General features: G+C 74.1%; 58 protein-coding genes, 1 tRNA gene and 1 riboswitch (1 of these 60 cut by a window edge). Of the genes, 39 read left to right on the top strand and 20 right to left on the bottom strand.

Translation table 11 applies throughout. The annotated features are described in order from the left end of the window. A protein-coding gene (locus F8274_RS07300) for a hypothetical protein (RefSeq protein WP_151461519.1) crosses the window boundary here: on the top strand, positions 1-380 show its 3' portion. 163 nt of this gene lie to the left of the window's left edge; only the last 380 of its 543 coding nucleotides appear in the window; its start codon lies off the left edge, out of view; the stop codon is at positions 378-380. A gap of 63 nt (positions 381-443) precedes the next feature. Here the strand turns inward: F8274_RS07300 and F8274_RS07295 are convergent, their stop codons facing one another. Further along, positions 444-1,808, bottom strand: a complete 1,365-nt coding sequence (locus tag F8274_RS07295) for a S9 family peptidase (RefSeq protein WP_151461518.1) — start codon at positions 1,806-1,808, stop codon at positions 444-446. Positions 1,809-1,973: 165 nt separating this feature from the next. Next, complete coding sequence (gene gdhA, locus F8274_RS07290; RefSeq protein WP_151461517.1) at positions 1,974-3,311, bottom strand: NADP-specific glutamate dehydrogenase; 1,338 nt, start codon at positions 3,309-3,311, stop codon at positions 1,974-1,976. A gap of 623 nt (positions 3,312-3,934) precedes the next feature. On the opposite strand from gdhA, the gene F8274_RS07285 reads away from it, so the two are divergent. Further along, on the top strand, positions 3,935-4,477 hold the full coding sequence (locus F8274_RS07285; RefSeq protein WP_151460882.1) for a hypothetical protein: 543 nt from the start codon (positions 3,935-3,937) through the stop codon (positions 4,475-4,477). 57 nt (positions 4,478-4,534) lie between these two features. On the opposite strand, the gene F8274_RS07280 is transcribed toward F8274_RS07285, so the two are convergent. From F8274_RS07280 to F8274_RS07270, 3 genes are all read right to left on the bottom strand, one after another. Next, on the bottom strand, positions 4,535-6,157 hold the full coding sequence (locus F8274_RS07280) for an alkaline phosphatase (RefSeq protein ID WP_151461516.1): 1,623 nt from the start codon (positions 6,155-6,157) through the stop codon (positions 4,535-4,537). 106 nt (positions 6,158-6,263) lie between these two features. Beyond that, positions 6,264-7,718 carry an MFS transporter gene (locus F8274_RS07275; protein WP_151461515.1) on the bottom strand — a complete coding sequence of 485 codons (1,455 nt, stop codon included), beginning with the start codon at positions 7,716-7,718 and terminating at the stop codon, positions 6,264-6,266. 71 nt (positions 7,719-7,789) lie between these two features. Beyond that, positions 7,790-8,026: a hypothetical protein gene (locus F8274_RS07270; protein ID WP_151461514.1), complete on the bottom strand. Its 237-nt coding sequence runs from the start codon at positions 8,024-8,026 to the stop codon at positions 7,790-7,792. Between the two features lie 149 nt (positions 8,027-8,175). Between F8274_RS07270 and F8274_RS07265 the strand changes: the two genes are divergently transcribed. After that, complete coding sequence (locus F8274_RS07265) at positions 8,176-9,318, top strand: geranylgeranyl reductase family protein (protein WP_151461513.1); 1,143 nt, start codon at positions 8,176-8,178, stop codon at positions 9,316-9,318. Here F8274_RS07265 and F8274_RS07260 read toward each other — a convergent pair whose 3' ends face one another. After that, positions 9,319-10,353 (bottom strand): NAD(P)-dependent alcohol dehydrogenase, encoded by a 1,035-nt coding sequence (locus F8274_RS07260; RefSeq protein WP_151461512.1) that lies wholly within the window; start codon positions 10,351-10,353, stop codon positions 9,319-9,321. Between the two features lie 99 nt (positions 10,354-10,452). Between F8274_RS07260 and F8274_RS07255 the strand changes: the two genes are divergently transcribed. Then, positions 10,453-10,647 (top strand): hypothetical protein, encoded by a 195-nt coding sequence (locus F8274_RS07255; RefSeq protein WP_225853643.1) that lies wholly within the window; start codon positions 10,453-10,455, stop codon positions 10,645-10,647. A gap of 63 nt (positions 10,648-10,710) precedes the next feature. On the opposite strand, the gene F8274_RS07250 is transcribed toward F8274_RS07255, so the two are convergent. The 3 genes from F8274_RS07250 to F8274_RS07240 all read right to left on the bottom strand — a co-directional run bounded on the left by F8274_RS07250 (position 10,711) and on the right by F8274_RS07240 (position 13,593). Then, a complete protein-coding gene (locus F8274_RS07250) occupies positions 10,711-12,501 on the bottom strand; it encodes a bifunctional UDP-sugar hydrolase/5'-nucleotidase (RefSeq protein WP_151461510.1) in 1,791 nt (596 codons plus the stop codon). Positions 12,502-12,616: 115 nt separating this feature from the next. Then, positions 12,617-13,270, bottom strand: a complete 654-nt coding sequence (locus F8274_RS07245) for a nucleotidyl transferase AbiEii/AbiGii toxin family protein (protein WP_151461509.1) — start codon at positions 13,268-13,270, stop codon at positions 12,617-12,619. Continuing rightward, positions 13,267-13,593, bottom strand: a complete 327-nt coding sequence (locus F8274_RS07240) for a hypothetical protein (protein ID WP_151461508.1) — start codon at positions 13,591-13,593, stop codon at positions 13,267-13,269. The genes F8274_RS07245 and F8274_RS07240 overlap by 4 nt, the downstream gene beginning before the upstream one ends. Positions 13,594-13,989: 396 nt before the next feature. Here F8274_RS07240 and fdh point away from each other — a divergent pair, with 396 nt between their 5' ends. The 10 genes from fdh (at position 13,990) to F8274_RS07190 (ending at position 25,931) form a co-directional block, all read left to right on the top strand. Next, positions 13,990-17,313, top strand: coding sequence for a formate dehydrogenase (fdh, locus tag F8274_RS07235; RefSeq protein WP_151461507.1), 3,324 nt, complete (start codon positions 13,990-13,992; stop codon positions 17,311-17,313). Next, on the top strand, positions 17,306-18,349 hold the full coding sequence (locus tag F8274_RS07230) for a 4Fe-4S dicluster domain-containing protein (protein WP_151461506.1): 1,044 nt from the start codon (positions 17,306-17,308) through the stop codon (positions 18,347-18,349). Before fdh ends, F8274_RS07230 begins: the two co-directional genes overlap by 8 nt. Continuing rightward, the gene (gene nrfD, locus F8274_RS07225) at positions 18,346-19,590 is read left to right on the top strand and encodes an NrfD/PsrC family molybdoenzyme membrane anchor subunit (protein ID WP_151461505.1); all 1,245 of its coding nucleotides are present in this window, start codon (positions 18,346-18,348) and stop codon (positions 19,588-19,590) included. The genes F8274_RS07230 and nrfD overlap by 4 nt, the downstream gene beginning before the upstream one ends. 119 nt (positions 19,591-19,709) lie before the next feature. Next, positions 19,710-20,924, top strand: coding sequence for an OFA family MFS transporter (locus F8274_RS07220; protein WP_225853642.1), 1,215 nt, complete (start codon positions 19,710-19,712; stop codon positions 20,922-20,924). Between the two features lie 60 nt (positions 20,925-20,984). Further along, positions 20,985-21,080 (top strand) — tRNA-Sec (locus tag F8274_RS07215). Between the two features lie 21 nt (positions 21,081-21,101). Beyond that, complete coding sequence (selA, locus tag F8274_RS07210; protein ID WP_151461503.1) at positions 21,102-22,394, top strand: L-seryl-tRNA(Sec) selenium transferase; 1,293 nt, start codon at positions 21,102-21,104, stop codon at positions 22,392-22,394. A 2-nt stretch (positions 22,395-22,396) separates the two neighbouring features. Then, positions 22,397-24,160 carry a selenocysteine-specific translation elongation factor gene (gene selB, locus F8274_RS07205; RefSeq protein WP_151461502.1) on the top strand — a complete coding sequence of 588 codons (1,764 nt, stop codon included), beginning with the start codon at positions 22,397-22,399 and terminating at the stop codon, positions 24,158-24,160. Positions 24,161-24,204: 44 nt separating this feature from the next. Then, complete coding sequence (locus F8274_RS07200) at positions 24,205-24,402, top strand: hypothetical protein (RefSeq protein ID WP_091258094.1); 198 nt, start codon at positions 24,205-24,207, stop codon at positions 24,400-24,402. Next, entirely contained in the window at positions 24,402-25,679 is a 1,278-nt protein-coding gene (locus F8274_RS07195; protein ID WP_151461501.1) for a hemolysin family protein, read from the top strand. Before F8274_RS07200 ends, F8274_RS07195 begins: the two co-directional genes overlap by 1 nt. A 66-nt stretch (positions 25,680-25,745) precedes the next feature. Continuing rightward, positions 25,746-25,931, top strand: a complete 186-nt coding sequence (locus F8274_RS07190; RefSeq protein WP_151461500.1) for a hypothetical protein — start codon at positions 25,746-25,748, stop codon at positions 25,929-25,931. A gap of 12 nt (positions 25,932-25,943) precedes the next feature. Here the strand turns inward: F8274_RS07190 and F8274_RS07185 are convergent, their stop codons facing one another. Next, a complete protein-coding gene (locus F8274_RS07185; protein WP_151461499.1) occupies positions 25,944-26,597 on the bottom strand; it encodes a hypothetical protein in 654 nt (217 codons plus the stop codon). A gap of 127 nt (positions 26,598-26,724) precedes the next feature. On the opposite strand from F8274_RS07185, the gene F8274_RS07180 reads away from it, so the two are divergent. Then, entirely contained in the window at positions 26,725-26,943 is a 219-nt protein-coding gene (locus F8274_RS07180; protein WP_151461498.1) for a hypothetical protein, read from the top strand. A gap of 1 nt (position 26,944) precedes the next feature. Here the strand turns inward: F8274_RS07180 and F8274_RS07175 are convergent, their stop codons facing one another. The 3 genes from F8274_RS07175 to F8274_RS07165 form a co-directional block, all read right to left on the bottom strand. Further along, on the bottom strand, positions 26,945-27,418 hold the full coding sequence (locus F8274_RS07175; protein WP_151461497.1) for a hypothetical protein: 474 nt from the start codon (positions 27,416-27,418) through the stop codon (positions 26,945-26,947). Next, positions 27,415-27,624, bottom strand: coding sequence for a phosphatidylethanolamine-binding protein (locus F8274_RS07170; RefSeq protein ID WP_091306867.1), 210 nt, complete (start codon positions 27,622-27,624; stop codon positions 27,415-27,417). The genes F8274_RS07175 and F8274_RS07170 overlap by 4 nt, the downstream gene beginning before the upstream one ends. 64 nt (positions 27,625-27,688) lie before the next feature. Next, positions 27,689-28,570, bottom strand: a complete 882-nt coding sequence (locus F8274_RS07165) for a universal stress protein (protein ID WP_151461496.1) — start codon at positions 28,568-28,570, stop codon at positions 27,689-27,691. A gap of 127 nt (positions 28,571-28,697) precedes the next feature. On the opposite strand from F8274_RS07165, the gene F8274_RS07160 reads away from it, so the two are divergent. The 17 genes from F8274_RS07160 to F8274_RS07080 all read left to right on the top strand — a co-directional run bounded on the left by F8274_RS07160 (position 28,698) and on the right by F8274_RS07080 (position 42,282). Continuing rightward, on the top strand, positions 28,698-29,444 hold the full coding sequence (locus F8274_RS07160) for an SAM-dependent methyltransferase (RefSeq protein WP_151461495.1): 747 nt from the start codon (positions 28,698-28,700) through the stop codon (positions 29,442-29,444). A gap of 118 nt (positions 29,445-29,562) precedes the next feature. Next, complete coding sequence (locus tag F8274_RS07155; protein WP_151461494.1) at positions 29,563-30,753, top strand: PP2C family protein-serine/threonine phosphatase; 1,191 nt, start codon at positions 29,563-29,565, stop codon at positions 30,751-30,753. Positions 30,754-30,800: 47 nt separating this feature from the next. Further along, positions 30,801-31,271 (top strand): MarR family transcriptional regulator, encoded by a 471-nt coding sequence (locus F8274_RS07150; RefSeq protein ID WP_151461493.1) that lies wholly within the window; start codon positions 30,801-30,803, stop codon positions 31,269-31,271. Between the two features lie 306 nt (positions 31,272-31,577). After that, entirely contained in the window at positions 31,578-32,219 is a 642-nt protein-coding gene (locus F8274_RS07145) for a CDP-alcohol phosphatidyltransferase family protein (protein WP_151461492.1), read from the top strand. After that, positions 32,216-33,160: a DUF881 domain-containing protein gene (locus F8274_RS07140; RefSeq protein WP_151461491.1), complete on the top strand. Its 945-nt coding sequence runs from the start codon at positions 32,216-32,218 to the stop codon at positions 33,158-33,160. Before F8274_RS07145 ends, F8274_RS07140 begins: the two co-directional genes overlap by 4 nt. Beyond that, positions 33,157-33,489 carry a small basic family protein gene (locus F8274_RS07135; RefSeq protein WP_007071104.1) on the top strand — a complete coding sequence of 111 codons (333 nt, stop codon included), beginning with the start codon at positions 33,157-33,159 and terminating at the stop codon, positions 33,487-33,489. The genes F8274_RS07140 and F8274_RS07135 overlap by 4 nt, the downstream gene beginning before the upstream one ends. Positions 33,490-33,499: 10 nt before the next feature. Beyond that, the gene (locus F8274_RS07130; RefSeq protein ID WP_151461490.1) at positions 33,500-34,462 is read left to right on the top strand and encodes a DUF881 domain-containing protein; all 963 of its coding nucleotides are present in this window, start codon (positions 33,500-33,502) and stop codon (positions 34,460-34,462) included. Positions 34,463-34,517: 55 nt separating this feature from the next. Further along, the gene (gene gcvH, locus F8274_RS07125) at positions 34,518-34,898 is read left to right on the top strand and encodes a glycine cleavage system protein GcvH (RefSeq protein WP_151461489.1); all 381 of its coding nucleotides are present in this window, start codon (positions 34,518-34,520) and stop codon (positions 34,896-34,898) included. A gap of 218 nt (positions 34,899-35,116) precedes the next feature. Next, complete coding sequence (locus tag F8274_RS07120) at positions 35,117-35,569, top strand: FHA domain-containing protein (RefSeq protein WP_007071101.1); 453 nt, start codon at positions 35,117-35,119, stop codon at positions 35,567-35,569. Beyond that, positions 35,566-36,333: a MerR family transcriptional regulator gene (locus F8274_RS07115; protein ID WP_192579739.1), complete on the top strand. Its 768-nt coding sequence runs from the start codon at positions 35,566-35,568 to the stop codon at positions 36,331-36,333. The genes F8274_RS07120 and F8274_RS07115 overlap by 4 nt, the downstream gene beginning before the upstream one ends. 212 nt (positions 36,334-36,545) lie before the next feature. Continuing rightward, positions 36,546-37,010: a bifunctional nuclease family protein gene (locus F8274_RS07110; protein WP_091258060.1), complete on the top strand. Its 465-nt coding sequence runs from the start codon at positions 36,546-36,548 to the stop codon at positions 37,008-37,010. A gap of 209 nt (positions 37,011-37,219) precedes the next feature. After that, complete coding sequence (locus F8274_RS07105) at positions 37,220-37,798, top strand: MerR family transcriptional regulator (protein ID WP_151461487.1); 579 nt, start codon at positions 37,220-37,222, stop codon at positions 37,796-37,798. 467 nt (positions 37,799-38,265) lie between these two features. Next, entirely contained in the window at positions 38,266-38,655 is a 390-nt protein-coding gene (locus F8274_RS07100; protein WP_151461486.1) for a group 1 truncated hemoglobin, read from the top strand. 2 nt (positions 38,656-38,657) lie between these two features. Then, on the top strand, positions 38,658-39,824 hold the full coding sequence (locus tag F8274_RS32440; protein WP_151461485.1) for a globin domain-containing protein: 1,167 nt from the start codon (positions 38,658-38,660) through the stop codon (positions 39,822-39,824). Between the two features lie 55 nt (positions 39,825-39,879). After that, on the top strand, positions 39,880-40,560 hold the full coding sequence (locus F8274_RS07090) for a cell division protein DivIVA (protein WP_151461484.1): 681 nt from the start codon (positions 39,880-39,882) through the stop codon (positions 40,558-40,560). A 162-nt stretch (positions 40,561-40,722) separates the two neighbouring features. Then, positions 40,723-41,130, top strand: a complete 408-nt coding sequence (locus F8274_RS07085; protein WP_151461483.1) for a YciI family protein — start codon at positions 40,723-40,725, stop codon at positions 41,128-41,130. 6 nt (positions 41,131-41,136) lie between these two features. Continuing rightward, complete coding sequence (locus tag F8274_RS07080; RefSeq protein ID WP_151461482.1) at positions 41,137-42,282, top strand: RNA polymerase sigma factor; 1,146 nt, start codon at positions 41,137-41,139, stop codon at positions 42,280-42,282. Between the two features lie 8 nt (positions 42,283-42,290). Here the strand turns inward: F8274_RS07080 and F8274_RS07075 are convergent, their stop codons facing one another. Continuing rightward, entirely contained in the window at positions 42,291-42,944 is a 654-nt protein-coding gene (locus F8274_RS07075; protein WP_151461481.1) for an NAD(P)H-binding protein, read from the bottom strand. A gap of 83 nt (positions 42,945-43,027) precedes the next feature. On the opposite strand from F8274_RS07075, the gene F8274_RS07070 reads away from it, so the two are divergent. After that, the gene (locus tag F8274_RS07070) at positions 43,028-43,885 is read left to right on the top strand and encodes an NAD-dependent protein deacetylase (RefSeq protein WP_151461480.1); all 858 of its coding nucleotides are present in this window, start codon (positions 43,028-43,030) and stop codon (positions 43,883-43,885) included. Between the two features lie 66 nt (positions 43,886-43,951). Next, positions 43,952-44,050, top strand: a riboswitch (glycine riboswitch). Positions 44,051-44,123: 73 nt separating this feature from the next. Further along, positions 44,124-46,943, top strand: a complete 2,820-nt coding sequence (gcvP, locus tag F8274_RS07065; protein ID WP_151461479.1) for an aminomethyl-transferring glycine dehydrogenase — start codon at positions 44,124-44,126, stop codon at positions 46,941-46,943. A gap of 93 nt (positions 46,944-47,036) precedes the next feature. Here the strand turns inward: gcvP and F8274_RS07060 are convergent, their stop codons facing one another. Then, positions 47,037-47,237: a DUF5999 family protein gene (locus tag F8274_RS07060; protein WP_109947276.1), complete on the bottom strand. Its 201-nt coding sequence runs from the start codon at positions 47,235-47,237 to the stop codon at positions 47,037-47,039. Positions 47,238-47,360: 123 nt separating this feature from the next. Here F8274_RS07060 and F8274_RS07055 point away from each other — a divergent pair, with 123 nt between their 5' ends. Next, the gene (locus tag F8274_RS07055) at positions 47,361-48,554 is read left to right on the top strand and encodes a chorismate-binding protein (protein ID WP_151461478.1); all 1,194 of its coding nucleotides are present in this window, start codon (positions 47,361-47,363) and stop codon (positions 48,552-48,554) included. Between the two features lie 60 nt (positions 48,555-48,614). Here F8274_RS07055 and pip read toward each other — a convergent pair whose 3' ends face one another. After that, on the bottom strand, positions 48,615-49,562 hold the full coding sequence (gene pip / locus F8274_RS07050; protein WP_151461477.1) for a prolyl aminopeptidase: 948 nt from the start codon (positions 49,560-49,562) through the stop codon (positions 48,615-48,617). 52 nt (positions 49,563-49,614) lie between these two features. On the opposite strand from pip, the gene F8274_RS07045 reads away from it, so the two are divergent. After that, on the top strand, positions 49,615-50,106 hold the full coding sequence (locus tag F8274_RS07045; RefSeq protein ID WP_151461476.1) for a MarR family winged helix-turn-helix transcriptional regulator: 492 nt from the start codon (positions 49,615-49,617) through the stop codon (positions 50,104-50,106). 22 nt (positions 50,107-50,128) lie between these two features. On the opposite strand, the gene F8274_RS07040 is transcribed toward F8274_RS07045, so the two are convergent. Further along, positions 50,129-50,935 carry an ABC transporter permease gene (locus tag F8274_RS07040; protein WP_225853640.1) on the bottom strand — a complete coding sequence of 269 codons (807 nt, stop codon included), beginning with the start codon at positions 50,933-50,935 and terminating at the stop codon, positions 50,129-50,131. After that, the gene (locus tag F8274_RS07035) at positions 50,932-51,891 is read right to left on the bottom strand and encodes an ATP-binding cassette domain-containing protein (RefSeq protein ID WP_151461475.1); all 960 of its coding nucleotides are present in this window, start codon (positions 51,889-51,891) and stop codon (positions 50,932-50,934) included. Before F8274_RS07035 ends, F8274_RS07040 begins: the two co-directional genes overlap by 4 nt. 72 nt (positions 51,892-51,963) lie before the next feature. Here F8274_RS07035 and F8274_RS07030 point away from each other — a divergent pair, with 72 nt between their 5' ends. Continuing rightward, positions 51,964-52,752 carry a TetR/AcrR family transcriptional regulator gene (locus F8274_RS07030; protein ID WP_151461474.1) on the top strand — a complete coding sequence of 263 codons (789 nt, stop codon included), beginning with the start codon at positions 51,964-51,966 and terminating at the stop codon, positions 52,750-52,752. Positions 52,753-52,762: 10 nt separating this feature from the next. Beyond that, complete coding sequence (gene def, locus F8274_RS07025; protein ID WP_151461473.1) at positions 52,763-53,272, top strand: peptide deformylase; 510 nt, start codon at positions 52,763-52,765, stop codon at positions 53,270-53,272. Positions 53,273-53,299: 27 nt separating this feature from the next. On the opposite strand, the gene F8274_RS07020 is transcribed toward def, so the two are convergent. Together F8274_RS07020 and F8274_RS07015 are read right to left on the bottom strand one after the other, a co-directional pair. Further along, positions 53,300-54,073, bottom strand: a complete 774-nt coding sequence (locus F8274_RS07020; protein WP_151461472.1) for a GNAT family N-acetyltransferase — start codon at positions 54,071-54,073, stop codon at positions 53,300-53,302. A 32-nt stretch (positions 54,074-54,105) separates the two neighbouring features. Beyond that, positions 54,106-54,879 (bottom strand): TSUP family transporter, encoded by a 774-nt coding sequence (locus tag F8274_RS07015; RefSeq protein WP_151461471.1) that lies wholly within the window; start codon positions 54,877-54,879, stop codon positions 54,106-54,108. Between the two features lie 186 nt (positions 54,880-55,065). On the opposite strand from F8274_RS07015, the gene F8274_RS07010 reads away from it, so the two are divergent. Further along, positions 55,066-55,381 (top strand): endonuclease/exonuclease/phosphatase family protein (locus tag F8274_RS07010; RefSeq protein ID WP_192579737.1); only part of this gene is annotated, 316 nt, incomplete at its 3' end.

The raw sequence follows: 55,381 nt of genomic DNA, 5'->3' as shown, positions 1-55,381 counted from the left end.
AGCAGCTGGCCAACGCGAAGGCGATCATCGCGGCGACGAAGAAGGCCGGCCTGCCCGAGCGGGCGGCGGTCATCTCCATCGCGACGAGCCTGCAGGAGTCGAAGCTGGAGAACCTGGGCCACCTCGGCGATAAGAATGATCACGACTCGCTGGGCCTGTTCCAGCAGCGCCCGACCAGTGGTTGGGGCACGCCGGAGCAGATCACCAACCCCGAGTACTCCACCCTCGCCTTCCTCAAGGGCCTGAAGCAGGTCGACGGCTGGGAGAGCATGCCGCTGACCGAGGCCGCGCAGACCGTGCAGGTCTCGGCCTACCCGGACGCCTACGCCCAGTGGGAGCAGCAGGCCACCGGCATCGTCGCCCAGCACTGGAACAGCTGACACAAGCGAGCTGGCCGGCACCCCGAACACGGGGTGCCGGCCAGCGGCGTATCGGGGAACGGGTCAGCAGGGCGCGTACAGGCGGCGCGTGCCCGAGCCGGCAGTCCAGGCGGCCGGGTCGCTGAACCGGCAGCCGAAGTCCGGCGCCGCCACCGCCTTCCGATCGGTGACCGCGTCGCCGGCCGGGCGCTTGCCGGTGCGTACCCAGGAAACCAGGTCGTCCCAGGCGGCGCCGGCCTCGGCCGGGCTGAACTCGCAGTGCTGCGCGGCCCGGATGGCCCGCTGCACGACCAGCCGGCTGCGGCCGTGCCACGCGACGTCGCGAGCGTAGGCCTGCTCCATGCTGAACGGCACGAACAGGTCGCCCAGGTCGTGCAGGCTGAGCACCGGCACGGTGGGCCGGCCGCTGATCCGCGGCACCTCGGTCAGCGTCGGGGACAGCCGCTGCCACAGGTTCTCCGGTGCGACCCGCTGCACGGTGGCGTTGACGTTCACGGGACTGTTCGGGGAGTACCGGGTGAGCAGGTTCGTGGCGAGCTGACCGGGCCGCTGGGCGGGGGAGTCGCCGCCGTCGGTGACGGTGATGCTGAACAGGAAGTCCTTCCAGACCGCGAAGGCGGCGTCGGCGCCGGGCCGCTGGCCGCCGGACCGCTCGACGGTGATCGCCCGCAGTTGCTTGCCCAGGTCGTTGGTGGTGTCCGGGCCGCCCGGCTTCAGTTCGGCCAGCCCGAGCGCCGCCTGGATGCGCGGCACCGCGCCGGTCAGGTAGTCGTCCGGCGTCGGGTACGCGCGCACCCCGGCGAGGGCCTGCGCGACCAGGTTGTAGTCGAGGAAGAAGTCGAACAGCTCCTGGTCGCCGAGCACCCCGCACATGGGCAGCGCGCCGTCGTAGTAGTTCGGGTACTGCTCCAGGGAGCGGCCGATGATGTGCCCGCCCATCGAGACCCCGGCGATGAGCACCCGCCCGGGCCGCTTCACCGTGTCGGCGAAGAGGTCGGCCAGCTTCCGGGTGCCCAGCACGCCGGAGCGGATGTCGTAGCCGTTGCGGTCGTAGGAGGACGACGCCCAGGCGTACCCCTGCGCCAGCATCCGCTGCCGCAGGTCGTAGCCGGGCGGCTCGGGGGAGAGCACGGTGCCCTGGCCGCGGTAGCCGTGCGCCCACATCACCAGGTCGCCGTTCCACCTGGCGGGGGTCTCGATGATGAAGCCGGCGTGCGCGTGCACGCCCTGCCGGACGGTGGTGGTGGCGCCGTCGATCACCAGCGGCGCGAGCGGCGGATTGCTGATGGTGTAGCCGGGCAGCGGCTGGCTGCCGTCGTCCCGGTCGGCGGCGACGGCGGGCGCGGCGCCGGCGAGGCCGACCGCGACGGTGAGGGCCGCGCCGGCGGCGAGCAGCCGGCGCAGGAGGCGGGTGGATGAGGTCTGCATCGGTGCTCCCCCGGAGACGGGTGCCGCCCCGGGACGGGGGCGGCCAGGCGGGACGGATGCCTACCGGCCGGTAGCGCCCTGAACCTAGGACGGGCCTCGAAGGCTGTCAATCGTTGACTGACCGAACGGTCAGCGAAGTACGGCCGGTCCGCCCACAGTGGCCGCTCACACCAGACCGTGCGCCAGCATCGCCTCCGCCACCCGCCGGAACCCGTTGATGTTCGCCCCGGCCACGTAGTCGCCCGGCAGGCCGTACTCCTCGGCGGTGGCCCAGCAGCGGGCGTGGATGTCCCGCATCGTCTCCCGCAGCCGCTGCTCCGACTGGGCGAACGTCCACGAGTCGCGGCTGGCGTTCTGCTGCATCTCCAGCGCGCTCACCGCCACCCCGCCGGCGTTCGCGGCCTTGCCCGGGGCGAACCGCACCCCGGCCCGGCCCAGGATCCGCACCGCCTCCGGCGTGGTGGGCATGTTCGCCCCCTCGACCACCGCGACACAGCCGCCGGCCACCAGCGCCGCGGCCTCCGCGCCGCCGATCTCATTCTGCGTCGCGCAGGGCAGCGCCAGGTCGCAGGGCACCTCCCAGACGGTACGGCCGGAGACCGCCACCGCGTGCGGCACGTGCCGCACGTAGTCGTCGAGCCGGGCCCGGCGCTCCTCCTTCAGCTCCCGCAGCAGGGCAAGGTCGATGCCCTTCTCGTCCAGCACGTAACCGTCCGAATCGGAGCAGGCCACCACCGTGCCCCCGAGCTGGTGCACCTTCTCGATGGCGTAGATGGCCACGTTGCCGGAACCGGAGACCACCACCCGCTTGCCGTCCAGGCTGTCCCCGGTCTGCTTCAGCATCTCCTCGGCGAAGAAGACCGCCCCGTAACCGGTCGCCTCCCGCCGCACCTGCGCACCCCCGTACGCCAGCCCCTTGCCGGTGAGCACGCCCGCCTCGTACCGGTTGGTGATCCGCTTGTACTGGCCGAACAGGTAGCCGATCTCCCGGCCGCCCACCCCGATGTCCCCGGCCGGCACGTCGGTCTGCGCGCCGATGTGCCGGTACAGCTCGGTCATGAAACTCTGGCAGAACCGCATCACCTCCCGGTCCGAGCGGCCCTTCGGGTCGAAGTCCGCCCCGCCCTTGCCGCCGCCGATGGGCAGGCCGGTCAACGCGTTCTTGAAGATCTGCTCGAAACCGAGGAACTTGACGATCCCCAGGTACACCGACGGGTGGAAGCGCAGCCCGCCCTTGAACGGACCGAGCGCGCTGTTGAACTCCACCCGGAAGCCACGGTTCACCCGGACCCGGCCGTGGTCGTCCTCCCACGGCACCCGGAAGATGACCTGCCGCTCCGGCTCGCAGATCCGCTCGATGACGCACGCGTGCGCGTACTCCGGGTGGCGGGCCAGGGCCGGCCCGATGCTCTCCAGCACCTCCCGGACGGCCTGGTGGAACTCGGGCTCACCCGGGTTCCGCTTGACCACGTTCGCGAACACCGTCTCGACGGTCTCCGGCATCACGGACACGCCCCTTCCGGTTCCGGTGCCGGCCTCGTCGCCGCACCGCCCCGGGGTACGGATCGTCACGGTCGTCCGGTTCACTGAGCGGGTGGACGAGTTGATCTGGAAGACGGCGAGGGACGCCCGCGCCGTGGCTGCCGAACTGGCGGACGTGCCGCGCGGGCATCTCGGCCTCGACGTGGCCCGGATGTCCGGTTTCCACCGAGGCTGGAACGCTGAGTGGAACACTAGGTGTGTCTCCCGGGTCCGGATACATCCATAGCGTTCCACCGACGGTCCCGGTGTGGGCGGGCTGTCCGGTTCCGGGGTGACCGGCGGCATCCTGGCGGTGGAATGGCCGGCGGGTGGGGGTCGTTGTATCCGGGTGAACGACGGAGGACCACGCCCCGCCCCCGAGGTAGCCCGGCCGAGAGCGACCGCCCCCCGAGGCGGGACCGCCTAGCCGGGAATGACAGTGGGCCGCCGGTCGTTGTACATGGTCCCGGCGCTGCGAAGAGGCCAAGCCCCGCGCGCTGGATGATCCCCCTAAGACTTTCTTGAGCGCCTGACGGTGCTTGCGCACACCACCCCCAGCCGACCCCCGTCGGCGTGTGTGCGCCAACCCCCAAGGAGCTTTCGTCATGAACACGATGCTGCGTAAGAGCGTGCTGGGTATTGCTGGTCTGGCTTTCACCGGTGGTGTCTTCGCCGGTCCGATCGCCGCCCACGCTGCTGAGCCGGTGGACACCAGGCCGGTGGCGGTGAGTGTGCAGGGCGCCCAGTCGCACATCGACCTGAACGACGAGCAGACCGCGAACGCGAAGGCGATCATCGCGGCGACGAAGAAGGCCGGCCTGCCGGAGCGGGCCGCGGTCATCTCGATCGCGACGAGCCTGCAGGAGTCGAAGCTGGAGAACCTGGGCCACCTCGGCGACGCCAATGACCACGACTCGCTGGGCCTGTTCCAGCAGCGCCCGACCAGTGGTTGGGGCACGCCGGAGCAGATCACCAACCCCGAGTACTCGACCCTCGCGTTCCTGAAGGGTCTGAAGCAGGTTGACGGCTGGGAGAGCATGCCGCTGACCGAGGCCGCGCAGACCGTGCAGGTCTCGGCCTACCCGGACGCCTACGCCCAGTGGGAGCAGCAGGCCACCGACATCGTCGCCCAGCACTGGAACAGCTGACCCAAACAACGACCGCTGGCCGGCACCCCGAACACGGGGTGCCGGCCAGCGGCGTCTTCACACCGGGGCGCTCTCCGCCCGCAGGCGGGAGGAGCCCGTCCCCACCGACCAGCCCGCCACCCACCGGCTGCCGCTGGTGCCGCTGGTCCGGTCGGTGAGGTGGTACCAGTCCATCCGGCAGCGTTGCGGGGTCACGTCGAGCACCCCGTACCCGTGCCCGTCCAGCTCGGCCCAGCGCACGTGCGGGTTCGTGGAGCGGAGCAGCCCCGCGCCGAGCTGGCTCAGCGGGTTGCCGGCCGGCAGCCGGAGGAAGTCGTTGACGTTGTCGCTGGTCACCGACGGTACGACGAACTCCGCGGCGGCCGGCTCGAACAGCGTCGTCCGGGTGGTCACCTCGTTGGCCCACGAGGTGTGGATGTCCCCGGTCAGGAAGACCACGTCCCGGGTGCCGGTGGACCGGAGGTGGTTGACCAGTTCGTTGCGGTCGGCGTTGTAGCCGTCCCACTGGTCGGCGTTGAGCACCGCACCGTTCTCCGGGATGCCGAGCAGCTTCCCGAGCGGGCCGAGCAGCCAGGACGGCAGCGCCCCCACGTCCAGCCGGGCCATCATCACCGGGTTGCCGACCAGCTTCCACCGGGCGGCGGAGCCGGACAGCCCCGCCTTCAGCCAGGCCATCTGCGCGTCACCGGTGATCGTCCGATCGGGGTCGTCGACGTCGGCGCCGGAGGCCTGCGCCGACCGGTACGAGCGGAGGTCCAGCATGGACAGCTCCGCCAGCCGGCCGAACCGGAACCGCCGGTAGATCGCCCCGTCCGCGCCGGTCCGCACGGGCATCCACTCCCAGTACGCCTGCCGGGCGGCGGCCAGTCGGTCGGCGAACGGGCCCTCGGTGCCCGGGGTGTGGTTCTCGGCGCCGCCGGACCACTCGTCGTTGGCCACCTCGTGGTCGTCCCAGGTGATCACCCAGGGCACGGCGGCGTGCAGCGCCTGCAGGTCGGGGTCGGTCTTGTAGAGGGCGTGCCGGATCCGGTAGTCGGCCAGGGTGAGCACCTCGTGCGCCGGCTGGGTCGGCCGGACCACCCGGCCGGCGGCGGCGAACTCGCCGGTCCCGTACTCGTAGATGTAGTCGCCGAGGTGGACGACGAGGTTGAGGTCGCCCCGGTCGGCCAGCCGCCGGTAGGCGGCGAAGTAGCCGGCCTCCCAGTTCGCGCAGGACACCACGCCCACCCGCAGCCGGTCGACGGCGGCGTCCACGGGCGGGGCGGTCATGGTGCGACCGGCCGGCGACCAGGCGCCGGCGTGGCCGAAGCGGTACCAGTAGGTGGTGGCGGCGGCGAGGCCGGAGACGGCGACCTTCACCGTGTGGTCCCGGGCCGGACCGGTGGTGAGCGTGCCGGCGGCGACCGGAGACCGGAAGTCGGGGTCGGTGGCGACCTGCCAGCTCACCTCCACGTCCGGGCCGGCGCCGGAGCCGGGGAGGGCGTCGGGGGTCGGGGTGACCCGGGTCCAGAGCAGGATCCCGTCCGGCAGCGGGTCGCCGGAGGCGACGCCGTGCCGGAACGCGGCGGTGGCCGCGCCTGCGGGGGAGGGGCCGGCGAGGGTGGTTCCGGCCAGCACGGCGGTGCCGGCGGAGGCACCGGCGAGACGCAGGAGGGTACGACGGTCGAGGGTGTTCGTCATGACCCATGTATCTACCGCCGTCTACGTCTCCGACGCACCCCTTTGGACGGTGAATTCGCAAGCTGTTCTGCGCCGGTTCTCAATTCGAGCTTCGGCGTCGACCGGGTCAGGAGGAGTCGCCGGAGCGGCGGTGCCCGGCGACGACGTCGACCAGCGCGGCCACCAGTGCCAGCGCGATGATCGCGACGGCCAGCAGCAGGGAGTGCCGGTAGGCGACCGTGAAGTCGCCCCGGCTGTCGGCCAGCGTGGAGAAGAACAGCGCGCCGACCCCGGCGATGCCGGCCGCCGACCCGATGCGCTGCCCGGTCTGGAGCATGCCGGCGCCGCTGCCGGCCTGGGGCACCGGCACCTCGGAGAGGGTCAGGGTCTGGTTCGGCGCGATGACCAGCCCGCTGCCGAGCCCGGCGAGCAGGAACGGCACGACGAGGAGCAGCGGCACCGAGTGCCGGGGCTCGTCCCGGAGCACCCACACGGTGGCGAGCAGGCCGAGGACCACCACGAGCAGGCCGGCGGCGACCAGCGGGCGGCCGTACCGGGTGACGATCCGGCCGCCCACCGCGGAGGCGGCCGCCGCGCCGAGCGCGAACGGGGTGATGGCCAGGCCGGCGGCGAGCGCGCTGTAGCCGAGCCCGACCTGGAGGTAGAGCGTGAAGATGAAGAAGATCGCGGTGAACCCGGCGAAGTAGACCAGGCCGATCAGCGAGCCCAGGGTGTACGAGCGCAGCCGGAACAGCCGCAGGTCGAACAGGGGCGGCCGGCGGCGGCCGTACCACCGTTCCCACAGGGCGAAGCCGGCCAGGAAGAGCAGGCCGACGGGGATGAGCGTCCACTTGCCGGCGCCGCGCCACTGCTCCCGCTGCACGAGCGGCAGCAGCACCAGGGTCACCCCGACGCCGAGCAGCAGCACGCCGATCGGGTCCAGGCGGTGCCGGTCCGGCTGGCCGGCCGGGCGGGCCGGGATGAGCCGCCAGCCGAGCACCACGGCGAGGATGCCGACCGGGATGTTCACGAAGAAGACCCAGCGCCAGCCGTGCTCCTCCCCGCCGAGCTGGATGAGCAGGCCGCCGAGCAGCGGGCCGATGGCGGTGGAGATGCCGATGGTGGCGCCGAGCAGGCCGAACGCCCGGCCCCGCTCGGCGCCCCGGAACAACTGCTGGATCATGCCGCTCACCTGGGGGTTGACCACCCCGGCGGCGGCGCCCTGGACCAGCCGGGCGATGACCAGCCACTCCGGCGAGCTGGCGAGGCCGGCCAGCGCGCTGGTCACGGTGAACAGCGCCACCCCGACCACGAACGCGGCACGCCGGCCGCGGGCGTCGCCGAAACGTCCGGCCGGCACCAGCACCAGACCGAACGTCAGGGCGTAGCCGGACAGCACCCACTGGAGGTCGCTGGGCGTGGCGTGGAGCGCGCGGTCGATCGACGGCACGGCGACGTTCACGATGCTGACGTCCAGCAGGGTCATGAACGCCGCGACCAGGCCGACGCTGAGGGCCTTCCAGCGGCGCCGGTCGTCGGATCCGCCGGTGTCCACCGGCGCCGACGACCGGTCCGTGCTCATCGCGCCTCCCGTGGACCGTCGATCACGCATCCCCGATCGCTACCCGGCCCCCGATGGGGCAAACGACGGTGTCACGTCGGCTGACGCGCGCACCACCGCGGTCCGAAGTCCAGGCCGGCCATCGGGGAGTCCTCCCGGTGCAGCAGCCCCCGCTCGGTGAGCAGGTGCAGCGGCTCGCGGAGCTCCTCCTCGGTCATTCCGGCCTCCTGGGCGATCGTGTCCGGGTACGGGACGTGCCCCCGCACCTCGAGCGCGGACACCGCCTGGTACACCCGTTCCTCGATCGCAGACAGCTGTACCTGCTGCATCGCTTCCCTCCTCGGCGTGGACCGCCCGGTCGGCGGGCGGTCTGCGCCCGGCGGTTACCCGGCCGGCGTCCGATGATGCCCACCCGATCGGGGGGTCGCGGCCGGCGCGTGCCGGGCGGGCCGTCCGCGCCGTGGCCTAGGCTGCTCTCGTGATCATCTGGGACCTCGTCGTCGTCGGTGGCGGCCCCGCCGGCCTCTCCGCCGCGCACGCGGCGGCCCGGGCCGGTGCCCGCACCCTGGTGGTCGAGCGGGCCACCCATCCCCGGTACAAGACCTGCGGCGGCGGCCTGATCGGCACGTCCCTGACCGAGATCGCCGACCGCATCGAGGTGCCCGCGCACGACCGGGTCGACCGGATCACATTCACCCGGGACGGGCGACGCGTCTTCACCCGCCGGCACTCCACGCCACTGGTGGCCATGGTCCGTCGTGAGGAGTTCGACGACCGGCTGCGCGCCGCCGCGGTCGCCGCCGGGGCCGAGGTCCGCGAGGGCGTCGCGGTCCGCGCCGTCGACCAGGACCCCGACGAGGTACGCCTGCGGCTGGCCGACGGCGACACGGTCCGCGCCCGGGCGGTGATCGGGGCCGACGGTTCGTCGGGCGTGACCGCCCGGCACGTGGGGGTGACGTGGCGGCAGGTCGACCTGGGGCTGGAGCTGGAGCTGCCGGTCCCACCCGCCGAGCAGGACCGCTGGCGCGGGCGGGTGCTCATCGACTGGGGGCCGGTGCCCGGCTCGTACGCCTGGGTCTTCCCGAAGGGCGACCGGCTCACCGTCGGCGTCATCGCCGCCCGGGGCGAGGGCGACCGGACCCGCGCCTACCTGCGCGACTTCGTGGCCCGCCTGGGCCTGGCCGGGATCACCCCGGAGCACGACTCGGGGCACCTGACCCGGTGCCGGGCGGAGGACTCGCCGCTGCGCCGCGGCCGGGTCCTGGTCGCCGGCGACGCGGCGGGCCTGCTGGAGCCGTGGAGCCGGGAGGGCATCAGCTTCGCGCTGCGGTCGGGCCGGCTGGCCGGCGAGGCGGCCGCCGGCGGCGACCTCGACGCCTACGAGCGCGAGGTCCGCCTCCGGCTGGTGCCGGAGATGCGGGCGGGGCACCGGCTGCTGGAGGTCTTCACGCGGCGGCCCGACGTGTTCCACGCCCTGCTCGCGACCCCGCCGGGCTGGCGGATGTTCGTCCGGTTCTGCCAGGGGCAGGCCAGCTTCGCCCGGGTCCTGGCCCGCCGCCCCGTGCGGGCCGGCCTGGCCATGCTGGACCGGCTGCCGCCGCGGCAGCCGGGCGCGCGGTAGTCAGGGCACGACGACCGCGCGGCCGTGGACCTCCCCGCGGCGCAGCAGCTCGTACGCCTCCGGCGCGTCCGCCAGCGCGAACGTCTGCACGTCGGCCCGCAGCTGCCCCGTCCGGGCCAGGGCGATCACCTCCTGCAGCTCCGCCCGCGTGCCCCAGAACGGCACCTCGACCATCGTCTCCAGCGGGACGGTCGGCGGCTCGTCGGCGACCGGCCGCACCGGCAGGGTGCCGCCGGCCAGGCCGACCAGCAGCACCTGACCGCCGGTGGCGACCACCTGCCGGGCGGTGGTGACCGTGGGCTCCGCGCCGACGAAGTCGAGCACCACGTCCGCGCCGTCCGGCGGCGGGCCCACCAGCGCCCGGATGCGGTCCACGCTGTCCGGGCCGGCCTGCACCATGTCGTGCGCGCCCATCCGGCCGGCTAGGTCCAGGGCCGCGACGCTGGTGTCCACCGCCACGATCCGCACCGCGGTGGTGGCGGCCAGGATCTGCACGGCCATGTGCCCCAGCCCGCCGATGCCGATCACCACGCAGGAGGTGCCCGGACGCAGCCGGTCCCGGGCCAGCTCGACGGCGTGGTACGGGGTCAGCCCGGCGTCGGTGAGCGGTGCCGCCTGGGTGAGGTCCAGGTCCCCGACGGGCAGCAGCCGGGAGGCGGGCACCACCACGTGGTCGGCGAGCCCCCCGTCGCGGCTGAGCCCGACGCCGCCCACCGGCACCACCCGGCACTGGTTCTCGGCGCCCCGCAGGCACGCCCGGCAGCGGCCGCACCCGATGATCCCGTAGACCGCCGCCCGGTCCCCGGCGGACCACCCGGTGACGCCCGGACCGAGCTGGTCGACGGTGCCGGCGATCTCGTGGCCGAGGGTCATCGGGATCGGGAAGGGCCCGGCCGGCGCGTCGAGGATGTGCAGGTCGGAGTGGCAGGCGCCGACGGCGCCGACGCGCAGCAGCACCTCGCCCGGCCCGGCGGTCGGGGTGGGCACCTCCACCTGCTCCAGCACCCCGGGTGCGGTCATCCGTACCGCCCGCATGGTCGCCCTCCACGTCGTCGCCGGACGGGTCGTCGCGGCGGCTTACCCGGGCCGGGTCGGTTGATGCGACGGGTGGCCGGGCGGGCGCACAATGCGGTCATGAGCGAGCCGCGCGAGTCGTTCACCGACGAGGAGTACGCGTTCCTGCGGCATGTCCGCTTCGGCGAGATGCCGCCCGCGGTGCGCCCCGAGGACCGGGTGGAGTCGACCGAGAGCGAGACCGAGCCGCGCCGGGACCGGCCCGACCCGACCGGTGGGCAGCACGAGTGGGACCTGCGCGCCGGCGGCGCCTGACCGGCCCGTGGACGGCGACGGGCCCCGGGTGCGACACCCGGGGCCCGTCGTGACCGGTACGGATCAGAAGACCGGAACGCCCTCGCGGACCAGCTTCCAGTTCGTCACGGAGAAGTCGGCCGGACGGATGACGCCCTTGGCCTGCGCCCAGTCGATGAGCAGCTGGCGGATCTCCTGCTGCTGGTTGTAGACCTGGGTCTTCACGATGCCCGGGAAGTTGCCGCCACCGCTGCGCCGGTAGTTGTTGACCGCCACGACGAACTGCGCGTCCGCGGCCACCGGGGTGTCGGTGCCCGGCAGGACCAGGCGGGTGATGCGCTGGCCGACCGGCTTCGAGATGTCGATGTCGTAGTCGAGGCCGGAGATGACGTCGTAGTTGTAGTCCGGCACGGCCGGGTCGCTGATCGTCTCCGGGTTGACGGTCGCGCCCACCGGGACGGTGACGAAGTACTTCGCCGAGTACTCCAGGTACGCCTTCACCTCGGCGCCGGTCATGACGACCGCCTCCAGGGTGTTGTCGAAGACGTACAGCCCGGCGACGTCGCGGATCCGCACATCCCCGGCGGGGAAGACCGCGGTCCGGCTGAACGGCGAGGCCTGCGACAGCACCGGCAGGCTCGCGTACTGGGTGCCGGCCAGGGCCGCGGTGACCACCTCGGCCTGGACGTGGTTGATGAAGTCCAGGATCGGCGTGTCCTTGTACCGCGACTCGACGGTGGACAGCTCCACCTCCGACTGGGCCACGACCTGGTTCACGTACCCGACGGTCTTGGTGTGCTGGCCGCGGACGGCCGCGAGCACCGCCGGGTCCTCGACCACGGTGTTGGTGTTCAACATGGTCGAGCCCTTGCCGACGACCTTCCAGCGGCCCTTCTCCCGGGTCAGGGTGAAGTCCATCCGGGTGAGCCGCTGGCCCCACTTCGACGGCTCCGAGGTGAGCACCTGGGCGCCGGTGGCCTTGTTGGTGACGAACTTCTGCGGCACCTCGTTGTGGGCGTGGCCGAAGAGGATGGCGTCGATGCCGGGCACCTGCTCGGCGATGAGCGCCACCGGGTTCTCGTTCGGCAGCTCCGGCCCGTAGCTGGAGGTGCCGCTGTCGCCGCCGTGGGCGGAGATGATGACCAGATCGGCGCCGCGTTCGCGCATCACCGGCACCCACTTGGCGGCGGTGGCCACCATGTCGGCGAAGACCAGCTTGCCCTCGACGTTGGCCTTGTCCCAGATGGCCACGCCCGGGTTGGTGAGGCCGAGGATGCCGACCTTCAGCTTCGGCGCGCCGTGCCCGCCGAGGTCGACCTCCTTGATCACGTACGGCAGGAAGGCCGGCTTGCCGGTCTTCTCGTTGATCGCGTTCGCGGCCAGGGCCGGGAAGCCGAGCTGGCCGATCCAGGTGGCGAGCAGCGGCAGGCCGTAGTTGAACTCGTGGTTGCCGAGCGTGACGGCGTCGTACTTCAGCACGTTCATGGCGTTGGCCATCGGGTGCGTCGCGCCGGTCTCGGTGATCGGCTCCTGCTTGGCGTAGTACGTGGCCAGCGGGGTGCCCTGGATGGTGTCACCGGCGTCCAGCACCAGGGTCGCCTTGCCCTTGCGCTCCGCGCGGATCTGGTTGACCAGGGTGGCCAGCTTCGCGACGCCGACGTCGTTGTGCTTGCTGTCGTCGAACTCCGCGTCGCGGTAGTAGTCCCAGTTGTAGACGTTGCCGTGGGTGTCCGAGGTGCCGAGGACGGTGAGGTCCCAGGTCTTCGACGGCTTCGACGCGGCCTCGGCGGGAGCGCCGGCGATCAGGGGGGCGGTCGCGGCGGCGGCCGCGACGGCCAGCACCTGGCGGCGCGAGGCGCCGGAGGAGGTGGTCATGAGGTGCCCTTCCATGGGGGTGGACGCGCCTCGTGGGCGCCGTTGCGCACCATAACGACCAGCTGTCACAGACGCCACATCGCCCAGAGGTATCTCACACCACCAGCACCGGGGCTCAGCGCGGCCAGGCGGCCATCCGGCGGCGGACCTCGGCGACCTGGCCGGGGTCCAGGCCGTAGCGGGCGAACCGGCGGTCCGGCACCCGGTCCAGGTAGCGCCCGGCCTCCCGGACGTCGTCGTCCTCCAGCGCCGGGTCCACCTGCCGGGCCAGCTCCAGCAGCTCCGCCACCGCATACCGGTCCAGCGCGGCCGACACGTCGATGTAGTCGCGGACCTCCCGGCGGTTGACCAGCGCGGCGGTCTTGTTGGCGATCAGGTCCCGGACGTCCATCACCGGGCCCAGGTCCATCACCACCGGGCTGCGGTACCGGTCGAGCCGGGCCAGGCTGAGCCGGATCTGCCGCCCGTCCCGGCTCACCACGAAGTCCCGCAGGTCCCGGTCGTAGCCGTCGAACAGCTCGCCCAGGTCGCTGCCCGGATCGGCGTCGGACACCCGGTAGCCGGCCCGTTCCAGAGCCGCCCGCACCCCGGCCGCCGCCGCGGCGGCCGCGCCCTCCACGTCGGCGAACAGGTCCACGTCCTCCGTGGGGCGGGTGACCAGGCCGTGCGCCGCCCAGGCCACCCCGCCGCCCAGCACGAACCGGTGCGGGCCGGCGGCCGCGAGCGCCACCCGGGCCACCTCCCGGTAGAAGTCGTGCAGGTGGGTCACGCGGCGCGCAGGCCCCGGTGCCGGCTCTCCCACGCGAGGCGGACGCCCCGGGGCAGGTTCAACAGCGGCCACACCCGGCGCAGCGTCCCCCCGTGGATCAGCTCGCGCAGATCCTCGACGCGGCTCGTCTCGCGCAGCACGTTCTCGTACATCCAGAGCAGGTCGTCGGGGTCGGCCAGGTCGAAGGCGCGCTCGCTGCTCCACATCAGGCGCACCGGCAGCTCGACGATGCCCCGCGTGGGGCCGGCGAGCTCGCCGAGGGTGCGCGCCACCACGGCGGGTCGCCCGGGGCGGGCGAGGTACGCGGTGCTGGTGGCCGACATGGTGTCAGGGTAACCCCTGTCCGGCGTTTTCCCATCGCCCTGACCTGCCACCCGCCGACCCCGGCACGCCGGTTCGACCGGATCCGCCGCACGAGGCGGACCACCGGTGACCGCCGTCACCGACGAGCGGCGGAAGAACCCGGGAGCCAGTACCGTTGTGCAGAGCGTCGGTGTGTCCAGTGTCCCCGGGCCTCACCTAAATTGCCTTCGCGGAATACCGTTCGGCTGGAGCCGCGTCGCGCCACTCGCCGAGAGGCGACCTGCACACCGACGCCCAGCGCCGCCCCGGCCGCAAGCCGGGGCGGCGCTGTTTTTCGTCCCGGGTCGCGAGCACACCTCGGCTGCCCTAGTGTTCAGAAGGTCAGCTACCCGCCAGCCGGGAAGGGGGTGCGCCGCATGGGGTTGAAGACCTTCATCCAGGGGTGGCCGGTCTACCGGCAGCTCACCGGCACCGACCCGCTCGGTCGGGGGGCAGCGGCGCAGTCGGCCCGCTCGGCGGCGCTGACCGCGCGCACGGAGACCGCCGACAGCGTGGCCCGCTCGGTCTGCCCCTACTGCGCGGTGGGCTGCGGCCAGCGGGTCTTCGTCAAGAACGGTGAGGTCACCCAGATCGAGGGCGACCCGGACAGCCCGATCTCCCGCGGCCGGCTCTGCCCGAAGGGCGCCGCCAGCAAGAACCTGGTGACCAGCCCGCTGCGGCAGACCAAGGTGCGCTACCGCCGGCCGTACGCCACGGACTGGGAAGACCTGGATCTCGACGTCGCGCTCGACATGATCGCTGACCGGATCCTCGCCGCCCGCGACGAGACCTGGGAGGACGTCGACGACCAGGGCCGCCCGCTCAACCGGACGCTGGGCATCTCCAGCCTGGGCGGGGCGACGCTGGACAACGAGGAGAACTACCTCATCAAGAAGCTGTTCACGGCGATGGGGGCACTCCAGATCGAGAACCAGGCCCGCATTTGACACTCCGCCACCGTCCCCGGTCTGGGGACCAGCTTCGGTCGCGGCGGCGCGACGGACTTCCAGCAGGACCTGGCCAACGCTGACGTCATCGTCATCCAGGGCTCCAACATGGCCGAGGCCCACCCGGTGGGCTTCCAGTGGGTGATGGAGGCCAAGCAGCGCGGCGCCAAGGTCTTCCACGTGGACCCCCGGTTCACCCGCACCAGTGCGCTCGCCGACACGTACCTGCCCATCCGGGTGGGCACCGACATCGCGCTGCTCGGCGGCGTGGTGCGGTACATCCTGGAGAACGAGCTGGACTTCCGGGAGTACGTGCTGGCGTACACCAACGCGGCGAACATCGTCAGCGAGCAGTTCGCCGACACCGAGGACCTCGACGGGCTGTTCTCCGGCTACAAGCCGGAGACCGGTTCGTACGACCAGACCAGCTGGCAGTACGAGGGGCACGAGGAGCACGCCCGCAACCGGGGCACCGGCAAGGAGCGGGAGAGCGCGGCCGGGCTCGAGCAGGAGTCGCACGGCCCGCCGGTGCCGGGGCAGACGATGCGGGACGAGACGTTGCAGCACCCGCGCTGCGTCTACCAGATCCTCAAGCGGCACTTCTCCCGCTACACCCCGGAGATGGTGGCCCGGGTCTGCGGCATCCCGGAGGGGAAGTTCCTGGAACTGGCCCGCGCCTGGACGGAGAACTCGGGCCGGGAGCGGACCGGCGCGCTGGTCTACTCGGTGGGCTGGACCCAGCACAGCGTCGGCGTGCAGTACATCCGCACCGGCGCCATCATCCAGACCCTGCTGGGCAACATGGGCCGGCCGGGCGGCGGCATCCTGGCGCTGCGCGGGCACGCCAGCATCCAGGGCTCCACCGACATCCCGACCCTGTTCAACCTGCTGCCCGGCTACCTGCCGATGCCGCACCACGCCAACCACCCGACGTTCGACAAGTGGGTGGACAGCATCCGGCACCCCGGCCAGAAGGGCTTCTGGGGCAACTCCCGAGCCTTCGCGGCGAGCCTGCTCAAGGCGTACTGGGGGGACGCGGCGACGCCGGAGAACGACTTCTGCTACGGCTACCTGCCCCGGATGACCGGCGACCACGGCACGTACCAGCAGGTGCTGAACATGATCGACGGCAAGGTGAAGGGCTACTTCCTGCTCGGCCAGAACCCGGCCGTCGGCTCGGCCCACGGCCGGGCCCAGCGGCTCGGCATGGCCAACCTCGACTGGCTGGTCGTCCGCGACCTGTTCATGATCGAGAGCGCCGCCTTCTGGCGGAACAGCCCGGAGATCGCCACCGGCGAGATCGTGCCGGAGCAGTGCCGCACGGAGGTGTTCTTCCTGCCCGCCGCGTCGCACGTGGAGAAGGAGGGCACCTTCACCCAGACCCAGCGGATGCTCCAGTGGCGGGAGAAGGCCGTCGAGCCGCCGGGCGACTGCCGCTCCGAGCTGTGGTTCTTCTACCACCTCGGCCGGGTGCTGCGGGAGAAGCTGGCCCGCTCCACGAAGCCCCGCGACCGGGCGCTGCTCGACCTGGCCTGGGACTACCCGACGAACGGCCCGAACGCCGAGCCGAGCGCCGAGGCGGTGCTCAAGGAGATCAACGGCTACGAGGTGGCCACCGGCCGCCCGTTGAGCGGCTTCCCGGAGGCCAGGGACGACGGCTCCACCGCGGTCGGCTGCTGGATCTACTCCGGGGTCTACGCCGACGGCGTCAACCAGGCGGCCCGCCGCAAGTCGCGGCACGAGCAGGACTGGGTGGCCGCCGAGTGGGGCTGGGCCTGGCCGGCCAACCGGCGCATCCTCTACAACCGCGCCTCCGCCGACCCGGAGGGCCGGCCGTGGAGCGAGCGCAAGAAGTACGTCTGGTGGGACCCCGACAAGGGTGAGTGGACCGGTTACGACGTGCCGGACTTTGAGAAGACCAAGCCGCCGGGCTACCGGCCGCCGGAGGGCGCCTCCGGGCCGGCGGGCCTCGCCGGGGACGACGCGTTCGTCATGCAGGGCGATGGCAAGGCGTGGCTGTACGCGCCCACCGGCGTGCTCGACGGGCCGCTGCCGACGCACTACGAGCCGGCCGAGTCGCCGATGCGCAACCCGCTCTACGGGCAGCAGGCCAACCCGACCCGCAAGGTCTACGAGCACCCGGTGAACTCCGTCAACCCGAGCCCGCCGGAGCCGCACAGCCAGGTCTTCCCGTACGTGTTCACGGTCAGCCGGCTCACCGAGCACCACACCGCCGGCGGGATGAGCCGGACGGTGCCGCGCCTGGCCGAGCTGCAACCGGAGATGTTCGTCGAGGTGTCCCCGGAGCTGGCCGCCGAGGTGGGGCTCGCGCACCTCGGCTGGGCGCACCTGGTCAGCGGCCGCGCCGTGATCGAGGCGCGGGTGCTGGTCACCGACCGGCTCACCCCGCTGCGGGTCGACGGCCGGCTGATCCACCAGATCTGGCTGCCGTACCACTTCGGCAGCGAGGGCCTGGTCACCGGCGACTCGGCCAACGACCTGTTCGGCATCACCCTGGATCCGAACGTGCTCATTCAGGAGAGCAAGGTGGGCACCTGCGACGTGCGGCCAGGCCGGCGGCCCACCGGGCCGGCCCTGCTCGACCTGGTCGCCGACTATCAGCGACGGGCCGAGATGACGCCGGACCGGCAGGTACCCATCGTCACCACCGACGCGGCGGGCGGGGACGACGCCGCCGGCAGCACCGACGAGGGGTCCGCCGGCGCGGCGCGGAACAGGGGCGGGGATGCCTGACGTCAACAGCCTCTACGGCCCGCTGGACCCGGCACCGGACGCCGGCTGGGTCGAGGCCGGCCCGCGGATGGGGTTCTTCACCGACACCAGCGTCTGCATCGGCTGCAAGGCCTGCGAGGTCGCCTGCAAGGAGTGGAACGGCGTCCCGGACTCGGGCTTCGACCTGCTCGGCATGTCCTACGACAACACCGGCGCGCTGACCGCCAACTCCTGGCGGCACGTCGCGTTCATCGAGCAGCCCCGGCCGGCCGGGCACGGGACCCCGCCCTTCGAGGACCTCCCGACCGGCCCGCCGACCAGCGCGCGGAGCGCGGCGACGGCCGCCGGCACGGCCACCGACACCGGCACCGACCCGGGTGTGCCGCCGGGCCGGCCGGAAGCGGCGGCGCGGATGGCGGCCGGCCCGGAGTTCCTCGGCATGCCCGGCGCGCAGCCGCCGGGGCGGGCCACCGGCGCCGACACGCGGACCGACTTCCGCTGGCTGATGATGTCGGACGTCTGCAAGCACTGCACCCACGCCGCCTGCCTGGACGTCTGCCCCACGGGGTCCCTGTTCCGCACCGAGTTCGGCACGGTCGTGGTGCAGGAGGACATCTGCAACGGCTGCGGCTACTGCATCTCCGCCTGCCCGTACGGGGTGATCGACCAGCGCAAGGACGACGGGCGGGCGTGGAAGTGCACGCTCTGCTACGACCGGCTGGGTGCCGGGAAGACGCCGGCCTGCGCGCAGGCCTGCCCGACCGAGTCGATCCAGTTCGGCCCCCTGGACGAGTTGCGGGAACGCGCCGCGCAGCGGGTCGCCAAGCTGCACGAGCACGGCATGCCGGAGGCCCGCCTCTACGGCCACGACCCGACCGACGGCGTCGGCGGGGACGGCGCGTTCTTCCTGCTGCTCGACGAGCCCGAGGTGTACGGCCTGCCGCCGGACCCGGTGGTCACCACCCGGGACCTGCCCAAGATGTGGAAGCGCGCGGGGCTGGCCGCCCTGGCCATGGCGGCGGCGGCCGTCGCCGCGTTCGTCGGAGGTTCATCGTGAGTCCGGACCGCCCCGCCGTCGGCGACCTGTTCCGCCGCTTCCGGGAGCGGCTCGCCGCCGAGGGGCCGGCCCGCCCCGGCGAGCCGGGTGGCCACGGCCCGAAGACGGGCACGAACGGAAGCCGGGCGACCGGCACCGGGGCCGGCGTGGCGCGCACCGACACGGAGGCCGCCGGAGCCGGGCTGGCACCCCAGCCGCCCCGCGACGTCCCGCCGGCGGAACGGCGTCGGGGCCGCCGCAGGGGCGGCGGTGGCGAGCAGCTCAACGTGCCGCCGGCCGAGTTCACCTCCTACTACGGGCGGCCGATCCTGAAGGCGCCCGTGTGGAAGTGGGACATCGCCGCGTACCTGTTCACCGGTGGGCTCGCGGCCGGGTCGTCGCTGCTGGCGGCCGGTGGCCAGCTCACCGGCCGCCCGGCGCTGCGCCGGGCCGGTCGGGTCACCTCGCTCGCGGCGGTCAGCGCCAGCACGTTCTTCCTCATCCACGACCTGGGCAGACCGGCCCGGTTCCACCACATGCTGCGGGTGGCGAAGCTGACCTCGCCGATGTCGATGGGCACCTGGATCCTCAGCGCCTTCGGCCCGGCGGCCGGGGTCGCGGCGGTCGCCGAGGCCGCGTCCCGGCTGCCGGAGCGGGGCGTGCTCGGGCTCGGCCGGAAGCTGCTGCCGCCGGCCGGGAACGCCGCCGGGCTGGTCGCCGCGGTCACCGCTCCGGCCCTGGCCACGTACACCGGGGTGCTGCTCGCCGACACGGCGGTGCCGTCCTGGCACGAGGCGTACCCGGAACTGCCGGTCATCTTCGCGGGCAGCGCGCTGGCCAGCGGGGCCGGCGTCGGGCTGTTGGCCGCGCCCACCGGGCAGGCCGGGCCGGCGCGGCGGCTCGCGGTGGCCGGCGCGGCGCTGGAGCTGTGGGGCGCGCACCGGGTGGAGACCCGCATGGGTCTGCTCAGCGAGCCCTACGCGACCGGCACCGCCGGGAAGCTGCTGCGCGCCGGGCGGACGCTCACCGCCGCCGGGGTGCTCGGCGCGCTGGTCGGGCGCCGCAGCCGGGTGCTGTCCGGGCTCTCCGGCGGGGCGCTGCTCGCCGCGTCCGTCTGCACCCGGTTCGGGATCTTCCACGGCGGGGTCGCCTCGGCGAGGGACCCGAAGTACACCGTGGTGCCGCAGCGGGAACGGGCCGGGCGACGGGAACGCCCGGGACCAGACGTCAACGGGCCGGGCGCCGGCCCGAACGGGGGATAGGCAGGACAGGCGCCGGCCCATGAGCCGATACGGGGGTACCGCTCATGGCCACAACAGCCGCGAATCCGCGGGGGAATCCAGCACCGACGCGAGGCCGCTGGGGCCTTGTCGTCGCTGCCGTGCTCGTCCAGCTTGCGTTGGGCGCCGTCTACGCCTGGAGCGTGTTCAACAAGCCGCTGCAGGACGAGTTCGGGTGGAGCAAGGCCGAGGTGGTGCTGCCGTTCGAGGTGGCGATCGGGACCATCTTCATCGGCAGCCTGGTGGGCGGGCGCATCCAGGACCGGCGCGGGCCCCGGGCGGTGGCGCTGGGCGGCGGGATCCTCTACGCCGTCGGGACCATGCTGGCGTCGCTGGTGTCGTCGAGCGACCAGCTGTGGCTGCTGCTGCTCACCTACGGCGTGCTGGGCGGCATCGGGCTCGGCGCCGCGTACATCACGCCGATCGCCATGCTCAGCAAGTGGTTCCCCGATCGGCGCGGGCTGATCACCGGGATCGCCGTCGCCGGCTTCGGCTTCGGCGCGGTGGTCACCGCGCCGGTGGCGAAGGCGCTGCTGGCCGGGACCGACCACAAGACCAGCGTCTTCCTGCCGCTGGGCATCGCCTATCTGGTCGCGGTGCTGCTGGGGGCGTCGTTCTTCCGCGACCCGCCGGCCGGTTACCAGGTGCCGGGCTTCACGCCCGCGGTCGGCGGCCGGGCCGTCGCGGGCACCAAGGTCTACACCTTCGGCGAGGCGCTGCGCACCCGGCAGTGGTACCTGCTCACGCTGATCCTCACGCTCAACGTGACCTGCGGTATCGCGCTGATCTCCCAGGCCGCGGACGCGGCGCAGGCGGTGGCCGGTGTCGGCGCCGCGACCGCCGCCGGCCTGGTCGGCATCCTCGGCCTGTTCAACGGTGGCGGGCGGGTGCTCTGGGCGTGGCTGTCCGACCGGATCGGCCGGATGACGGCGTTCATCGGCATGCTCGCGCTGCAGGGCGTCTGCTTCCTGATCCTGCCGCACGCCTCCGCGTTCTGGCTGTTCGCGGTCCTCGCCGCCCTGGTCTACCTGGCCTACGGCGGTGGCTTCGGCACCATGCCGGCCACCGCCGCCGACTACTTCGGCACGCCGAACGCCGGCGCCATCTACGGGGCGATGATCGTGGCGTGGAGCATCGGGGGAGTGGTGGGTCCGCTGCTCACGGCGCTGCTCTACGACGCCAGCGGCAAGAGCTACACCCTGCCCTTCACGGTCATCGGCATCCTCGCCTTCGTCGCGCTGGTGCTTCCGCCGGTCACCCGCCTGCCCACCACCCCCGGCGAGCCACGACCCCACTTCCAGACGCCGGGGCCCTGATCCGGTGCGCTTCCCGCCCTCGCCGGGCGGCCGGAGATCACATGTGGTTAGGTGCTGGGTGGAGGCGTTCAGGCGGCTGGTGCCCCTCCCGGTCTTCAAAACCGGAGTGGTCCGGGACCCGGGCCAGGCGGGTTCGATTCCCGTCCGTCTCCGCCAAGCTGTCCCCTGGGAGACCCGATGCGTGACGTCGACCCGCGGCGGCGGGTGCCGCGCACCGACGCGCTGCTCGCCGACCCGGCGCTGGCCGCCGCGGCCGGCACGCTCGGCCGCGACCGGGTCAAGGCCGCGATCGTCCGGGCGCAGCGGCGGGCCCGCGCGGGCGAGCTCACCCCCGAGCAGGTACGCGACGCCGCGTTGGCCGACCTGCCCGCGCCGGCACCCCGGGCGGTGCTCAACGCCACCGGCGTCGTCCTGCACACCAACCTGGGCCGGGCCCCGCTGGCGGCCGCCGCCGTCGACGCCCTGGTGGCCGCCGCCGGGCACACCGACGTGGAACTGGACCTGCGCACCGGGCGGCGGGCCCGGCGCGGCCGCGAGGCGCTCGACGCGCTCGCCGCCGCCGTGCCCGACGCCGCGGCCGTGCACGTCGTCAACAACGGCGCGGCCGCCCTGGTGCTGGCCGCCACCGCGCTCGCCGCGGACCGGGAGATCGTGGTCAGCCGCGGCGAACTCGTCGAGATCGGCGACGGGTTCCGCCTGCCCGACCTGCTGGAGAGCACCGGCGCCCGGCTGCGCGAGGTGGGCACCACCAACCGCACCGCCCTCGCCGACTACGCCGCCGCCGTCGGCCCGCGCACCGGCTTCGTGCTCAAGGTGCACCCGTCGAACTTCCGGGTCACCGGCTTCACCTCGGCCGTGCCGGTCGGCGACCTGGCCACCCTCGGCGTGCCGGTGGTCGCCGACATCGGCTCCGGGCTGCTCGCCCCCGACCCGCTGCTGCCCGACGAGCCGGACGCCGCGACCACCCTGCGCGCCGGCGCGCACCTGGTCACCGCCAGCGGCGACAAGCTGCTCGGTGGGCCGCAGGCCGGCCTGCTGCTCGGCGCGGCGGACCTCGTCGAGCGGCTGCGCCGGCACCCCCTCGCCCGGGCGCTGCGGGTCGACAAGCTGACCCTGGCCGCGCTCGCCGCCACCCTGCACGCGCCGACCAACCCGACCCGGGAGGCCCTGCACGCCGAGCCGGGCGCGCTGCGCGCCCGCACCGAGCGGCTCCGCGACCGGCTCGGCGAGGACGGCTGCAAGGCCGAGGTGGTGCCCAGCGCGGCGGTGGTCGGCGGTGGCGGCGCCCCCGGGGTCGAACTCGACTCGTGGGCGCTGAGCCTGCCCGAGCGGTACGCCGAGCCGCTGCGCGGCGGCGCGCCGCCGATCCTCGGCCGGGTGCTGCACGGCCGGCTCCTGCTCGACCTGCGCTGCGTGCCCGCCACCGCGGACCCGGACGTGCGGGCGGCGATCCTGCGGGTCGGGGCCTGACCGTGTGGGTGGTGGCCACCGCCGGGCACGTCGACCACGGCAAGTCCACGCTGGTCCGGGCGCTGACCGGGATGGAACCCGACCGGTGGGCGGAGGAACGCCGCCGCGGCATGACCATCGACCTCGGTTTCGCCTGGACCACCCTGCCCTCCGGCGGCACCGTCGCGTTCGTCGACGTGCCCGGGCACGAGCGGTTCGTGCCGAACATGCTGGCCGGCGTCGGGCCGGTTCCGGCCGCCCTGATCGTGGTCGGCGCCGACGAGGGCTGGATGCCGCAGTCCGCCGAGCACCTGGCCGCGCTGGACGCGCTCGGGGTGTCGTACGGGCTGCTGGCGGTGACCCGCGCCGACCTGGCCGACCCCGGCCCGGCGCTGGCCCGGGCCCGCGCGGAGATCGCCGCGACCTCGCTCGGCGAGGTGGAGGCCGTGCCGGTCAGCGCGGTCACCGGCGCCGGCCTACCCGAGCTGCGGGCCGCGCTGGACCGGCTGGTCGCCCGCCTGCCCGACCCGGCCCGTGACGCCCCGGTGCGGCTCTGGGTGGACCGCTCGTTCACCGTCCGGGGCAGCGGCACGGTGGTCACCGGCACCCTCGGCGGCGGCCGGCTGCGCGTGGGCGACACCCTCGAACTCGCCGCCAGCGGGGAACCGGTGCGGGTACGCGGCCTGCACGCGCTGAACACCGCCCACGCCCAGGTGGACGCGGTGGCCCGGGTGGCGGTGAACCTGCGCGGGCTGGCTCGCGACCGGGTGGCCCGCGGCGACGCCCTGCTCAGCCCGGGCCGGTTCCGGGCCACCGACCTGCTCGACGTCCGCCTCGCCGGTGATCCGGCCGCCGACCTGCCGCCCACCCTCACCCTGCACGTCGGCTCGGCCGCGGTGCCCGCCCGGGTGCGGCCGCTCGGCCCGGACACCGTCCGGCTCCGGTTGGCCCGCCCGCTGCCGCTGCTGATCGGCGACCGGGCGCTGCTGCGCGACCCGGGCCGGCACCACGTGAGCGGCGGGGTGACCGTGCTGGACGTGGACCCGCCGCCGCTGCGCCGCCGGGGCGCGGCCGCCGCCCGCGCCACCGTGCTGGCCGGGCTGGACGGCCGGCCCGACCCGGCCGGGGAGCTGCGCCGGCGGCGGCTGGTCCGCGCCGGTGACCTGACCCGGATGGGCGTGCCGGCCGGCGCGGCCCCGGTCGCCGGGGACTGGCTGGCCGATCCGGACCACTGGCGGGAGCTGGGCCGCCGACTCGCCGAGGAGGTCGCCCGGTACGCCCGCGAGCAACCCCTGGCGGCCGGCGTGCCGGTCGACGTGCTGCGGCACCGCCTCGACCTGCCCGACCGGGCGCTGGTGGAGGCGCTGCTGCGCCCGCCGCTGCGGCTGCGCGCCGGCCGGGTCACCGCCGCCACCGGCGACGCGCTGCCCGAACCGGTGGCCCGGGCGGTGGCCCGGGTCCGCGCCGAGTACGGCGACCGCCCGTTCCAGGCCCCCGAGGCGCACCGCCTGGCCGACCTCGGCCTCGGCCCCCGCGAGATCGGGGCGGCCGTGCGTGCGGGCGCCCTGCTGAAGCTCGCCGACAACGTGGTGCTGCTGCCCGGCGCCCTGGACGACGCGGTGCGGGTGCTCGCCGGGCTGCCGCAGCCGTTCACGCTCAGCGCGGCCCGGCAGGCGCTGGACACCACCCGCCGCGTGGCGGTGCCGCTGCTGGAACTGCTCGACCGGCGGGGTGCCACGCGGCGGCTGCCCGACGACGCCCGCGAGGTGGTCCACCCGGGCGGGTGAGCCAAGCGGCACCGGCGGCCCGCCCGGTCACCTACGGTGACGCCATGGACCCCTCCGCGGTCTGGCGGGACAGGAACCACCGGTGGCGCATCGAGGCGTACCGGGCACCGGACCTGCGGTTCGCCATCTTCGCCACGAACGGCACGACCGAGTCGGCGCCGCTGTGGCTGTTCGGGATGGGCGCGCTGGCCCGGTGGCTGATGACCCATGCCATCTCCCTGGACGACCTGGAGACCGACTGATGGCCGGCCAGCTGGTGCTGGTGCTGGTCCTGGTGCTGGTCAACGCGGCGCTGTCCGGCAGCGAGATGGCCATCGTGACGCTGCGCGAGGCGCAGCTGCGGCGGCTGGGCCGGACCGGGCGCAGCGGGGCGCGGCTGACCCGGCTGGCCCGGGAGCCGAACCGCTACCTGGCCACCATCCAGCTCGGCATCACCCTGGCCGGGTTCCTGGCCTCGGCGGCCGCGGCGGTGTCGCTGGCGGAGCCGCTGGTCGGCCCGCTGGGCTTCCTCGGCCGGGCCGCCAACCCGGTGGCCGTGGTGCTGGTGACGATGGTGCTGACCTTCGTGACGCTGGTCGTCGGCGAGCTGGCCCCGAAGCGGCTGGCCATGCAGTCGGCGGAACGCTGGGCGCTGCTCAGCGCGGCGCCGCTGGACGTGCTCGCCCGGGTGTCCCGCCCGGCCGTGTGGCTGCTCAGCCGGGCCACCGACCTGCTGGTCCGGCTGGCCGGCGGCGACCCCCGGGCCAACCGGCAGGAGGTGACCGAGGAGGAGTTGCGGGAGATGCTGGTCAGCCAGCGCGGGCTGTCCGCGCAGCAGCGGGAGATCCTGTCCGGGGCGTTCGACATCGCCGGCCGTACCCTGCGGGAGATCCTGGTGCCGCGCCGCGAGGTGACGATGCTGCCGGCCGAGCTGACGGCCGTGGAGGCCATGCGCCGGCTGGCCGCCACCGGCCGTTCCCGGGCGCCGGTGACCGGCCCGGGCGGCCTGGACGACGTGCGCGGGGTGGTGCACATCCGCGACCTGGTCGACGGCGACGGCGCCCTGGTCGGTGAGCGGGCCCGGCCGCCGGTGCTGCTGCCCGGCACGCTGCCGGTCGCCGACGCCATGCGGCAGCTGCGCCAGCGCCACGAGCAGCTCGCCCTGGTCATCGACGAGTTCGGCGGGGTCGACGGCCTGGTCACCATGGAGGACCTGCTCGAGGAGGTGGTCGGCGAACTGTACGACGAGACCGACCGGGACGTGCACCAGGCGGTCCGGGAGCCCGACGGCGCGCTGCTGCTCCCCGGCGACTTCCCGCTGCACGACCTGCCCGACGCCGGCGTGCAGGTGACGTTTCCGCTGACCCGCGAGTACACCACGGTCGCCGGGCTGGTCCTGGCCGGCCTGGGCCACCTGCCGGCCGGTCCGGGGGAGCGGTTCCGGCTGCCCGGGCTCACCGTCGAGGTGGTCGAGGTGTCCGACCGGACCATCCGCCGGGTGCGCCTGCGCGGCCCGGCCGCCGGCTGCCGGTCGGAGTGACCCGACCGGGGGACAAGCACGCGAAACGGACCTTCCGCGGCGCCGGACCGCCGTACCGTCCGGAATGTGAAGGACCGAGGACTGCGGACGTTCATCACCGTGCTCGCCGGGCTGGCCGTGATCTATTTCGGCGCCACCGGGCACCGCAGCAGCGGTGAGGAGGGCGGGGGCATCTCCGGCGGCGTGGTGCTGCTGGCCCTGCTCGCCTCGGCGCTCGCCTGGAACCTGACCAAGCCGGGGCCCGCCAAGTGAGGCCCGGCCGGCTCAGCGGGCCGCCGCGGTCCGGCTGATCTCGCCGGCCGACTCCTCGCCGAGCGCCACCCGCACCAACGCCGATGCCAGCCGCCCGAAGTCGGCCTCGCCGACCAGCCCGGCCAGGCCGCCGGGGTTCGCCGGGAGGCCCAGCCGGCGGGCGCCGGCCAGGGTCCGCCGGTCGGCGTACGGGCGCACGTCCGGCCAGACGGCCTGCGCCTCGCGGAGGAAGATGTCCGCCCCGGTCGGGCCGATGCCGGGGAACTCGGTGAGCAGCCGGCGCAGCACGGTCCGGTCGCCGTCGGCCTCCTTGTGCATCCGGCGCAGGTCCCCGTGCCACCGGTCCAGGCAGAGCCGCGCTCCGGTGCCGAGCATGGTGGCCGTCCGCTCGTCGTAACGGCGGTAGTGGCCCCGGCCGAGCGCGTCGACGCGGTCCTGCCAGCTCGCCGCCTCCATGGCCTGGGGAGTGCGCCAGCCGGCGGCGAAGAGTTCCCGCGCGGCGGCGATGGCCACGCACGCCCGGATCCGGGTGCTCAGCAGCGTGGTGAGCACCAGCAGCTGGTAGAGCGGGCCCGGCCGGTCGGCGAGACCGATCCCCGCCTCCTCCGCGTAGGTGCGGGACTGCCGGTCCAGCAGTGCCCGCGCCACCGTCCGATCGTCTGGCATCCCTCGGTGATACCCGCCGGGCGCCGGACCAGACGCCCGTGGCCGGGCCGGAATGCGCCTCCCGGCGGCGGGTACCCAGATCAGGTGCGCGGCCGACGCCGTGCGCCGCCACCGGAAGGAGAGACCTGTGGTCAAGCCGCAGCAGGAGGAACTGCGCCGCAACGACAAGGGCGCGACCAGCCAGGACAGCCGGGAACTGATTCCCCAGGCCGGGAGCAAGGGACCGCACGGCAAGGGCGGCAGCTCGAACGCGGACGTCGGACGGCCGGTCCCGAAGGGACAGGTGTCGCCGTACGGCCCGGCGGGCCAGCCGGTGGCCGAGGACGAAAGCGACCGGCGGGGCTGACTCAGCCCCGCCGCGACGGCGGCCGCAGCCTGCGCCAGGTGGCTGCGGCCGCCGCTCCGTATGCCAGGTGCGGCACCAGGTCGGACAGCCAGTCGGCCTTGCCCCAGGTCCGCGGGTCGCTGATGCGCAGCGCCGCGATGGAGCCGTCGGAGGTGGCCATCACGCCGCCGCCGAGCAGGCCGACAGCCACCGGCAGGGGGATCCTGCGGCGGGCGGCCAGGAGCCCGAACAGCGCGCCGGCGGCGACCCCGGTGCCGTAGCCGATCACCGCTCCGAGGCCGGAGCGGCGGTTCGGCGCCTTCGCCTCGGGTCCGAGGTGCACGTGCGCCGCGTCGGCCAGCTTGCCGGCGGTCTGTTCCGGGGTGCTGCTCGCCGGGCGCCCCCGCACCGCCATGTCCAGGTAGGTCACGACGTTCAACACGGTGGTGCCGACGGCGCCCGCGATGGCGCCGTCGACCACGGGAGCGGCCCTCACTTCGGGTCGCCCGGTTCGCGCTCTCCCTTGGGCCCGAACGTCCGTTCGCCCCGCACCACGCCCCGCTGGCCGCGGTCGTCCTGGAGGATCCGGTTCGCGACCTGATTCGCCTCCTGGTCGGCCGCCCGCCCGGACTGCTCGATCAGATCGCGCAGCCGCGCCCGTTCCTTGTCGTACGCGTTGCTGCCCGGCCGTGGTCCTGGCATCGCTGCCTCCTCCGGTCGCTGTGGCTGACCGTACGGTCTACCCGCCGTGGCCGGGGCCAACCGTTCAGCCGGGGGCGCGGACCACGGCCACCGGGCAGTCGGCGCGGTGCAGCACCCCCTGGCTCACCGAGCCGAGCAGCAGGCCGGTCAGCTCGCCCCGGCCGCGCCGGCCCACGACCACCAGTTGGGCCTCGCGGGACGCCTCGACGAGCGCGGCGACCGGCCGGGCGTGCACCACGGCCCGGGTGACCGGCACCTCCGGCCGGCGTTCGGCCAGCCCGGTGAGCGACTCGGCCAGCACCTGGTTCTCCTCGTCGCGCAGGTCGCTCTCCTCGTACACCAGGGGTTGCATGTCGCCGGGGCCGGTGGAGGCCGGGTGGGTGTAGGCGTGCACGGTGTGCAGCCGGGTGCCCCGGATCGCGGCCTCCTCGGCGGCGAAGTCCACGGCGGCGTGGGACAGCGTGGACCCGTCCACCCCGACCACCACCGGACCGGTGGCCCGGGCCGTGCCGCGGGCGACCAGCACCGGGCAGTCGGCGTACGAGGCGACCTGGATCGCGACCGACCCGACCACCAGGGCGGCGAAACCGCCCAGGCCGCGATCGCCCAGCACGATCATCGCGGCGGTCGGTGACTCGCCGAGCAGCACGGCGGCGGCCTCCCCGTCGATGATCTCGCCGGAGACCCGCAGCCCGGGCGCGGCCGACTCGGCCTCGGCGACCGCGGCGGCGACCAGCTCCTCGGCCTGGTGCCGCAGGCCGCCGCCGGGTGGTCCCTCGGGCGGCGCCGACACGGGTACGCGCAGCAGCGGCCAGATGAATCCGTGCACCACCCGCAGCGGCCGCTGTCGCCGGGCCGCCTCCCGCGCCGCCAGGCGCACGGCGGTGCGCGCCGGCTCCGAACCGTCCACGCCGACCACCACGGCCGCGCCGTTCGCCGAGTTCACGCCGTACCTCCTCGCCGTCGGCGCCCGCGGCCAGTATCGCGGCCGGCGGCCCGTCGCCGAGGCGATACCGCCCGAGCCGACCCGTGGGTACGCTGGCGACCGTCGCCGGAGAAGGGGAGCCTCGTCGATGGCCGAGCCCGACCAGCCGAGCACCGCCCGCATGATCGACTACTGGCTCGGCGGCGAGCACCACTACCCGGTCGACGTGGCCGCGGCCGGCGCCTTCGAGGGCGCGTACGGGCCGTGCGCGGAGATCTTCCGGTCGCTGCGCGCCTTCCTCGGCCGGGCGGTCCGGTCGATCGCCGACGCCGGGGTGGACAACTTCCTGGTCTTCGGGGCGGGCGTGCCCACGCGGGGCAACGTGCACGAGGTGGCGCCGGACGCCACCGTGCTCTACACCGACGTCGACCCGGTGACGGTCCGGCTGGGCCAGCGCCTGCTCGCCAACAGCGACCGCGCCGGCTACGGCTACGGCGACGCCACCGACATCGGCACCGTCGACCCGGCCCAGCTGCACCGGTTCGTGCCGGGGTGGGGGAGGAGGCCGGTCGGGGTGGTCTTCCTCGGGCTGGCCGCGTTCCTCGACGACGACACCCTCGCCCGCACCCTCGACGAGTTGTACGAGGCGGTCGCGCCGGGCAGCTTCCTGGCCATCGACTTCGACAGCGAGGAACTCGCCGCGTACCCGGAGGCGCTGGCCATGATGGGCCCGGCGTTCCGGATGCGGGCGCCGGCGCGCTTCGCGCCGCTGCTGGGCCGCTGGCAGCCGACGGCGGACGGCATCGTGCCGGTGGCGCGCTGGCGGCCGGCCGGCGAACCGGAGCAGGTGCCGGACGCCTTCTACGGCGCGCTGGCCACCCGACCGGCCGGCTGACGGGCGCCGTCCCCCCGCCATCGGCACGCGGCGCAGGTCGGAGGCGGGGCGTACCGGTGCCGGGGGCCTCCGTATGATGCTTGCCCTACAGCAATAGTCGTCATCGGAGGATGTGAGCATGCCGGACGCGTCCGGAGCGGTGTCGCGCGCCCTGCGCGCCGCACCCCCCGACCAGTTGGCGGAGGCCGCCGACGCGGCGATCCGCCGGGTGCTCGACGCGTCGCGTACCGAGGTGCTCGTCGCGGACTACCGGTTCACCGGGCTCTGGCCCGTGCTGGACCCGGAGCTGCCCGAGGGCGGGTTCCTCGACTGCCAGGGCGTCGCGCAGCGCTGCTTCAGCAGCCAGCAGCCGGTGCTGGACACCGGCGACAGCGGCCGGTGCCGGGCCTACCTGCCGCTGTCGGCGTGGGGGGAGCGGCTCGGCGTGCTGATGGTCGAGCTGCCGGCCGCGCCGGACGCGGCGACGGTGGCGGCGGCCCGGGACGCCGCGGGCGACCTGGCGGTGGCGCTGCGGGCGGCCGACCGGGAGACCGACCGCTACCGCCGCGCGCGCCGCCGGGAGCGGCTCACCATGGCCGCCGAGATGCAGTGGGACCTGCTGCCCGGGCGCAGCGTCACCCACGGCGACTTCGTGCTGGCCGGGCAGCTCGAACCGGCGTACACGGTGGGCGGCGACCACTTCGACTGGTCGGTCGACGGCGACCGGCTCACCGTCACGGTGCTCAACGGCGCCGGCAACGGGCTGGCCGCCTCGCTGCTCACCGCGGTGACGGTCAACGCGATGCGCAACGCGCGACGCTCCGGCGGCAGCCTGGTGGAGCAGGCCGAGCTGGCCTCGGACACCATCTTCTACCAGCACCGGGGGAGCCGGCACGTGGCCACGCTGCTGCTGGAGCTGGACAACCGCCGGGGCGTGGTACGGGCCGTGGACGCGGGCTCGCCGCACGTGCTGCGGCTGCGCGGCGGGACGGTCACCCCGATCACCCTGGAGCAGCAACTGCCGCTGGGCATGTTCGCCGAGACCCGCTACGACGTGCAGGAGTTCGCCGTGGAGCCGGGGGACCGGCTCTTCGTCGTCAGCGACGGGGTCTACGCGGCCGAGCCGGCCGGCCGGGAGCCGTACGGGGACCGGGCCATGGCGCGCGCCATGCGGTCCACTCGGTTGCAGCCGGCGACCGAGGCAGTTGGTACGGTGATGCGCGAACTGCACGCGCACCACGCCGACGCGGATCTCCGCGACGACGCGGTCGTCGTCTGCCTGGACTGGCGCGGTTCCCGCCCGCCGGACGGCGACGTCGGCGTGCGGTGACGGACCGGCGGGGCGAACACGAGCGCGACGATCGCAGGGGACACCGGGTGGAGCGACCTCCGAATCTTGCCGCGGCCATCGATGCGGCGGCCGAGGCGCTCGTCGGTGTGCTCGACTCCGCCACCTCGCGGCACGCCGTCAGCGTCTCGCCGACCCAGTTGCGGGTGCTGTCGCTGATCATGGCGCACCCGCGCACCAACGTGAACCGGCTGGCCGAGCTGCTCGACGTGGTGCCCTCGTCGGCGAGCCGGCTCTGTGACCGGCTGGAGGCCGTCGGGCTGCTGCGCCGGGTGGCCGACCCCCGCGACCGGCGCGAGGTGCGTCTGGTCCCCACCGCCGCGGCCGAGACCCTGCTGGGCGAGCTGACGGACCGGCGGCACCGGGCGGTCCAGGCGGTGCTGGACCGCATGCCCCACCGGGTGCAGCACGAGCTGCTGCTGGCGCTTGTCGCGTTCGGCCAGGCCGCGTCGACGAACGCACCGCAGGCCGCAGCCGACTCCACCGCCCGCACCGCCTGACCCGACCGGCTCACGCCGCGCGCTCCCGGCATTCAGCTAGTATCCTAGGATGCCTTAGCGGTGGTGTGGCGCCGCACACACCGCGAACCTGAGTACCGGCGCAGCGCAGGGCCCGGGGCGGGACGGGGGAGCCCGATATAGTGGCAGCGCAACTGGGCGGCCCATGATCGACGCGATCCTGGGCCGCAAGGGGGAGGTCCCAGCCCGGGATCGCAGAGGGCGCCGGCGTCTGACCGGCCGGCAACGCGCACGTTCCCGCGGCGGCCGTTCACTCGGCCGCCGGACCGTGCTGCGAAGGGAGGTTCGGTGTCGCGTCGGCCGGCTCCATCGGAGCACCCGGCTACCGGCGGTGCGGCGGAGGTCGTGGGGGACCGTGTCCTCACCCTGCCGAACCTGATCAGCTTCGTCCGGCTCGTCGGTGTGCCGCTCTTCCTCTACCTGTTCCTGGTGGTCAAGGCCGACGTGGCCGCCATCGTGGTGCTGGCCATCGGCGGCACCAGCGACTGGGTGGACGGCTGGATCGCCCGCCGCCTCCACCAGGTCAGCCGGTTGGGCGAGCTGCTGGACCCGCTCGCCGACCGGCTCTACATCCTGGCCACCCTGCTGGCGTTCACCGCCCGTGAGGTGGTGCCGTGGCAGTTCACCGGGGCGCTGCTGGCCCGCGAGCTGCTGCTGCTCGGCTCGCTGGGCGTGCTGCGCCGCTACGGCTACGGCCCACCGCCGGTGCACTACGTGGGCAAGACCGCCACGTTCCTCCTGCTGGCCGCGTTCCCGATCCTGCTGCTGGCCTCCGCCGCCGAGAGCGTCGCCGTTGCGGCGGGCGCCATCGGGTGGGGGCTGGCCTGGTGGGGCCTGGTGCTCTACTGGGTGGCCGGCGCGATGTACGTGGTGCAGGCCAGCCGCCTGGTCCGGGCGATGCGGGCGCGCCGCGCGGGAGCGGCCGCATGACGGCGGCGGCGCCGGGGGACCGGGACCGCGACCCGTCGGCGCGGGTGTACGCGCCGGACTTCCTCACCGACCTGTTCCGCAACCCGCTCGACCCCGGTTACCGGGATGCGGCGGTCCGGCGCGCCACGGCGCCGCCGTCGCGGCTGCGGCGGGTGCTCGCCCGGCCGGTGAGCGTGGTGGTGCTGTTGGTGATCGGGTTCCTGTTCGCGGTGGCGTACCGGGAGACGGTCGCGGAGGAGCCGGGCCGGGCGAAGGCGCGGGCCGGCCTGATCGCCGAGATCAAGCAGCGCGAGGCGGAGACGGACCGGTTGACCGCGCGGGCGGATGAGCTGCGCGAGGAGGTCGGCCGGCAGCGGGACGCGGCGTTGAGCGGGTCGCAGGCGTCCCGGCTGCGCACCCTGGAGGCGGGCACCGGCCTGGGCCGGGTGCGCGGTGACGGCGTGGTGGTGCGCCTGGTGGACGCGCCGAGGGACAAGGACGCGGTGACCGGGGCGGAGGCGGGGCCGTCGCAGGTGCTCTACTCCGACCTGCAGAAGGTGGCGAACGCGCTGTGGGCGGCGGGCGCGGAGGCGGTGGCGATCAACGGGCAGCGGTTGACGGCCACGTCGACGATCCGCCAGGCCGGTGAGGCGATCCTGGTGGACTACCGGCCGGTGACGAGCCCGTACGTGGTGACGGCGATCGGGCCGGGGTCGATGCGGGACCGGTTCGAGGACAGCCGGGCGGCGGACCTGATGCGTGACGTGCAGCGGACGACGGGCCTGTCGTTCGGGGTGAAGGACGCGGACGACCTCACCCTGCCGGCGGCTCCGCAGCCGCGGCTACGCTACGCCGAGCCTTCGGTGAGTCCGAGCCCGTCGGGTTCGGGTGTCGCCGGTTCGACCAGTCCCGGGCCGTCCGGCTCGGGTTCCTCTCCTCGCCCCTCCGGAGGTGGCCGATGATCGCGGTGCTGGCGTTGCTCGCCGGTGTGGTGCTCGGGGTGTATCTGGATCCCACGGTGCCCGCGGCGTTGCAGCCGTACCTGCCGATCGCCGTGGTGGCGGCGCTCGACGCGGTGTTCGGTGGGGTGCGGGCGAAGCTGGACCGGATCTTCGACGACAAGCAGTTCGTGGTGTCGTTCATCTCGAACGTGCTGGTGGCGGGTCTGATCGTCTACCTGGGTGACCAGTTGGGGGTGGGTGGTCAGTTGTCCACCGGTGTGGTGGTCGTCCTCGGGGTGCGCATCTTCGGAAACGTGGCGGCGATCCGCCGGCACCTGTTCCGGGCGTAGGTTTGTGGCGATGAGCGAGGAGCACAGGGAGACGGGCACGGGTTGGCCGCAGCCGGCGGAGCCGGCGCGGCCGTCGGGTCCGGCCGGTGAGCCGGATCCGCGCCCGGACGCGCCCGATCCGGACGAGTTGAGCCCGTTGGCGCCGGCCGGGCCGGTGGAGCCGGCCGAGCAGGAGGACGTGCCGTCGCCGGCGGAGGAGCCGGGGGCTGCCGCGGAGGAGCCGGGGGCTGCCGCGGAGGAGCCGGGGGCGGCCGAGGCGAAGCCGGTGCCGGTGTCGCGGCGGTTGACGTCGGCGGGCGCGATGATCGCGGTGCTGCTGGCGTTGCTGGGGTTCACGCTGGTGGTGCAGTTGAAGACGACGTCGACGGATCCGACTCTCGCGGCGACGCGGGAGGAGGACCTGGTCCGGATCTCGTCGGATCTGGATTCGCGGGAGCGGCGGCTTCGGCAGGACATCGAGGCGCTGGAGGAGAGCCAGCGGCAGTTGCGGTCGGGTGAGCAGGGCCGGCAGGCGGCGCTGGAGGAGGCGACGCGGCGGGCGGACGAGCTGGGCATCCTGGCGGGCTCGTTGCCGGCGGTGGGGCCGGGTCTGTCGGTGCGGTTCGAGGGTCCGGACAAGGCGGTCTCGGCGGTGCGGATCCTGGACGCGGTGCAGGAGTTGCGGGGCGCCGGCGCGGAAGCGATGCAGATCGTGGGCTCGGACGGGGCGGCGGTGCGGATCATCGCGTCGACGTATTTCGTGGACGGGCCGGCCGGTGGCCTGGTGGTGGACGGGCGGCGGTTGAGCGGCCCGTACGTGATCTTGGTGATCGGTGATCCGCCGACGCTGCGTACGGCGTTGAACATTCCCGGCGGGGTGGTCGCATCGGTGGAGGAGGACGGCGGTAACGTGACGCCGGAGGACAGTGAGGCTGTGGAGGTTTCGCAGCTGCACGCGCCGATCAAGCTGGAACACGCCCGGCCGGTTTCCTGACCGGTCGCGGCCGCGCCGGTTTCCCCCGGTGCACCGATGACGAAGGACGCAGCTGGTGATTCCTGAGGATCTGCGGTACACCGCCGAGCACGAGTGGGTGGCCGGTGGGGGCGGCGGCGCCGTCCGGATCGGCATCACGCACTTCGCGCAGGACGCCCTGGGTGACATCGTGTTCGTCCAGTTGCCGGACGAGGGCGCGGTGGTGGCGGCGGGTGAGTCGCTGGGTGAGATCGAGTCGACGAAGAGCGTGTCGGAGATCTACGCGCCGTTGAGCGGCACGGTGGCGGCGCGCAACGAGGCGTTGGCCGACACCCCTGAGGTGATCAACACGGATCCGTACGGTGCGGGGTGGTTGGTGGAGATCACTCCGGATGATCCGGCGGCGGTCGAGGGTTTGCTGACCGCTGGTGCGTACCGCGAGCTCACCGAGAGCTGAGTTCGTGCGTTCCGGGCGGCGGGCTCGTGTCCGCGCGTCCGGTTGCCCTGTTTTTCGGCGCTGGCTAGGCTCGCCCAGTTGACCGAGAACCAATAGTTTGAGCGTTGCGGAATGCGCCTTCCCGGCACCGGGGAGCCAGCCGCCGGGTGTGTGTCCGCCCGGCGGCCAGACCCGCCATTGCCCGACGCCGACCGAAACAGATCCGTGAGGTGGTCCCCATGACGCGCCCAGACGACGAGTTCCCCCCGCTCGACGTCACTTCGACGCTCAATCTCGGTTCGCTCGACGAAGTGCTGGAGGGCCCGGACACCGATGTGGTGCCGAGCCGCATGTCCGGTTCGTTGCCGCCCGGGATGGCGTTGCTGGTGGTTCGCCGGGGTCCGAACGCGGGCGCCCGGTTCCTGTTGGACCACGATGTGACGACGAGCGGCCGGCACCCGGACAGTGACATCTTCCTCGACGACGTGACGGTGTCGCGGCGGCACGCCGAGTTCCACCGGGACGGTGGCACGTTCACGGTGCGGGACGTGGGCAGCCTGAACGGCACCTACGTGAACCGGGAGCGGGTCGAGGCGGCGACGCTGAGCAACGGCGACGAGGTGCAGATCGGCAAGTTCCGGGTGGTGTTCATCGCCGGTCCGCGTCCGGAGGAGGAGGCCGGCCGGGGGTGAACGGGCCTGCGGCTTCGACGTCGCCCGAGGCGGCGGACGGTTCGCCGCGCTCGTCCGCGACGCCGCTGATGAGCATCGGCGAGGTGCTGGCGCAGTTGCGGGTGGAGTTCCCGGACGTCACGATCTCGAAGTTGCGGTTCCTGGAGGCCGAGGGCCTGGTGGAGCCGCAGCGGACGCCGGCGGGTTACCGGAAGTTCAGCTGGGACGATGTGGCGCGGTTGCGGTTCGTGCTGACCGCGCAGCGGGATCAGTACCTGCCGTTGCGGGTGATCCGGGACCAGTTGGCGGAGTGGGACTCGTCGGGTGCGGGGCGGCAGCGGCCGAATCTGGTGGCGGTGGGCCCCGGTGGTGAGGTGCCGGGCCGGGAGGCGGCGGAGCCGGCCGAGTCGCCGGAGGTGCGGCTGGGCCGGGCGGAGCTGATTTCCCGCAGCGGGGTCGACGAGTCGACGTTGGCCGAGTTGGAGCGGCTCGGTGTGCTGGTGCCGGATCCGCCCGGCTGGTACGACGCGGACGCGTTGATCATCGCGCAGGCGGTGGCGGGTCTGGCGGCGTACGGGTTGGAGCCGCGGCACCTGCGGGGGTACCGGACGGCGGCGGATCGGGAGGTCGGTCTGTTCGCGCAGTTGGTGGCCCCGTTGGCGCGGCAGTCGGATCCGGCGGCGCGGGCGCGGGCGGCGGAGACGGCGCGGGAGTTGGTGGCGTTGTCGCAGCAGTTGCACGCGGCGTTGGTGCGGGTGGGGCTGCGGTCGACGTTGGGTCGGTGAGGTGGTGGGGCCGGGTGTCGTGGGGGCGCCCGGCCTCTGCCGTGGGTGGGCGCGGAAAGATCGGTGCCGGGAAGCGTGTCGTAGGCTTGCCGGGGTAACCCGTTGCGGCGAGGCGTGGTGCACGTAGCGGATGGGACTCCCGTGTCGCGGTCCGTGTACCGTGCAGGGAAGGGCGCGGTGCGGGCGTAGGTGACAACGACACGGAGGCGGCGGTGCGCGAGCTGAGCGTGGTCGGAGTTCGGGTGGAGCTGCCCAGCAACCAGCCGATCGTCCTGCTGCGGGAGGTCGAGGGGGACCGCTATCTGCCGATCTGGATCGGCGCGGTCGAGGCGACGGCGATCGCCTACGAGCAGCAGGGTGTGAAGCCGGCGCGGCCGTTGACGCATGATCTGCTGCGGGACGTGCTGGCGGCGTTGAAGGCGCCGTTGCACGCGGTGGAGATCACCGAGTTGAAGGAGAACGTCTTCTACGCCGATCTGTTGATCGGTGACGGCGTTCGGGTGTCGGCGCGGCCGAGCGATTCCATCGCGTTGGCGTTGCGGGTGGGCGCTCCGATTCGTTGTGCCGAGCAGGTCCTCTCCGAGGCGGGGATCGTGATCCCCGACGAGCAGGAGGACGAGGTGGAGAAGTTCCGGGAGTTCCTGGAGCAGGTGCGTCCGGAGGATTTCGCGGGCTGAGGTGGCCGGCCGGTGGGCCGGTGTCGGCGCGGCGGCGGTTGTCACGGTGGGTGACGGATCGCCGCCGTCAGTGATCTTCCGGGTGGCGGTGCGGCGTGTCGCGGTGGCTCCTGCGGGGTAACTCCCGGTGTCGGGGCTAGGGTTGCGGTATCCAGGGGTGCGCGCACGGGGAGACCGCGTGGCACCGCACGGGCGGGGAGGTTGTCCGGATGCACGAGCCGCGAGATCCTGGTCCGACTACGGAACAGCAGCCCGACCCGGTCGTTGACGGTGAGGTGGGCTACCGGGGTGTGACCGCGTGTCACGCGGTGGGCATCAGTTACCGGCAGCTGGACTACTGGGCCCGGACGGGTCTGGTGGTGCCGAGCGTGCGGGACGCCTCGGGGTCGGGGACGTCCCGGTTGTACTCCTTCCGCGACCTGGTGGTGTTGAAGGTCGTGAAGCGGTTGTTGGACGCCGGGGTGTCGTTGCAGAACATCCGGAAGGCCATCGACGCGTTGCGGTCGCGTGGGGTCGAGGACCTGGCGGGCATCACGTTGATCTCGGACGGGACGACGGTGTACGAGTGCCGGTCGCCGGAGGAGGTCGTGGACCTGTTGCAGGGCGGCCAGGGCGTGTTCGGCATCGCGATCGGTGGCGCGTTCAAGGAGATCCAGGGTTCGCTGTCGCATCTGCCGGCGGAGCCGGTGGGTGGGCAGCCGGAGCCGGCCGCCCAGCCGGTGGAGGCGGAGTCCGAGTCGGTGGGTGACGAGTTGGCGGCGCGGCGTGCGCGTCGTCGGGCGGGCTGAGCGGCCCGTCACGGTTCCTCGGGGCCGCGCCACGCCCAAACGGGCACGGCGTGGTCCCCTTTTTTGATCACAGCGCGTGTGGTGGGGCCGGCGGAGTGGCGCCGGCCCGCCGGTCCGGCGGCCGTCGCCGGGTGGGGCCGACGTGACGTGCGGAAACAACGTCCGGGTGGGTCGCCGCCGGTTGCTGTCCGAAAGGGACAGTTGAGGGTGCCGGGTGCCGGTGGCATCCACCCAGCGTGTCGGTGTGCTCGCGTCGCGCGAACGATCCGCCGGGTTCGCTGACTGTCCGTGATCGACGGATGTCGGGAATCGGATAGGGCAGGGCTGAACCGTTTCGGCGGGCACGCTATGGTCCGACACGGTCGCTTGCGCGTGACCGTTCGGTGGAGCCGGTGCGACGCGCGCGGGCTGCCGGTTGCCCCTCCGCGGCGCTGGTCGCGTTGCCCCCCTCCCGGAAGGAACCACCCATGACGGTGACCGAAGAGACCACCCCGATCTCCCACTACGAGCGCATCGGCGGCGCCGCCGCCGTGAAGGCCGCGGTGGAGCTGTTCTACGACAAGGTGCTGGCCGACCCGGACCTGGCCGGCTACTTCACCGACGTGAACATGCCCGAGCAGCGGCGGCACCTGGCGTTGATGCTCGCCGTGGTGCTCGGCGGCCCGAACGAGTACGCGGGTCGGGGCCTGTCCGAGGCGCACCAGCCGCTGAACATCCCGGTGGCGCACTACGTGAAGGTCGGCGAGCACCTGACCGCGACGCTGGTCGAGCTGGGGGTGCCGGCCGACGTGATCGCCGACGTGCACGTCGTGCTGGGTCAGGTCCAGGACCAGGTCGTGTCGTCGGGGAACGCCTGAGCGTGGACGCAGGGCGGCTCAAGCAGAGCTGGTCCCTGGTCGCCGCGCACGGCGACCAGGTGCCGCTCTACTTCTATTCGACGCTGTTCCTGGCGCACCCGGAGACCCGGCAGATGTTCCCCACGAACATGGCCGGGCAGCGGGACCGCCTGGTGAACGCGCTGGGGCACATCGTGTCCCACGTGGACCAGGTGGACCAGCTCGTCGGGTTCCTCCAGGACCTCGGCGCGGATCACCGCAAGTTCGCGGTGCGCGCCGAGCACTATCCCGCGGTCGGTGAGGCGCTGCTGGCGACGCTGCGGCACTTCTCCGGCGAGGCGTGGACCGACGAGCTGGCCGCCGACTGGGCGGCCGCGTACGGGTTGGTCGCGCAGGTGATGATGGACGCCGCGCAGGCGGCGGAGGCGAAGTCCCCGCCGTGGTGGGTGGCGGAGATCCTCGGGCACGAGCGGCGCACGTTCGACGTGGCGGTGCTGACGCTGCGGCCGCAGTACCTGCTGCAGTTCGCCCCGGGCCAGTCGATCGGGGTGTCCCACCCGGCGGTGCGCTCGTGGCGGTACTACTCGCCGGCGAACGCGCCCCGCCCCGACGGGACGCTGGAGCTGCACGTGCGGGCCGCGCCGGGTGGCGCGGTGTCGTCGCGGCTGGTGTACGGGTGTGCGGTGGGCGACCAGGTGCACCTGGCGGCGCCGGTCGGTGACCGGTTGACGTTGTGGCAGGCCGGGTCGTCGGATCTGCTGCTGCTGGCCGGTGGCACCGGCTGGGCGCCGGTGAAGGCCCTGCTGGAGCAGGTCGCCGCGGAGGGCGTGGGCCGCCGGGTGGACCTGTACGTGGGGGCCCGGTCCCGGTTGGAGTTCTACGACAGCGAGGCGATCGACAAGTTCGCCGCGTCGTACCCGTGGCTGCGGGTGACGTACGTGGCGGGTTCGGACCCGCGGCGGCCGGGCGAGTTCGTGCAGGTGGCCGACCAGGTCCTGGCCGACGGCGACTGGCGGTCCCGGCACGTGTACGTGTGCGGCTCCGACGAGATGGTGAGCCATTCGGTGGCGGCGCTGACCGGCGCCGGCTACCAGCCGGGTCAGCTGCACCACGAGGGTTTCGGCAAGCACTGGTACGGGCCGGCCTTCCGGACCGCGACGACCCCTGACGATTCCGGAGGTGCCCGGTGAGCGCGAGGAGTGAGCCGGTGTTGCGAGCCCCGCAGTCGCGAACGGAGGTGACCCGGTGAGCGCGACCCCGATCAGCAGGTACGAGGGTCAGGTGACCGGTGGCGCGGCGCAGGTGCGTCTCAGCGCCGACCGGGTGCGCCGGTGGGAGTTCGGGTCGGCGTCGTTCACCCGCCGCGGCTACGACCACGCCGACGTGGACCGGTTCCGGATGCAGGTGGCCGACGAGCTGGACCTGCTGGCGGCGCAGCTGGCGCATCTGCGGGCGGAGAACGAGCGGCTCAACGACCACCTGGAGCTGCACCGGCACGGGGTGATCCCGAGCGCCGACAACGCGGCGGCGGCCCCCGCGGCGAAGGAGGTGAACCTGCTGTCGGCGGCGCAGCGGGAGGCCGAGCAGATCATCGCGCAGGCCCACGACTACGCCCGCCGGGTCGCCGAGTACGCCCGGATGCAGTACGAGAGCTACATGCAGGCCGCGGCGCAGGAGGCCAAGCAGGAGGCGGAGCGGGCGGTGACGGAGTACCGCAGCAGCGCCGGGGTGAACTTCGACGACTCGGTGGCCACCCGGGAGGCGCTGCGGATCTTCGGCGAGATGATGATCTCGCACATGCAGGCGGCGGCCCGGCACCTCGACGACGGCAGCGAGCAGCTGTCGCGGACGATGGACCGGATCGCCCGGGAGGTGCCCGCGGTCGCCGGTGGGCAGCAGGTGGCGCTGCCCCGCCACCAGCGCTGAGCGGCGGCCCGGCCCACCGGGGTCACCCCGGTGGGCCGGGCCCGCGGCGCCCGGGAAGATTTCCCCGCAGAAATCTCGCGGTGGCATGTCGAGAACGGCGGTGCGGCTCCGTCCCCGAAGCGAACACGGCAACAATGGCCGTACCGCACCGAGGAGAACATGATGGCCAAGTACCTGCTGCTCAAGCACTACCGGGGCGCGCCGGCGGCGGTCAACGACGTGCCGATGGACCAGTGGACGCCGGAGGAGGTCTCGGCCCACGTGCGGTACATGCAGGACTTCGCCGCCCGGCTCGAGGGCACCGGCGAGTTCGTCGACGGTCAGGCGCTGTCCCCGGAGGGCACGTTCGTCCGCTACGACGGCGAGGGGCGCCCGCCGGTCACCGACGGGCCGTTCGCGGAGACCAAGGACCTCATCGCCGGCTGGATGGTGATCGACGTCGACACCTACGACCGGGCGATCGAGCTGGCCGGGGAGCTGTCCGCGGCCCCGGGTGCGGGTGGAAAGCCGATCCACGAGTGGCTCGAGGTGCGCCCGTTCCTGGGCGAGGCCCCGACGATCACGGAGTGACGGACGGTGGATGAGGCTCTGCTGCGGGCTCTCACCCCCACCGTGATCGGGATCCTCGTCCGCCGCGGAGCCGACTTCGCGGCGGCCGAGGACGCCGTCCAGGACGCCCTGGTGGAGGCCGTGCGGGTGTGGCCGGACGACCCGCCGCGCGACCCCCAGGGGTGGCTGGTCACGGCGGCGTGGCGGAAGTTCCTCGACGCGGCCCGCGCCGACGCCTCCCGGCGGCACCGGGAGGCGCGCGTCGAGGGCGAGCCGCCGCCGGGCCCGGGCGAGGCGGTCGACGACACGCTCCAGCTGTATTTCCTGTGCGCGCACCCGTCCCTCACGCCGGCGTCGGCGGTCGCGCTCACGCTGCGCGCGGTGGGCGGCCTGACCACGCGTCAGATCGCGCGCGCCTACCTGGTGCCGGAGGCGACCATGGCGCAGCGGATCAGCCGCGCCAAGCGGACCGTCTCGGGTGTGCGGCTCGACCAGCCCGGTGACGTCGCCACGGTGCTGCGCGTGCTCTACCTGGTGTTCAACGAGGGCTACTCCGGTGACGTGGACCTCGCCGGTGAGGCGATCCGGCTCACCCGCGAGCTGGCGGCCAGGATCGACCACGAGGAGGTCGCGGGCCTGCTCGCGCTCATGCTGCTGCACCACGCCCGGCGGGCGGCGCGGACCGGCCCGGACGGCCGGCTCGTGCCGCTCGCCGAGCAGGACCGCGGCCGGTGGGACACCCGGCTGATCGCCGAGGGTGTCGACGTGCTGCAGGCGGCGCTCGCCCGCGACCGGCTGGGGGAGTTCCAGGCCCAGGCCGCCATCGCGGCGCTGCACGCCGACGCACCGACGGTCGAGGAGACCGACTGGGTGCAGATCGTCGAGTGGTACGACGAGCTGGTGGGCCTCACCGGCAGCCCGGTGGCCCGCCTCAACCGGGCCGTGGCGGTCGGCGAGGCCGACGGCCCACGCGCCGGCCTGGCGGCGCTGGCGGCGCTCGACCCGGCGCTGCCGCGCCACGCCGCGGTCGCGGCGTACCTGCACGAGCGCGACGGCGACCCGGTGACCGCGGCGCGGCTCTACGCCGAGGCGGCCCGGTCGGCGCCCAGCCTCGGTGAACGCGACCATCTCACTCGGCAGGCCGCGCGGCTCAACGCGCGGCTGCGCGGGTGAGCGGCACCTCAGGTGGCGGCGCGGACCGCCTCGTCGATCGGGGTCTCCCCGCCGACCAGTTCCAGGGTGAGCCCGACGCCGTGCGGGGCGGACAGCAGGGCGAGCAGGACGCGGGCGGTGTCGGCGCGGGTGACCGGCCCGGGGTCGGCGTGCCGGGCCAGGGTGATCCGGCCGACCGGCGCGTCGTCGGTGAGCCGGCCGGGGCGCAGCACGGTCACGTCGAGGTCCCGGCCGGTGACGTCGTCCTCGGCGGCCTTCTTCGCCCGCAGGTACGCCGCCCACACCTCGTCGGTGCCCGCCCTCGGGGGCCGGTCCACGCCCATCGAGGAGACCAGCAGGTAGCGGCGGACCCCGGCGCGTTGCGCGGCGTCGGCGAGCAGCACGGCGGCGGCCCGGTCGACGGTGTCCTTGCGGGCCGCGCCGCTGCCGGGGCCGGCGCCGGCGGCGAAGACCACCGCGTCGGCGCCGGCCAGGTGCCCGGCGACGGTGTCGACGTCGCTGTGTTCCAGGTCGCAGACCACCGGTTCGGCGCCGGCCGCGCGCAGCGCGGCCTCGTGCCCGGGGTTGCGGATCAACCCGACGGCCGTGTCGCCGCGGCCGGCGAGTTCCCGCTCCAGCAGCTTGGCGATCTTCCCGTGACCTCCGGCGATGACGACGCGCATGCCCTCAACCTAGTCCCGCGACCGCACCCGCACCGGGTGAGCGGTGGGCCCGGGTTCGCCGGAGGCGGGGCGGGCGAGGCAGCATGGACGCCGTGACCGAGACGTTCGACGCGTTGACCCGGCTGGTGGGCGCCGGGGACGTGGTGGTGCTCAGCGGCGCCGGCCTGTCCACCGAGTCGGGCATCCCGGACTACCGGGGGCCCTCCGGCGCGGCCCGCCGGCACACCCCGATGACCTATCAGGCGTTCACCCGGGACCCGGACGCGCGGCGGCGCTACTGGGCGCGCAGCCACCTGGGCTGGCGGCTGATCGCCCGGGCCGCCCCCAACGACGGGCACCGGGCGGTCGCCCGGCTGCAACGCGCCGGCCTGCTCGGCGGGATCATCACCCAGAACGTCGACGGCCTGCACACCGCCGCCGGCGCCACCGGCGTGATCGAGCTGCACGGCGGTCTCGACGAGGTGACCTGCCTGGACTGCGGCAACCTGACCTCCCGCGACGAGCTGGACCGGCGGCTGGCCGAGGCCAACCCGGGTTTCGACGCGCACGTCGCGCACGTCAACCCCGACGGCGACGTGGACCTGCCCGACGAGGCGGTGGCCCGGTTCCGCACCGTCGACTGCGGCATCTGCGGCGCCGGCATGCTCAAACCGGACGTGGTGTTCTTCGGCGAGACCGTGCGGGCCCCACGGGTCGCCGACTGTTTCGCCCTGGTCGAGCGGGCCCGGGCGCTGCTGGTGCTCGGCTCCTCCCTGACCGTCATGTCGGGGCGCCGGTTCGTGCTGCGCGCGGCGAAGCTGGGCATCCCGGTGGCCATCGTCAACCAGGGCGCCACCCGCGGCGACGGGCACGCCACCCTCATCCTCGACGCGCCGCTGGGCGCGACGCTGACCGCCCTGGCCGACCGGGTCGCCGCCGGGCCGGTCCCCGCCGCCGTGTGACCGACCCCCCGGCGGGGTACGACATGAGCCGGAAACATGGTCGCTGGTAGCGTTGACCATGCCGGTACCACCCACGTGGGAGAGACCGCCCGGGAACCACCCGGACGGCGCCGAAGGGGCAGATTCTCCCCGGAACCTCTCAGGCAAAAGGACCACGTGGGCAGGCGCTGTGGAGCGCGTCAGCGCGACTCAGGGGGAGGCCGACCCGTCGACCTCGCCCCCACAAGGAGCGCAGCGCATGACCGCAGAGCAGTTCGCCGACCGGCACATCGGACCCGGCCCGGACGACGAGCGCCGGATGCTGGAGGCCGTCGGTCACAGCTCCATCGACGAGCTGATGGACGCCGCGATCCCCGAGGTGATCCGCTGGCACGGCGCCCTGGACCTGCCCGCCCCGGCCAGCGAGCGGGAGGCCATCGCCGAGCTGCGCGCCCTGGCCGCCCGCAACACCGTCGCCGTGTCGATGATCGGGCTGGGCTACCACGGCACGCACACCCCGGCGGTGATCCGCCGCAACGTGCTGGAGAACCCGGCCTGGTACACGGCGTACACGCCGTACCAGCCGGAGATCAGCCAGGGCCGCCTCGAGGCGCTGCTGAACTTCCAGACCATGGTCACCGACCTGACCGGGCTGGCCACCGCGAACGCCTCCATGCTCGACGAGGGCACCGCCGCGGCCGAGGCCATGACCCTGGCCCGCCGCGCGTCGAAGATCAAGAGCCCGGTGTACGTGGTCGACGCCGACACCCTGCCGCAGACCGTCGCGGTGATCACCAGCCGGGCGGAGCCGCTCGGCATCGACGTGCGGGTCCTCGACGTGGAGCGCGACGAGCTGCCCGACGAGTTCTTCGGCCTGCACCTGCAGTACCCGGGGGCGTCCGGCGCGGTCCGCGACCACAGCCGGCTGGTGGAGGCCGCGCACGCCGCCGGCGCGCTGGTCACGGTCGCCGCGGACCTGCTGGCGCTGACCCTGCTGCGCCCGCCCGGCGAGATCGGCGCCGACATCGCCGCCGGCACCACCCAGCGTTTCGGCGTGCCGATGGGCTTCGGCGGCCCGCACGCCGGCTACCTGGCGGTCCGCTCCGGGCTGGAGCGGATGCTGCCCGGCCGCCTCGTCGGGGTGTCCAAGGACGCCGACGGCAACCCGGCGTACCGGCTGGCGTTGCAGACCCGCGAGCAGCACATCCGCCGGGAGAAGGCGACCAGCAACATCTGCACCGCGCAGGTGCTCCTGGCGGTGATGGCCGGCATGTACGCCGTCTACCACGGCCCGGACGGGCTGCGGGAGATCGCCCGGCGTACCCACGGGGCGGCGGCGCGGCTCGCGGCCGGGCTGCGCGCCGGCGGCGTGCAGGTCGCGGACGTCGCGTTCTTCGACACCGTCACGGCGACCGTGCCGGGGCGGGCCGCCGAGGTGGTGGCCGCCGCCGCGGAGCGCAACGTGAACCTGCGGCTGGTCGACGCCGACCGGGTCGGCGTCTCCTGCGACGAGACCACCACCCCCGCGCACGTGGCGGCGGTGTGGGCGGCGTTCGGCGTCGCCGGGGTCGACGGGGAGGTGGACGCGGCGCTGCCCGACGGCCTGGCCCGCACCAGCGACTTCCTCACCCACCCGGTGTTCCGCACCCACCACTCGGAGACGGCGATGCTGCGCTACCTGCGCCGGCTGTCGGACTTCGACTACGCCCTGGACCGGGGCATGATCCCGCTCGGGTCGTGCACCATGAAGCTGAACGCCACCACCGAGATGGAGCCGGTCACCTGGCCGGAGTTCGCGCACCTGCACCCGTTCGCCCCGGCCGAGCAGACCGCCGGCTACCGGGACCTGATCGCCCAGCTGGAGGGCTGGCTGGCCGAGGTGACCGGCTACGACGCGGTCAGCGTGCAGCCCAACGCCGGGTCGCAGGGGGAGCTGGCCGGGCTGCTGGCCATCCGGGCCTACCACCGGGAGCGCGGTGAGGCGCACCGCGACGTGTGCCTCATCCCGTCGTCGGCGCACGGCACCAACGCCGCGTCGGCGGTGATGGCCGGCATGCGCGTGGTGGTGGTCGGCTGCGACGACGACGGCAACGTCGACCTGGTCGACCTCGACACGAAGATCGACAAGCACCGGGACGCGCTCGCGGCGATCATGGTGACCTACCCGTCCACCCACGGCGTGTACGAGACGGGCATCGCGCAGCTGTGCGCGAAGGTGCACGACGCGGGCGGCCAGGTGTACGTCGACGGCGCGAACCTCAACGCGCTCGTCGGGTTCGCCAAGCCGGGCCGGTTCGGGGCGGACGTGTCGCACCTGAACCTGCACAAGACGTTCTGCATCCCGCACGGCGGCGGCGGTCCCGGTGTGGGCCCGGTGGCGGTGCGCGCGCATCTGGCGCCGTTCCTGCCCGGTGACCCGCTGGGCGCGCACACCGACGGGCGGCCGGCGATCTCCGCGGCGAACCACGGGTCGGCGGGGATCCTGCCGATCCCGTGGGCGTACCTGCGGATGATGGGCGCCGAGGGGCTGGCCCGGGCCACCGGTGTGGCGGTCCTCGCGGCGAACTACGTGGCCGCGCGGCTGCGGCAGCACTTCCCGGTGCTGTACGCCGGCAACAAGGGCCTCGTGGCGCACGAGTGCATCCTGGACCTGCGGCCGCTGACGAAGGCGACCGGGGTGAGCGTCGACGACGTGGCGAAGCGGTTGATCGACTACGGCTTCCACGCGCCGACGATGTCGTTCCCGGTGGCCGGGACGCTGATGGTGGAGCCGACCGAGAGCGAGGACCTGGCCGAGCTGGACCGGTTCTGCGACGCGATGATCGCCATCCGCGCGGAGATCGACAAGGTGGGCTCGGGGGAGTGGCCGGCGGGGGACAACCCGCTCGCGAACGCGCCGCACACGGCGGCGATGGTGTCGGGTGACGAGTGGCCGCACCCGTATCCGCGGTCGGTGGGCGCGTACCCGGCTCAGGACCGGGCGGGGAAGTACTGGCCGCCGGTGCGGCGGATCGACGGCGCGTACGGCGACCGGAACCTGGTCTGCTCGTGTCCGGCGCCGGAGGCGTTCGAAAGCTGAGGCGCAGCGCGCCGGGGCGGTGCAGTGCCGCCGCCCCGGCCGGCGCGTCGACCGGTCGGTCGGCGCGTAGGCTCCCTGACGGAGCGTGATCGGTCAGGCGACGAGGGCGTGTCGGGCGGGGCCGCGGTGCGGGGCGATGGTGCTGCCGTCGGGGAGCAGCTCACCGGTGTCCTCGAAGACGATCACACCGTTGCAGAGCAGGCTCCAGCCCTGCTCACGGAAGCAGGCGATGACGCGTGCGGCTTCGCGATCGGTCGCCTCGGCGGAGGGGCAGGTGGGTAGGTGCTGGCACATCGGGTTCTCCGGACTGTGGGGGCACTGTGTCATGGTTCACATGACCAGTGACGCACAGTACCAAGTGAAAGCGCGCGCTATCGAGCAAGGATGCGGCTTGTTCACCCGAAATCGGCTGAACGGATGAGTGTGAACCGACCGGACGGCGTGGAAGCGCTCCCAAAGATGGGGATCGACGTTCCCGCGGCGCCGCCGGAGTGCCGGGGCCGGCTCGTGGAACGGGCCCGGCTGGAATGGTGGCTGGCCGACGGCGGCGACCCGGCGGCGCTCGCCGAGGATTTCCTGGCCGCGCACGGCGTGGCGCTGTCCGACCTGGCCCGGCCGGCCGCCCACGACCCGCACGGGACCTGCGGCGCCGCCCTGTTCCTGTCCGCCGCGGCCGGCGCCCGCGCCGCCGGCGGCCCGGCGGGCGCGCCCACGCCGGCGCCGGCGCTGCCGGACCTGGTGGTGGTGGTCTACGGCCACGCCGACCGGCCCGCCCCGCCGGCCGGCCCCGGACCGGGCGGCGGCTGGTGGCTGGGCCCGTGGCGGGACAGCTGGACACCCGCCGCGCACGCCGAGGCCGTGACGGCGGTCCGGGCGGCCATCGGGCGCGGCGACGTCTACCAGGTCAACGTCGTCGGGCACGCCGCCGCCGCGTACGCGGGCGACCCGCTGCCCGCCCTCGCGCGCCTCGGCGCGCTGCCCGGCGCCCGCTACGGCGGCACCCTGTCCGGGCTCGGCTGGGCGATCGGCTGCGCCTCCCCGGAAACCCTCGTCGCGGTCGAACACGGCCGCCTGGTCACCCGGCCGATCAAGGGCACCCGCCCGGCCACCCCGGCCGGCCGCCGGGAGCTGCTCGCCTCGGCGAAGGAACGCGCCGAGCACGTCATGATCGTCGACCTGGAACGCAACGACCTGGCCCGGGTGGCCCGCACCGGCTCGGTGCGGGTCGACGAGCTGTTCGCCGTACGCCGCTGGTGTGACCTGTGGCAGGCCGAGTCGACGGTGTCCGCGGCGCCCGCCGACGGCCTCGGCCTGGCCGGCCTGCTGCGGGCGGTCTGCCCCGGCGGGTCGGTCACCGGCGCCCCGAAGCTCGCCGCGCTCGACGAGATCGCCGCCCGGGAGCCGGTCGGCCGCGGCGCGAGCATGGGCGCGCTCGGCTGGGTCGGGGCGGGCCGCGTCGACCTGGGCCTGACCATCCGCACCGCCGCCGCGGACGCCGAACGCCTGCACCTGTGGGCCGGTGGCGGCATCACCTGGGGCAGCGACCCGGCCGCCGAGGTCGCCGAGGCCGCCGCGAAGGCCGCCCCGATCCGGGCCCTGCTCGCCGCCTGACCCGCTCCCGTACCTCGACCCGCCGCGCGGCCTGCCGGGACGGCGCCCGGTGGGCGGGGCTCAGGCGTGGGCGAAGGCGTCCAGGGCGGCGACCACGCGCTCGCCCACCCCGTGGCCGCTGCCGTGGCCGCCGGACTCGACGATCTCCAGCCGGGCGTCGGGCCACGCCTGCGTGAGCTGCCAGGCGATGTCCGGCGGGCCGCTGACGTCCAGGCGGCCCTGCACCAGCACGCCGGGAATCCCGGCGAGCGTGCCGGCGTCGCGCAGCAGCTGCCCGTCGGGCAGGAACCCCAGGTTGCTGAAGTAGTGGGTGACCAGGCGGGTGAAGCCCGCCCGGAACACCGGGTCGGCGTAGCGGGGGCTGGCCGAGAACCCGCCGGCCAGGGACACGTGCACGTCCTCCCAGGCGCACCAGTCGCGGGCGGCCCGGTCGCGCACCCGCGGGTCCGGGTCGTTGACCAGCCGGGCGTACGCGGCGGACAGGTCACCGTCACGCTCGGCCGGCGGCGCGCCGTCACGGAACCGGGCCCACTCCTCGGGGAAGATCCGGCCCATGTCCCGGGTCACCCAGTCGATCTCCCGGCGGGTGTTGGCGACCACGCTGAACAGCACCAGCGCGGTGACCCGTTCCGGGTGGCGCTGGGCGTACGCGAGGGACAGCGACGAGCCCCAGGAGGCGCCGCAGAGCAGCCACCGGTCGACGCCCAGGTGCGCGCGCAGCCGTTCCATGTCGGCCAGCAGGTGGGCGGTGGTGTTGACCGACAGGTCGGTGGTCGGGTCGCTGGCGGGTGGGGTGCTGTGGCCGCAGCCGCGCTGGTCGAACAGGATGATCCGGTAGGCGGCCGGGTCGAACAGCCGCCGCCAGGAGGCGCCCGCGCCGGAGCCGGGCCCGCCGTGCACCACGAGGGCCGGCCGCCCGTCGGGGTTGCCACAGGTCTCCCAGTGGATCCGCTGGCCGTCGCCGACGTCGAGCTGGCCCTGCGCGTACGGCTCGATCGGTGGATACATCGGCCTTCCCCTCCCACGACCTGAATGCAACAGCGCTGTTACATTAGCGGACGTGACCGCCACCCCCGACCGTGAGGCCCTCGGCACCCTGCTGCGCCACGTCCTCGAGGTGCTCGACGGCGACGTGGCCGCCGTCTACGCCGACCTCGACCTGCCCGGCTACCGGCCGCGCTACTCACCGCTGGTGCGGGTGCTCGTCGCCGACGGACCCCTGGCGATCCGCGACCTGGCCGCCCGGGTCGGCGTCACCCACTCCGCGGCCAGCCAGACCGTCGCCCAGATGGCCCGCGCCGGCCTCGTCGACCTGGCTCCCGGCGCCGACGCCCGGCAGCGCATCGTCACCCTCACCGACCGGGCGCGCGCCCTGCTGCCGGTGATCGAGGCCGAGTGGGCGGCCACCACCACCGCCATGCGCCGGCTGGACACCGAGCTGCCCGTACCCCTGGCCGACGAGCTGTACGCGGTGCTCGCCGCGCTGCGCCGCCGCCCGCTGCGCGACCGGATCGCCGACACCGGCCTGGCGCCCACCCGGCCGCCGGCCTGAGCGGGGCCGGCGGCCGGGGGTCTCACCGGCCCAGGCGCTGCCAGCGGCGTACGGACAGCGGGAGGAACACGGCGACCAGCAGCAGCGGCCAGGCCACCGCCAGGGCCACCGCGTGCTCGGCCGGCCAGGAGCCGGCGCCCCAGCCGGGGTTGCCGAACAGGTCCCGGGTGGCGGCCACGGTGGCCGACAGCGGGTTCCAGGCGGCGACGGCGGCGAGCCACCCCGGCATGGTGGCCGGGGCGACGAACGCGTTGGAGGCGAAGCCCAGCGGCCAGACCAGGATCTGCAGCGCGGCGACCGTCTCGGGGCGGCGCAGCAGCAGCGCCAGGTACACGCCGAGCCAGATCATCGCGAAGCGCAGGAGCAGCAGCAGCGCCACCGCGGCCAGCGCCGCGAGGGGGCCACGGTGCGGCTGCCAGCCGATCAGAACGCCGCAGCCGAGCACCACGGCCAGGGCCACGGCGGAGTGCAGCAGGTCGGCCACGGCCCGGCCGGAGACCACCGCGGCGCGGCTCATGGGCAACGACCGGAACCGGTCGGTCACGCCACGGGCGGTGTCCACGGCCACGGCCGTGTAGGTGGTCTCCACGCCGAAGAGCATGGTCATGGCCACCATGCCGGGCAGCAGGAACTCCCGGTAGTCGGCGCCGTCGGGCAGTGCCATGGCGCCGCCGAACAGGTAGCCGAACATCAGCAGCAGCAGGACGGGAAACAGCAGGCCGAACAGCACCTCGCCGGGGCGGCGCGCCCAGTGGGCGAGGGTCCGGCGGGTCAGGATCGCGGTGTCGGCGGCGGCCCAGCGGGCCCGGGACAGCGGCAGGACGGTCACGCCGGCACCTCCGTGCGGGAGTCGGTGAGGTGCAGGAACACCTCGTCGAGGGTGGGGCGGCGCACCGCAACGTCGCCGGCGCGCAGGCCGGCGACCTCGACGGCGCGCAGCACCGCGGCGAGCGCGGCGACCCGGTCGGTGACCGGGACGCTGAGCCGCAGCGCGGCGCGGTCGACGGTGGGCGCCGCGCCGGTGGCGGCGGTGACCGCCGCGGCGGCCGCGGCCAGGTCGTCCGGGTGGTGCAGCACCACGTCGATCCGGTCGCCGCCGAGGGTGGACTTCAGCTCCTCCGGGGTGCCGGCCGCGGTCACCCGCCCGTGGTGCAGCACCCGCACGCCGTCGGCGAGCCGGTCGGCCTCCTCCAGGTACTGGGTGGTCAGCAGGACGGTGGTTCCGGCGCCGACCAGGGCGCGTACGGCGTCCCAGACGTCGCTGCGGGCGCGCGGGTCCAGGCCGGTGGTCGGTTCGTCGAGGAACAGCACGGGCGGGTCGACGATCAGCGCGGCGGCCAGGTCGAGCCGCCGGCGCATCCCGCCGGACCAGCCGGCCACCGGCCGGTGGGCGGCCGCGGTCAGGTCGAAGCGGTCCAGCAGGTCGTCGGCGCGCGCCGCCGCGCGGGCCGGGGAGAGGCGGTGCAGCCGGCCGAACAGCACCAGGTTCTGCCGGCCGCCGAGGATCTCGTCGACCGCCGCGTGCTGGCCGACCAGTCCCAGGTGCGCGCGGGCCCGGTCGGCCCGCCGCCGTACGTCGAACCCGGCCACCCGGGCCACCCCGGAGTCGGCGCGCAGCAGGGTGGTCAGGATGCGCACCAGGGTGCTCTTGCCGGCCCCGTTCACGCCGAGCACCGCGCAGACCGTGCCCGCGGGCACCGCCAGGTCGACGCCGTCCAGGGCGACCTGGTCGCCGTAGCGCTTGTGTAGGCCCTCCGCCTCGATCGCTGGTCCGTCCCGTCGCATCGGCCCCTCCGCTCCTCGTCCGGTACGCCGTACCGTACATCATACGAGAAGGGGGGTCGGTACAGTCGGCGGGTGACCACCGAGTACAGCGGCACCGGGGACCCGGCGCGCAGCCTCGCCCTGCTCTGGCGTACCCGGGAGAAGGCCAGCCGCAAGGGCGGCGACCTCTCCGTGGAGCGGATCGTGCGCGCGGCCATCGAGGTCGCCGACGCCGACGGGCTGGCCGCGCTGTCGATGCGCCGAGTCGCCGAACGGCTCGGGGTGGGCACCATGACCCTCTACACGCACGTGCCCGGCAAGGGCGAACTGCTCGACGTCATGCTCGACACCGTCTACGGCGAGACCAACCGCCCCGAGCAGGTGCCGGGCGGCTGGCGGGGCCGGCTCGCCCAGATCGCCCGGGAGAACTTCGCCCTCTACCTGCGCCACCCGTGGCTGCTGCAGGTCGCCACCACCCGCCCGCCGCTGGGCCCGAACCTCATCGCCAAGTACGAGTACGAGCTGGGCGCCGTCGACGGCATCGGCCTGACCGACCTGGAGATGGACGCCGTCATCACCCTGGTCACCGGCTACGTCCACGGCGCGGCCCGTCCCGCCGTCGAGGCGGCCCAGGCCACCCGGCACACCGGGATGACCGAGCAGCAGTGGTGGCACGCCCACGCCCCGTACCTGGAGAAGGTCCTCGACCCGAACCGGTTCCCCCTCGCCGCCCGGGTCGGCACCACCGCCGGGCAGGAGTACCAGGCCGCCGGGGACCCGGCCCGCGCCTTCGAGTTCGGGCTGGCCCGCCTGCTCGACGGCGTCGAGGTCCTTCTCCGCGACCGGGCAGGTGCCGCACCCGCCGGGGTAACGGGCGGCTAGCCTTCCGGGCATGACTATGCGCCCGATCCGGATCATCGGCGACCCCGTGCTGCGCACCCCGTCCGAGCCGGTGACCAGTTTCGACGCCGAGCTGCGCGCGCTCGTGCAGGACCTCATGGACACGCTGCTCGGCGCACCCGGCCGCGCCGGCGTCGCCGCCCCCCAGATCGGGGTGAACGCCCAGGTGTTCGTCTACGACGCCGACGGGCACCGCGGCCACCTCATCAACCCGACCCTGGAGCTGTCCGAGGAACTCCAGGACGACGACGAGGGCTGCCTGTCCATCCCCGGGCTGTACTTCCCGACGCCGCGCGCCCTGCACGCCACCGCGCACGGCGTCGACCAGCACGGCCAGCCGCTCACCATCGCCGGCAGCGGATTCCTGGCCCGCGCCCTGCAGCACGAAACCGACCACCTGCACGGCCGCCTGTACGTGGACACGCTGCGCGGCGACACCCGCCGCCGGGCGCTGCGGGAGATCCGCGCCGGCCGGTTCGACTCGCCCAGCCGGGGCCGCTGACCGGCGACCCGGGGGCGGGTCAGCCGGTCACGGCAGGCGGCGCAGCGCGCACTCGGTGAACTCCGCCACCCGCGTGAAGCCGAGCCGCTCGTACAGACGCACCGCCGGGATGTTGTCCGCCTGCACGTTCAGCGTCACGTGGTCGACGGTGGCCCGCAGCCCGGCGCACACCGCGGCCACGGCCGCCCCGGCCAGACCCCGCCCCCGCACGTCCGGGTGGGTGGTCACATTGCCCAGCGCCGCCACCCGCCACGTCGGCGACCACACGTGCACCCCGGCCACCGCCACCAGCCGGCCGCCCTCCCGCACCCCGACATACCGGCCGGTGTCCAGCATCCGCGGGTCGAACCAGTTGCCCGGGTACGCGGCCGCGTACAACTCCCGCAGCTCCGGCAGGTCGGCGCGGCCCAACGGCGCACCGGCCGGCGCCACCGCAGCCAGCCGGGCCGGGTCGGTCAACGCCATCCGGTGGTGCGCGGCCTCGTCGGACACCGCGTACCAGCGGGACACCGTCGCGTCCAGGCCGGGGGAGAGGTGCGCCCACAACCGGGCCGGCAGCACCGGCGCCGCCTCGGCCAGCAGCGCCGCCAGGTCCCCGGCGCGCTCCGGCGGCGCGAACGCCAGCAGCGTGGGCAGCTCGACACCGTGGTAGAGCAGCACCACCTCGTCGCCCCGGCGGAACCACGACGTGTACGGCCAGAAGAAGTCGTCCAGGTCACCCAACTGGTACGCGTGCAGCACCGGATCCCGCCCCAGCAGCTCGGCGAGGACGACACGGTCGTGTTCGGCGCGCACAGCCACCCGCCGATGATCACACGCCGACGGTCAGCGCCTCACGCCGCCACCCACTGGTCGTAGCCCAACTTGCCCACCAGCGCCACCACCACGACCAGCAGCACCACCCGCACGAAACCCGAACCGCGCCGCAACGCCATCCGCGCGCCCACCGCCGCCCCGGCCACGTTGCACACCGCCATCGCCGCGCCCAGCAGCCACCACACGTGCCCGGTCGCCGCGAACACCACCAGCGCACCCAGGTTCGTGCCCGCGTTGACCACCTTCGCCATCGCCGACGCGTGCACGAAGTCCGACCCCAGCAGCGCCGTGAACGCCAACACCAGGAACGTGCCCGTGCCCGGCCCGATCAACCCGTCGTACAGGGCGATGCCCAGCCCGGCCACCGCCACGGCCGTCACCACCCGCACCGGCGTGCGCCGCTCCGGATGCGACACCACCCCCAGCCGCGGCCGGGTCAGCACGAACACCGCCACCGACACCAGCACCACGAGCAGCACCGGCCGGTACGCCCCCGCCGGCACCGCGCCCGCCAGCGCCGCACCCAACCCGGCGGTCAACACCGCCAGGCCCGCGGCCGGCCCGGCCACCGCCCAGTCCAGCTTCGTGCGCCGCGCGTACGTCACCGCCGCCGTCGACGTACCGAAGATCGCGGCCAGCTTGTTCGTGCCCAACGCCGTCGCCACCGGCACCCCCGGCGCGCCCAGCAGCAGCGCCGGCAGCAACAACAGGCCACCGCCGCCCACCACGGCGTCCACCCAGCCCGCCACGGCGGCCGCGCTCAACAGGGTCGTCAGCGACAGAGGATCCACGGGCCGCCATTCTGCCCACCCCCACCACCCCGGCGGGACGCCCTGTGGCCAGCCTCACCGCAGCTCAACGCCCCCGCAGCCGCCGCAACCACAACCCCAGCGACGCCACCGCCACGAACACCAGCATCGAACACAGCAACGCCTTCAGCACCGGGCAAGCCTGCCACGCGGACGTAGGGTGTGCAGGTGCGCCTGGCCACCTTCAACCTGCTGCACGGCCGGTCCCTCACCGACGGACTCGTCGACCCCGACCGGCTCGCCGCCGCCGTCACCGCACTCGACGCCGACGTCCTCGCCCTGCAGGAGGTCGACCGCGACCAGACCCGCAGCGGCCGCCTCGACCTCACCGCCATCGCCGCCCGCGCCCTCGACGCCCCCGAACACCGCTTCGCCGCCGCCGTCGTCGGCACCCCCGGCGAACAGTTCCGCCCCCTCACCCACGACGACGACGGCCACGGCGAACCCCTCTACGGCGTCGGCCTGGTCAGCCGCCACCCCGTCC

The sequence above is a fragment of the Micromonospora sp. AMSO31t genome, assembly GCF_008868175.1.
Taxonomy (GTDB): Bacteria; Actinomycetota; Actinomycetes; order Mycobacteriales; family Micromonosporaceae; genus Micromonospora.
The sequence above is the reverse complement of the archived record's forward strand: the minus strand, read 5'-3'. Positions and strand labels throughout refer to the sequence as shown.

What these genes read in the sequence shown, in the direction of transcription:
- F8274_RS07295 (WP_151461518.1), bottom strand. Translation starts at nt 1,808, where the DNA reads ATGCAGACCTCATCCACCCGCCTCCTGCGCCGGCTGCTCGCCGCCGGC.
- gdhA (WP_151461517.1), bottom strand. Translation starts at nt 3,311, where the DNA reads ATGCCGGAGACCGTCGAGACGGTGTTCGCGAACGTGGTCAAGCGGAAC.
- F8274_RS07285 (WP_151460882.1), top strand. Translation starts at nt 3,935, where the DNA reads ATGAACACGATGCTGCGTAAGAGCGTGCTGGGTATTGCTGGTCTGGCT.
- F8274_RS07280 (WP_151461516.1), bottom strand. Translation starts at nt 6,157, where the DNA reads ATGACGAACACCCTCGACCGTCGTACCCTCCTGCGTCTCGCCGGTGCC.
- F8274_RS07275 (WP_151461515.1), bottom strand. Translation starts at nt 7,718, where the DNA reads ATGAGCACGGACCGGTCGTCGGCGCCGGTGGACACCGGCGGATCCGAC.
- F8274_RS07270 (WP_151461514.1), bottom strand. Translation starts at nt 8,026, where the DNA reads ATGCAGCAGGTACAGCTGTCTGCGATCGAGGAACGGGTGTACCAGGCG.
- F8274_RS07260 (WP_151461512.1), bottom strand. Translation starts at nt 10,353, where the DNA reads ATGCGGGCGGTACGGATGACCGCACCCGGGGTGCTGGAGCAGGTGGAG.
- F8274_RS07255 (WP_225853643.1), top strand. Translation starts at nt 10,453, where the DNA reads ATGAGCGAGCCGCGCGAGTCGTTCACCGACGAGGAGTACGCGTTCCTG.
- F8274_RS07250 (WP_151461510.1), bottom strand. Translation starts at nt 12,501, where the DNA reads ATGACCACCTCCTCCGGCGCCTCGCGCCGCCAGGTGCTGGCCGTCGCG.
- F8274_RS07240 (WP_151461508.1), bottom strand. Translation starts at nt 13,593, where the DNA reads ATGTCGGCCACCAGCACCGCGTACCTCGCCCGCCCCGGGCGACCCGCC.
- F8274_RS07230 (WP_151461506.1), top strand. Translation starts at nt 17,306, where the DNA reads ATGCCTGACGTCAACAGCCTCTACGGCCCGCTGGACCCGGCACCGGAC.
- selA (WP_151461503.1), top strand. Translation starts at nt 21,102, where the DNA reads ATGCGTGACGTCGACCCGCGGCGGCGGGTGCCGCGCACCGACGCGCTG.
- F8274_RS07200 (WP_091258094.1), top strand. Translation starts at nt 24,205, where the DNA reads ATGGACCCCTCCGCGGTCTGGCGGGACAGGAACCACCGGTGGCGCATC.
- F8274_RS07195 (WP_151461501.1), top strand. Translation starts at nt 24,402, where the DNA reads ATGGCCGGCCAGCTGGTGCTGGTGCTGGTCCTGGTGCTGGTCAACGCG.
- F8274_RS07185 (WP_151461499.1), bottom strand. Translation starts at nt 26,597, where the DNA reads ATGCCAGACGATCGGACGGTGGCGCGGGCACTGCTGGACCGGCAGTCC.
- F8274_RS07170 (WP_091306867.1), bottom strand. Translation starts at nt 27,624, where the DNA reads ATGCCAGGACCACGGCCGGGCAGCAACGCGTACGACAAGGAACGGGCG.
- F8274_RS07160 (WP_151461495.1), top strand. Translation starts at nt 28,698, where the DNA reads ATGGCCGAGCCCGACCAGCCGAGCACCGCCCGCATGATCGACTACTGG.
- F8274_RS07155 (WP_151461494.1), top strand. Translation starts at nt 29,563, where the DNA reads ATGCCGGACGCGTCCGGAGCGGTGTCGCGCGCCCTGCGCGCCGCACCC.
- F8274_RS07140 (WP_151461491.1), top strand. Translation starts at nt 32,216, where the DNA reads ATGACGGCGGCGGCGCCGGGGGACCGGGACCGCGACCCGTCGGCGCGG.
- F8274_RS07135 (WP_007071104.1), top strand. Translation starts at nt 33,157, where the DNA reads ATGATCGCGGTGCTGGCGTTGCTCGCCGGTGTGGTGCTCGGGGTGTAT.
- F8274_RS07130 (WP_151461490.1), top strand. Translation starts at nt 33,500, where the DNA reads ATGAGCGAGGAGCACAGGGAGACGGGCACGGGTTGGCCGCAGCCGGCG.
- F8274_RS07120 (WP_007071101.1), top strand. Translation starts at nt 35,117, where the DNA reads ATGACGCGCCCAGACGACGAGTTCCCCCCGCTCGACGTCACTTCGACG.
- F8274_RS07105 (WP_151461487.1), top strand. Translation starts at nt 37,220, where the DNA reads ATGCACGAGCCGCGAGATCCTGGTCCGACTACGGAACAGCAGCCCGAC.
- F8274_RS07100 (WP_151461486.1), top strand. Translation starts at nt 38,266, where the DNA reads ATGACGGTGACCGAAGAGACCACCCCGATCTCCCACTACGAGCGCATC.
- F8274_RS07085 (WP_151461483.1), top strand. Translation starts at nt 40,723, where the DNA reads ATGGCCAAGTACCTGCTGCTCAAGCACTACCGGGGCGCGCCGGCGGCG.
- F8274_RS07075 (WP_151461481.1), bottom strand. Translation starts at nt 42,944, where the DNA reads ATGCGCGTCGTCATCGCCGGAGGTCACGGGAAGATCGCCAAGCTGCTG.
- F8274_RS07070 (WP_151461480.1), top strand. Translation starts at nt 43,028, where the DNA reads ATGGACGCCGTGACCGAGACGTTCGACGCGTTGACCCGGCTGGTGGGC.
- gcvP (WP_151461479.1), top strand. Translation starts at nt 44,124, where the DNA reads ATGACCGCAGAGCAGTTCGCCGACCGGCACATCGGACCCGGCCCGGAC.
- F8274_RS07060 (WP_109947276.1), bottom strand. Translation starts at nt 47,237, where the DNA reads ATGTGCCAGCACCTACCCACCTGCCCCTCCGCCGAGGCGACCGATCGC.
- F8274_RS07055 (WP_151461478.1), top strand. Translation starts at nt 47,361, where the DNA reads ATGAGTGTGAACCGACCGGACGGCGTGGAAGCGCTCCCAAAGATGGGG.
- pip (WP_151461477.1), bottom strand. Translation starts at nt 49,562, where the DNA reads ATGTATCCACCGATCGAGCCGTACGCGCAGGGCCAGCTCGACGTCGGC.
- F8274_RS07035 (WP_151461475.1), bottom strand. Translation starts at nt 51,891, where the DNA reads ATGCGACGGGACGGACCAGCGATCGAGGCGGAGGGCCTACACAAGCGC.
- def (WP_151461473.1), top strand. Translation starts at nt 52,763, where the DNA reads ATGACTATGCGCCCGATCCGGATCATCGGCGACCCCGTGCTGCGCACC.